This window comes from Alkalihalophilus marmarensis DSM 21297, assembly GCF_000474275.2.
Classification (GTDB): domain Bacteria; phylum Bacillota; class Bacilli; order Bacillales; family Bacillaceae_D; genus Alkalihalophilus; species Alkalihalophilus marmarensis.
The window spans coordinates 1-42,269 of the sequence record NZ_ATAE01000089.1 but is presented as its reverse complement, the minus strand read 5'-3'; the positions used below and the strand labels follow the sequence as shown (position 1 = coordinate 42,269).

The following is a 42,269-nucleotide window of genomic DNA, read 5'->3' as shown; positions in this document are numbered from 1 at the left end:
TAAGCCCTATGGAATACAGAGCTAAAGCCGCTTAAATCCTTTTTATTATTTCCACTGTCTACTTGACAGGGGGCAGTTCAATATGAGGCAGCTCTCTAAAACTCTTCTTATAATTAATCCCAGTCGACAGATACTACTTCACCTGTTGCTGCATCAACATCTACGTCTACTTCTTGGCCATCTTGTTCAATCTCAATTTCATAGACTAAGATTCCATCCTCACGATCTAATTCAACCTCATCAATCGTGCCCCCTCCTACGTGATTTAGTGCGGTTTCAACTGCTTGTTCTTTTGTGATCTTTATAGAGTCGTGATCAGACTTTTTCGTGGACTCTAGGCTGCTTCCTTCTTTATCGTCCTCATTAGCCCCCTGACTGATTGCTTTATTACGAATATCATCTTCAATGTACAGCACCTCACCTGTTGTTGCATCAATGTAGACGTCTCCATCTTCTCCTGCAACCTTCACTTCAATTTCGTATACAAAGCGACCATTTTTCATTTCTAGCTCTACATCTTTTATTCCAGCTTTATCAAATAGAGAAAGAGCCTCTCTTTTGGCTTCACCTACATTTACCTTCATTTGATTTTTCACTGGTGTTTTTAGAAGATCATCATCAATCGATAAAACATCACCTGTGATCGCATCAATATCAAAGTCATAATCGTTTCCGTTGAAATATAATTCAACCTCATAGATAAGCTTCCCATCTTCACGGTCAAGCTCTACTTCTTTTACAGAGCCATCTAAAATAGCTTGCGCTGCTTTAACTGCTTCTTCTTTTGTAATCTGACCTTTGGCTTGATTGCCATCCTTTTCTGTTACGGTTTCAGTGTTTGTTGCTACCGTATTTTCATATGAAACGAACTTACCAGCTTCAGAAGCAGAAGCTCCTACTGCAGCACCTCCAGCTAATAAAGCACTTGAGAAAATGGCTACCCACTTTTTCATTATGAATCTCTCCTTTTTGTTTGTGTTATGTTGATGTCTTAATCATATACACACGAAATGAAAACACCCTTAAAGGAAAATGAGAAATTGATGAGAATCGATGAGAAAACAAAAAGCCCGGCATTTAGCCGGACCTTTTAATCTTCCCATATGATATTTACTACTTCTCCTGTTAATGCATCAATCCAAACATAGGCATCATAGCCTTCTGAGTCATTTTCGACTTCGACTTCATAATAAAGGCGGCCATCTTTTTCCTCAAGGTCGACATCATCTATTTCTCCCGTTACTTTTGAAAGGGCAATTCGTGCGGCTTCCGCTTCTCCAATAGGTTCAGCTTTTGTCTCATTATTTTGATTGCTAGAAGCACCTGGATGCTCTCCTTCATCTACTAGAGAATAACTGATTGTCTCGCCCGTTACAGCATTAATAATCAATCGTGACTCCCCTGCACCCTCCTGCATAATCACTTCATAGGAAGAGTCTTCTGATTGTGCTCCATCAACAAGGTCCACACTTGAGATAACCACCTCATCCCCATACTCTTCTTTTACCAGACTTTTCACTTCTTCTAGAGTTAGTTTCTCGGCCTCATCAGTTGAACCTGGGCTTCCTACCTCTTCTCTTGCGACGGTTTGTTCTAACGATAAAATATCTCCCGAAGCCGCATCAACTATAATCAAATAAATACCGCCATCTGATAACAATTCAATTTCAAAGACACTTGTTCCATCAGCTAACGTTTTGTTTACTGAACTAATCGTGCCTCCAAACTGGGATCCTATCAGCTCCCGGACTTCTTCTTCATCCATTGAAGCTTCTGCCGGCTGCATCATAAACATACCTAATCCAATCACCAAAATACCGACAACGCCCGCTGCGATCCACTTATATTTCTTACTCATCCACCTTTTCACCTCCACTTTGTTTTTCATTTTGTTTTTTATTTACTTGTGGAAAAGAGATTCTAAATGTCGTCCCTTTTCCTTCTTCACTTTGAACATCTACTTTTGCTCCGTGCGCGTCAATAATTGCTTTAGCAATGGACAAACCTAAACCACTTCCGCCCGTCTGCCTGCTTCTAGCCTTATCCACTCTAAAGAAACGTTCGAATACATTTGGGATATCATCTTTCGGGATACCAATTCCTTTATCTTGAATAGAGAGTACAACATTATTTATCTTTTGATCAAGCGTGATCCTAATGTCATCATCGCTGTATTTCAATCCATTCTCAACAAATATAAATAGAAGCTGTTTGATTCGCTCTGGATCACCGAGTATATAGATGGGCTTCTCATTAGCTGTGACAACGATCTCTCTACGATATGCTTGCCTAAGCCGTTTCGCTGTATCTTCGGCCGACTTTACAAGGTCTATTTGCTGAAGAATGACGGTTTTATCTGGTTCTCCTGTAGCAAGGGCCAGCATCTGTTTTGTTAAGCCTTTCATCCGCTGGGACTCATCATAGATGGCATCTACAGCTTCTTCTAACAGGTCAGGCTTCTTCATACCCCATCTTTTTAGGAGGCTTGCATAACTTTCGATCACTGTTAGAGGAGTTCGAAGCTCATGGGAGGCATCTGAGACAAAACGCTGCTGTTTATCATAATTTTCTTCTAACAGCTCCATCATCTCATTAAAGGTATGACTCATTTGAGCCAATTCATCTTTAGCGTCAGGCTTAATATCTATCTTCTGAAAAGACCCGCTCCCTCTAATACCTTGCATAGTGTTTATTAACGTTTGAACTGGCATTAAAATGATGCGGCCCAGTGCCCTTCCTGCGAAATAAGCAGGGATTATAATTAAGACTGATGCAATCATCAAAACGATTCTAAGGGTAGAAAGCGTTGATTCAAGTGTAGTAAGCGGATGAATCAATTCTAAAGAAACAATCGAACCATCAACCCAAATGATCGGAAACCGGTTAAGGGAGTAGCTCTGTTCTTGATAACTGATCACTTCTCCGCTCTCTCGATTACTGTACTCAGCAGGGATTAATCGTAGATCAGGCTCTTTTGTGACAGTTAAGGTAGATGAGCCGTCTTCACGGATCACACGAAGCATACCATCTCCCGTACCATAGGATGTAAGCCATAGATCCGATTGGCTCCCCTGGGCCGATTCAGCAATCGTTTGCAATTGCGCCTGCATTCTTTCTAGTTCAGCATTAGTGGAAAATTGCTGGAACAAAAAATAGATACTTCCATTTACTAATACAAGCAATAGGAACAAAAAGCCCGTTGAAAAAAGAGTGATTCGCTTTGATATACTCATGTAACGGATTCCTTCATTACATAGCCGACCCCTCTGATCGTATGAATGAGAGGAGCATCAAATGGCTTATCGAGCTTCTGTCTAATATAGCGGATATAGACATCGACAACATTCGTATCACCAAAATAATCAAATCCCCATACATGTTCTAAAATTTGCTCTCTTGTCATTACCTGTTCGGTATGCCGCAGCAAATAGACAAGTAAATCAAATTCCCGCGGAGTAAGCTCAATCGTTGTTTCTCCGCGTTTAATTTCTCGTGTTCGTTCATTTACATACAAATCAGCTAACGTTAATTCACCTTCATCAAGCTGTGTACCGCTTGTACTGAGTTGAGTTCTGAGGCAGGCTCTTATGCGTGCTAACAACTCTTCAATCTCAAAAGGCTTCGTCACATAATCATTTGCACCTTGATCAAGGCCCATCACTTTATCTACTATGGTATCGCGAGCCGTTAACATAATAACGGGAGTCGTATTCCCTTCCTTCCGTATTCTTCTTAACACTTCCATTCCGCTTAATCTCGGCAGCATCACATCTAGCAGGATCAAAGACCATCCACCTTGCTCGATCTGCTCTAGTGCGCTTAGTCCATCTGCTGCAATCTCTGTTTCGTAGCCTTCATGTTCAAGCTCTAATTCTATGACTCGAGCAATATTCGCTTCATCTTCAACAATTAGAATTCGGGCATTGTTCACTTACAACGCACTCCCTCATGTTTTTTTCTAAAGTGTACATGAAAAGCAGTAAATTTAAAAATGTTCCTGCTCGCATAAAAAAGACCTGCGAATGATTTCATCAAAATGAATTCATCCATAGGCCTAGTTAAATTATTCAGCAGTGATGGCCGTATATTGTGATTGAACGAGGCCAAAGTACGTTCCTCTTTGACTCATCAGTGAATTATGCGTCCCTTCTTCTATCACATTCCCATGATCAAGAACAATAATATGGTCAGCATCTCTTATCGTTGATAGTCGATGGGCAATCATTACAGCAGTACGGTTATGAAGCAGCTTTTTTAGACCGGCTTGTATTTTAAGCTCTGTCTCTGTATCAATACTTGCTGTAGCTTCATCTAAAATTAATATTTTCGGATCAGCAAGCAATGCTCTGGCAAATGAGAGCAATTGCCTCTCTCCAACAGATAAGACATTCCCTTTTTCTTCAACCTCTGTGAAATAGCCCTTATCCAACCGCTCGATAAAGGAATGCGCACCAATCGCTTTAGCTGCTGCCACGACTTCCTCGTCAGTTGCTTGCGGCTTTCCGAAACGTATATTATCCATAATGGTTCCAGCAAATATGAACGTATCTTGCAAGACATAACTAACATTCGTTCTTAATTCATCAAGCTTCAAATCTCGTAAATCAACGCCATCTAATGTGATCGAGCCTTTTGTTGGATCATAAAATCTGCTCATTAAATTGACAATGGTTGATTTACCTGACCCTGTGTGACCAACCAACGCAATGGTTTTGCCGGCTTTAAATGTTAAGTTAATTTCGTTTAAAGCACGTCGTTTCTCATCATAAGCAAATTCCACTTGATCAAAAACGATTTCACCCTTTACATTCCTAAGGGTCTTTGGATATTTGGCCTCAGGTACAGACGGCTTTTCATCTAGGAATTCAAAGATCCTCTCCGATGAGGCCATCCCTACTAACAGCTGGTTATACACTTGGCCGAGTCTTGAGATCGGCTCCCAGAACATGCCCAAGTAAAAAGCAAAGGAAACAAATACACCAATAGTAACGGCACCCGTTTGATAAAGATGGGCACCATACCAAATAAGAATAACAGCACCTACCAAGCTTGCCATTTCCACAAAAGGACGGAATAGTGCATTCATACGCGTAGCTGTCTTCCAGCTTTCATAATTATCCGTATTCACTTGGTTGAAGAATTCCATATTCTCTTTTTCTTGAGAATAGGCTTGAGTGACGCGGATCCCTTGAATGCTTTCATTTAAGTGAGAATTTAATTTTGATTGACTCACCCTCACAACCTGCCAAGACCTGCGGATTTTTCTACGCAATTTAGTTGAAATGATGAACATAATCGGCAAGACAATGAGAATCAAAACCGCAAGCTCAGGACTAAGTGTAAATAAGATAATCACAATTCCAACGAGCATAATAATGTCCATCAATAAGTTAACAACACCATTCGTAAATAGATCCTGCATCGAGTTCACGTCATTGACCACTCGAACTAGAATAGATCCTCCTGAACGCTGGTCAAAAAAACGGTGAGACAAACGTTGAATATGTTTAAATAATGCCTGTCTAATATCATAAATAATATGCTGCCCTAGTTCATTCATCCATCTAATTCGAAAGACATTCGCTGCATAAGCAGTGATGTACAGAGCGAGAACGATTCCGGCGTACGTATAAACGAGAGTGAGATCGTTCGTTGCAATGGCTCGGTCTAAGGCATATACCCCAATAAAGATAGGAACGGCTAACCTCACTGCCGTTGCTAATAGCATGACAAATATTGTTTTTGGTAAAAGGGTCCAAGCATAAGGCTTCATATATCCTAAAAGTCTGACCATTTGTGACCAGTTGAATGGTTTTTCAATCACTTGTTCTGTTGAATAATGAAATCGGGCTTTCTTCTCTGTATGCTGCATAATTGCTACACCTCCTTATGCTTGTTGCAACACATATTCTTGATCTTGATTTTGGATATCGTAAATTCTTCGGTATAATCCCTCTTTGTGCTGAAGTAATTGTTTATGAGTGCCGCGCTCTACGATTTCACCTCGATCTAGCACCAATATCTCATCTGCATGTTTTACAGAAGAGATTCGGTGAGCGATGATAAACGTGGTACGCCCCTTCATTAACTCGCGAAATGCTTGCTGAATTTTCACTTCAGTCTGCATATCAACCGCACTTGTTGCGTCGTCTAAAATAAGGATGCTTGGATTCATAATAATCGCACGAGCAATCGCAATACGCTGCTTTTGACCTCCGGATAATCCAAGACCACGTTCACCGAGCACGGTATCATATCCATCAGGTAGTTCAGTTATAAATTCGTGAGCATCAGCCCGAATACTTGCAGCAATAATTTCTTCCATTGAAGCATCAGGACGACCGTATGCTAAGTTATCACGAATGGTCGAGGAGAAAAGAAACGTTTCCTGCATCACAGTTCCAATATGATGTCTCAAGTGGCTTAACGAATAATTCTCTATCGGTTTACCGTCGATCATAATTTCACCTGAGCTCTTTTCATAAAACCTTGTTATCAATTGAGCGATACTAGACTTCCCTGAACCCGTTGCCCCGACTAAACCAATCGTTTTCCCCTCTCCGGCCTGAAAAGTCAGGCTGCTTAAAGCCGGACGTTCACTCCCTCCATAATGCAAGCTGACATTCTTAAAAAAGACTTCCCCTACTAATCGTGGTTTGCTGCTCTCTTCTTTTCTATCTGCAGCATCCAGCCTCTCCTCTTCATCAAGAATCTCTAACAAGCGCTCACCGGAAGCCTTAGATTGTGAAAACATATTTATAATAAAACCTAAATTCATAATCGGCCCGATAATATACCAAACTAAACTAAAAAAAGCGACTAACTCACCTGGCTGCAGGCTTCCTTGAATGACCAGATATCCTCCAAAAGCAAGCAAAAAAACAGCCGATAGATTTCCAATGAACTCCATCAACGGAAAGTAATTTCCCCATATTTTAGAAATATCTAAGTGCTTTTGTTTATAATCATCATTGATCTGATCAAACCTAGAAATTTCTTCATCTTCCTGTGAAAGAGCTTTAACCGTATGAACCCCGCTTACATTCTCTTGCACTTTTGTGTTAAGCCTTGCAAGAGATTTACGAATTCCCCGAAATCCAGGATGAACCCGCTTATCAAACTTCCAAACGACTACAGCTAGGAAGGGCAGCATCACCATCGTCACAAGTGTCAGTGGAACAGAGTAGTAAAACATAACCCCCATACTAAAGCCGACAAGGAGAACAAAGTTTACAAGCTGCGCACAACCGAATGATAAGAAGAAACGAAACGTCTCCACATCTCCTGTTAGACGTGACATTAAATCTCCTGTTTTAGCATTGTCATAATAGCGGAATGGTAAGAATTGAAGTTTCTCATATAACGAATTCCGTAAACGATGAACCGCTGTAATACCAAACAAATCCCCTAAATATTGATGGATATAGACAGCAAACCCTTTAACAGCCATGACAGCGATTAAGCCTAAAACGAGATAAGGGATGACCTCATACTGGCCGCCAAGTACAGCATGATCAATTGTATATTGCAAAATAATTGGATACATAACAGTCATTCCTGTTACACCTATTAAGGCAACAAGCGACCAAATAAAGTAATTTTTATAAGGCCAATAAAAGCTCTTTAAGCGCTTAAACGTATCCATATGTACACCCGCCTTTTATTATCCAAATTTCCCCTTATTCATTCGTAACTCGAATGATTTTCGGAGCGAATTTAATCATACTTCGAAGACAAGCACCTAGTCAACAGTCTATTTTAAATTTTCTGTCAGTTATAACTTATAAAAAACACACCACCGTAGTGATGTGTCTGTTTGTATTTATTGATTGCCTTGCGCTTTGTATTCTTTTACTGTTCCATCTGCAAAATCAACTTCTAGCTCAAATTCAGTGTAAGATGGATCTAAATTAAAGACAGACATCACTTGGTCAATGACCTCTTCATCTGCTGCAGCTGAATCAAAATCTAGCTGAGTGAAGTAGGCCTCAAGCTCCTGCATCGCTTCATCGCCTTCAAGGTCAATTCCTTCAAAGTCGTTGCGATACTTTGCTTCCATTCCGTCTTGTTCGCTTTCATAATCAACATCGACCTCTTGGTTATCTTGATACTCCACATCTAAATCGAAAGAAGTGAATGCATAACTGCCCTCTTCTCCATTTGTATCACCCGTTTCATCAGGTGCAGCAGCGTCATCGTTATCATCAAACATTGTATCATCTTCTTCTACAGGCGCATCTGCTGGAGGCTCATCTACATTATCGTTCCCTCCACAAGCAGCTAGAATCGTGATTAAACCAATGCTCATTAAAAACATTTTTAACATCTTCATTTATAAATTCCTCCAATTCATTTTTTAAACGTATACCCGGAAATATGTACCATTAACCATGATACAAAGGTTAGTTTAAACAAAGAGCAGAGGAAATATACAGCTTAGAATGATATTAGGCTTGTACAAAACGAAACACTAGATTAGCACTATGTACATTGGGTTAATGCTAATTGATGAACAGTACAAATTCTTCAGTGAGGAAAATGAAAACAATGTCTCCCCTTACATTAGTTGTTGATCTCCGCTGCAGGTACTCGCTTTCCGCGGGCGGTCCGGGAGGTTCCTCATCGCTCCCGCCCCCCTTGCCATAGTTGTTGATTTCCTCTGCAGGCACACGCTTTCCGCGGGCGGTCCGGAAGCCTCCTCGTCGCTACGCTCCTGTGGGGTCTTCCCTGGTCACGCACTTCCCGCAGGAGTCGGCGCCTTCCGCTCCAATCAACGGAGCTAATAGGTAGTTAAGTATCATCCTCATTGAACGATTCAGTGACTTATCTTTATAGTGAAGCTAATATAATTTGTGTTTCGATTGGTCTGATACAAATCGAAATCACCCCCCTAAATCCGTTTCCAGAAGATTACTTAGCGGATGAAATATGTGAAGACTTCTGCGGTGCCTAGAGCAGGGCTGAGATCCCACAGGGCTAAAGCCCGAGGAAGCTCAGCAGCTCACCGCGAAAAGCGAAGCATATTTCAGGAGCGGCAACCTTAAACTAACCAGAATGTTTGACAGCTTTTCAACTCCTTCTAAAGCCATCCCGAATTCGATTGCCTTTCGCCCTATTCAACGGAGTGAATACACAAATGATTAAGTTCAAAATCAAAAAACGCAAAAAGACGACCTTTTTTATTAGAGTCGCCTTTTATACACACCACACTTCAGAATTTATAGACCTTATTTCAATCCCAACCTCTTACAAGCTTATAAATACTTACGGTGTACCTTCTTGCCGTCATAGATAAACGTGATTCGCTTTTCATTAATAATTGATTCGATATGAACGGTTCTTCCCCATAGTTGATATAAATATGGAAGAACTTTTTCTAGGTAACTGACATCAAGCTCTGTTCCTTCAAATGCATGGGTGATGTAGAGTTCCCCGTTCTTTAAATAGTCTCCATCGGTTACCGATAAGTAAGGAAACCCTCCGTTTACTCTTGAGGAGGCAAGCTGGTCTCTGACATGTTCCCACTCTTTATCTACTACCTTATATTCCGCACCTTGTTTTTGGAATAGATACATATCTTCACGCATCACAAGATCTTTGGTTAAATAGTTTCTAATAAAAGAAATATCCGATTCGATTTCTCTTACTTCATACATTTTCTCACGTCCGCTTCCAGGTTTTACACCTTGCCTCTCCTGCATTTCTTTTGTTGGATTATTATACCGCTCTTCAATATCCTCAAAGATTTTAAGCCCTAAATAATAAGGGTTAATCGACGTTTTTGAAGGCTGAACAACGCCTGCATTTAATTTTGCATATTCAATGGTCTCCTCACTTGTAAGGTCCATTTCTCGTAAGATTCTAGCATGCCAAAATGATGCCCAGCCTTCATTCATAATTTTCGTTTCTAACTGCGGCCAGAAATAGAGCATTTCCTCTCGCATCATGGTTAATATATCACGCTGCCACGGATCAAGTTCACGGCTGTATTCTTCAATAAACAGGAGAATATCTTTTTCCGGGCTAGGAGGAAACTTTCGTTTTTTGGGTTTTATCTCTTCTGTTTTTGCTTTCTGATCAAGAGACCAAAGATCATCATAATCGCCTCGTTTTTTGACGACCGTACTATCTTCTTCGTCATCCTTACTCCAGGCCAGCTTCGGACGAACGAGGCTTGGGTCAATATGTTCTTGAATCGCAAGTACCGCATCTAAAAAATTCTCCACTTCTTCTTTTCCATACACATGCTCATAGTGCGCAATTCGGTCTGCGGTTGCACTCATACTCTCTACCATATCTCTTCTTGTATTTGAAAACCTTACATTATTTTTAAAGAAGTCACAATGTGCCAGGACGTGAGCAACAATTAATTTATTTTGAATTAACGAATTGCTGTCTAGTAAAAACGCATAACAAGGGTCTGAGTTAATAACGAGCTCATAGATTTTACTGAGGCCGAGGTCATATTGCAGCTTCATTTTATGAAATTGTTTTCCAAAGCTCCAATGTGAATAACGTGTCGGCATTCCATAGGCACCAAATGTATAGATAATTTCCGCAGGGCAAATCTCATATCTCATTTCATAAAAATCCAGTCCAAAGCCTTCAGCAATTTCTGTAATTTCAGCAATTGCATATTCGAGCTCCTTCCAGTTCTCATTCATTTTAAAATCCCCCTCCTAAATGCTGCTTCCTTCATTTTATGAGAGGGTAAGACAATTCATGAGAACAATTAATAGGAGAGTACTAAGATCATGCTCAAATAAAAGATTGTTCAACCATACCCCTGCCATGGTCCACTAACACTTTAGCATGAGCACCATTTATCAATGTGAGCTGCGGCGGCATATGACCGCAATCAATGTCATACACGACGGGAATTCCAAGCTCTGTTTGTAATTCGCTGTACACATCATGCACTGTATAATCTTGCACAGGCTGATTTGCACCGCTTCTGCCAAACATAATGCCAGTACAATGATCGAACCATCCAGCTAATTTCATATGCACAAGCGTTCTTTTTAAATCCGTTGTCGTTAATTCACAGTTTTCCAAATACCAAATAATCGGCTTTCCTTCACCAAACTGACTATAAAACTTCCTTACATCTCCATAAGGTGTTCCAATTAAATGTCTGATGACATCAATACAGCCGCCAAGTAATCTTCCCTCTAGAACAACTTTCTCATCATTGACTGCCCTCCAAGTTGTCGGTTCCGTTAAATGAAAGATGTGCGGACTAGGTTCTTCAAAATTCCACTCTTTTTGATAGAAATCAGATGAGTGTTGAACAATTCCCTCCCCTTTCTTTTTACATAAAACATGTTCCCACATGGCTGTTATTTCATCTGACTCTTCTCCCCGCAGGTCGACTAAATTCGTTCCATGAGCAGTAGCTATCCCTGTTTTCAGTGTGATTGCTAACAGCAATAGACTCACATCAGAATATCCAAGCACCCATTTAGGCTGTATCGCTTTAAAATCTACACCATCCAGCATTTCAATTAACAATTCTCCGCCCCATGGTGGAATGATCGCATCAATATCCGGATCAGCCATTATACTGTTAAACTCTTCTGCTCGTTTTTCAGCAGAAGCGGATCTTGCTTTTTGTTGAGTCCAGGCTGTTGTCCCGCTCCTAATTTGATACCCTTTTGCTTCAAGTCGTGTACAAGCTTGCTTTAAAAGAGGATGAAGATTGTCTGGGACCCCTGATGAAGGGGCAGTCACTCCTATTGTCGCGCTTTGTTTTAAGTAGGGATAGGTAATCATGGGATCTCTCCTCTGTAGTTTTACGCTATTTTAACAGGAAAACATTGGATCATACAGCTTTTAGTAAACTAAAAAAGCTACAAACCCTTATAAAGGATCTATAGCTTTCTTAAAGATTAACTTAAGGCATGTACACGGTTCATAACAGCTTGCTCTAACTCTAGTAAGCTTAACCGGCTTTCTTCTAATGAATTCTTTTGGACCCCAAAATAGAATTTCACTTTTGGCTCTGTGCCGGATGGTCTAATGCAGAACCACGAGCCATCCTCTAACTTATATTTTAGAACATTTGATTTTGGAAGCTGAATCATACTCGGTTCAGCTAATGCGACGTTCATTGATTGGCTCGATTGATAGTCTTCAATATAGGCCACTCGGTTACCAGCAATCTCAACTGGCGGCTCTGTTCTAAAAGAAGAAATAATCGATTGGATTTTCTCGATACCGGCTTTTCCTTTTAGCGTGAGCGACTGCAATGATTCTTGAAAGTATCCGTATTTATCATATAACTCAAGTAGTCCTTCATACACCGTCATTTGACGAGACTTATAGTAAGCCGCTAATTCAGCCGCAGCTAAGCAGGCTTGAACTGCATCTTTATCGCGTACAAAATCACCAATTAAATAGCCATAGCTTTCTTCGTACCCAAATAAGAAGGTATGCTCACCTGTTTGTTCAAATTGAGCAATTTTCTCTCCTATAAATTTAAATCCGGTTAGTGTATCCATTGCCGTCATACCGTAGTGTTCTGCAATGGCTCGGCCTAATTCTGAAGTAACGATTGTTTTCATTACAATTCCGTTAGCAGGAAGGGTCCCTTGCTTCTCTTTTTGACTCAAAATATAATCAAGCAAAAGGGCACCTGTTTGGTTACCTGTTAATACAACATATTCCCCGTCATTATTTTTCACGGCAAGTCCGACGCGATCAGCATCAGGGTCGGTTGCAAGCAGCAGGTCTGCGCCTACTTTTTCACCATACTGAATTGCGAGTTCAAAAGCGGCATGCTCCTCTGGATTAGGCGATTTCACGGTAGAAAATTGCGGATCTGGCAGCTCTTGCTCAGCTACAACAGTGACATCAGTAAAGCCTGTTTCCTCTAGTACACGTCTGACTGATACATTTGCTGTACCATGAAGCGGAGTAAAGATAATTTTCACATCTCCTCCAACTTCTTTAAGGAGATCAGGATTCACAACAATTGTTTTAAGCTCTTCATTGTAGGCATTGTCTACCTCTTCAGCAACGATTTGTAATAAGCGCTCTGCCTTAAGTTCTAATTCATCCGCAACTTCAATCGTCAACTCGTCTTCAATTCCATTTACATAACGAACAAGCTCATCTGCAGGACCTGGCGGAAGCTGACCTCCATCTGGGCCGTACACTTTAAATCCGTTGTACTCTGGAGGGTTATGACTAGCTGTCACAACAATTCCGCCATACGCGTTTAACTTACGAACCGCATAGGACAGTTCTGGTGTCGGTCTAAGGTCAAGAAATAAATATGTCTTCACACCGTGTTTTCCAAGAGTCAGCGCCGCTTCTTTTGCAAATTCGGGTGATTTATGTCTTGAATCATAAGCAATGACTACGCCTCTTTTCTTTGCCTCCTCACCTTGTGCCTCAATGAAAAGAGCAAGGCCTTTCGCTGCTCTGCGTATTGTATATGTATTCATTCGGTTAGGCCCTGGTCCAATTTCACCACGCATGCCGCCCGTGCCGAATTCTAGATCTTTATAAAAACAATCTTCTAAGGCTCCTTCATCACTTTCAATCTTAGTTAAAGTTTCTTTCAGTTCCTTTTCTAGCGCATGGAAGTTGTTCCATCTCCCGTAGCGAGCTCTCCAATTCATATCATTTCCCCTCTCTATTCGATCTTTTCTAAGTCGAACCTCTCCTAGACATTATATAATATTCCACACCACACCGGAGAAACCTCTTATCAATTAAATATCTATGTCTTACAAATTACTCTAAGGGCAAAAAAAGATAAGACGTACTTCTTGTACGCCTTATACTGGCTTACTCTCGTCAGCTACCGGTGTTCTAGCATAGTGAATCTCTCTATTTAATTCTTCTTCATGCATCGCCGCTTCTTCTTCGCTCCACTCAAACACTGATTTCATATAGCGGAGAACGGCTTCTTTATGTTCAATTACCCATTGAATATTAAAGAATAGAGCTCCCGTTCTGCGGTTAAAGAAATCAAGGGGCGTTGCAACCATTTCCTCTTCTATTCCATACCTTAATTGAGCTAGTAATTCTTTTGGCAAATGGAATGCTTCGGCATGTCTTTTGGTCTGTCTAAGACAGGCATACACTTTCGTCACATTCGAGCCGTATAATTTTGAGAGGGCATACGCGGTATTTTCTGAGAGCCCAAGACGGACTCCTTCTCTCGTTTGCTGCTCTAAAAATGCTTGAAATTGGTCAATCCCGCCTACGTGGCCGCCAGATAAAGTAATCGAATCCGTTTGGCAGACTGCTTTTATACTAAGCTTTTTACAAACGTCATCCACCACACGCTCAGCCATTTTCCGGTATCCTGTCAACTTCCCGCCTGCAATAGACAAAAGACCGGAATCAGAGGTAAATACTTCATCCTTACGTGACACTTCTGAAGCACTTTTTCCTTCTTCATAAATCAAAGGTCTGAGCCCAGTCCAGCTAGACTCAACATCTTCTGGAGTTAAATGCAGGGAAGGGAACATAAAGTTCACAGCCTCTAATATGTAATCGCGATCAGCTATCGTCATTCTTGGGTGAGCGATGTCAGCCTCATAGTACGTATCGGTTGTTCCAACGTACGTTTTCCCATCACGAGGAATAGCAAATATCATCCGGCCATCTTTTTCAGTATCAAAATAAACCGCTTGACTTAAAGGAAAGCGAGCATGATCAATAACTAGATGAACCCCTTTAGATAGCTTAAGCTGCTTACCCGATTTGGACCTGTCCTGCTCACGCAGCGTATCTACCCAAGGTCCGGCTGCGTTGACAATCACTTTCGCAAACACTTTATGCGCCTCACCTGTGAATTGATCAACCATCACAACACCGACTGCCTTACCGTTTTCATAGAGAAAAGACTCGACTTTCATATAATTAACCGCAACAGTCCCTCGTCTCACTGCTTCTTTTAGAATTTCAAGTGTGAGACGGGCGTCATCTGTACGGTATTCTACATACAATCCGCCGCCTTTCAATTTATCTTTTCTAAGCAGAGGCTCACGCTGTAACGTTGTTTTTTTGTTCAACATATGACGTCTTTCATCTTTTCTAACATCAGCCAGCCGGTCATATACATTTAAACCAAAGGAAGTCGAGAATTTGCCGAATGTGCCATTTTTAAAAATAGGTAGAAGCATCCATTCAGGTGAAGTTACATGGGGTGCATTTTCATATACAATGGCCCGTTCTTTGCCCACTTCCGCTACTAGCTTAACTTCAAGCTGCTTAAGATAACGCAGACCTCCGTGTACAAGCTTAGTGGAACGGCTTGAGGTCCCTGCCGCAAAATCCTGCATCTCAATTAAACCAATTTTCAACCCTCTTGATGCTCCATCGAGTGCGATCCCTGCACCAGTAATCCCTCCACCAATGACCAAAAGATCCAATTCTTTTGTTTTTAACTCATTTACATAAGCAAAACGCTTTTCACTTGAGAATGTATGGGCCATCTTCTTCACTCCTTCTTACTCTAAAAAAGACCACAACCATCTACAGAGCTACCTTCACTCCGCATCATGTTGTGGTCCCTTTGTCTCCGACCTTTTATCATAGAGTCATTATAACGCTATTGGTATTATTTGAAAAGTCTAAGGATGCGATGCCGGAATCGCTTCCATTTCTTTTTGTAAATATGCAGGCAAGGGCTGATCTAGAGTGAATACATCTCCAGGGTCACGATTAGACTCTGCAATTATTCCGCCCTCTACCCGAAGCAAAAATTGATTGCGGTACACATCCTTCCCTCTAACTGCCTCTACCATTCCAATCCAAGTACCAGGCAAAGAGAAGATAGCTTCTGTCTCATATAATCCCCCCTCGACCTTATGCATCACCTTATTTATATAATGCACCGTCTCAGGCCTGTCTAGGAGAACTGATACATTGGCATCTTCAATCGGGCGTCCGTCTGCGTCCTCTAAAAATAAATGAATATCGACCGCTTCTCCTGTCTGATAAAACTCATCAAGCCCTGCTACATTCATCGACCAATCGGTTACGACTTGATCTTTTGAGACCGCAGCTAAGAAAAGAACAGCTCCTGAACCTAAAATAAAGAGTACAATGATGGCTGGTATAACCCATTCTGGCCGTAATACCTTTTCAAGCTTCATATTTCATTCCTCCCATTTAATGTCTACAGCTTATCCATTTAGGGAGGATGATAAACGTTTGTTCGATCCACAGGGGCGGACAAACGGATTTTCACTTACAGGTATATAGACATTATGGAGCGGCTTGAGTATGCTGCTACTGAACTTTACTTTGCTAAGTGATTGCATTTTATCATTTTGGGAGTGATGTAGTTATAGCTTCAAAGCTTATTTAACTTCAAATGCCTTAAACATGGGTTATAGCGGATTCGTCGCTCCTGAACTATACTTCGCTTTTCACGGGGAGCTAGTGAGCTTCCTCGGGCTATGCCCTGTGGGATCTCACTCCTGCTCTAGGCCCCGTAGAAGTGTCCGTATAGTTCATCCGCTAGGTTATCGCTTTTTCTAGAACTGTAGTGTAATGATGTAGCAAATGAGTTCAGTTCTAATTAAGATTGCTTTCATCTGCCGCACCGTCTTTTAGGTTTAGAAGCTACTTATAATGAGGGAGCACAATATTACCTCTTCGCTCCGTTGATCGCAGCGGAAATCAGCCACTACTGCAGGAGGGACTTTAATCAGCCCAACTAAATACTACCTCTTTCGTTTTGTTCATACAAAAAAAGCACCTGGCAAAGGTGCTTTCTCGGGGTGCTGAGCTTTAGTAATTTCCTCAGTCTCTAAACTTAATCTTGTTTATAGACAATTTTATACACATCATGTCTTCTATCGCGAAGCTGATTTACACTTCCGGCACGGCGATGGCGGCGGAGGATTTCAAGGTCAACGTCTCCGACTACAACGGTTTCGATATTAGGGTTGCATTCCCCGACAATGCCATCACGTGCAAACGTAAAGTCTGATGGACTGAAGATACCAGATTGAGCATATTGAATATCCATATTTTCCACCTGAGATAAGTTTCCGACTGTACCAGAAAGAACGGTATATACTTGATTTTCAATCGCACGAGCTTGTGAACAGTAACGTACTCTCAGATAGCCTTGGCGGTCATCGGTACAGAATGGAGTAAAGATAATATTCGCTCCTTTATCAACTGCAATACGACCAAGCTCAGGGAATTCAATATCATAACAAATTTGAATGGCAATCTTTCCGCAGTCTGTATCAAATACATTTACTTTGTCTCCACCATGAATACCCCAGAACTTACGTTCATTTGGAGTAATATGAAGTTTATATTGCTTCTCAATTGTTCCATCGCGACGGAAAAGATACGCAATATTGTAAATCTTCCCTTCCTCTTCAACGAAATGCGATCCTCCAATAATGTTTACATTGTATTTAACCGCTAAATTCGTAAATAATTCAATGTAATCCTCAGTAAATTCCGTCAGCCTGCGAATTGCACGACTTGGGCTTTTTTCCGGTAAGAATGAAAGCAGCTGCAACGTAAAGATCTCCGGAAATACAGCAAAGTCCGATTGATAACTTGCCGCAACATCTGTATAGTACTCACACTGAATCGCGAAATCTTCAAAGGAAGAAATTTTCTTCATCTCATATTGGATCGTCGTAATGCGCACAGGGAAAGATGTTTTAAATTGACGTTTAGGAGTCGTCGGACGATAGTCAATATTATTCCACTCCATCAAAGTCGCATAACGCATGGAAGCACGGTCGTCTTCAAGATAGTTCTGATTAATTCGTTTTAAGCTGAATCCATTCATCACCTGGAAAGTAAGAACTGGATCATACAAGTTATGCATCGTTACTTCTTCAACATATTGACGCGGCGTAAGTTCCTTTGCATGGTTATGATAATTTGGGATTCTCCCGCCGATAATAATACTTTTTAGATTAAGTTCTCTTGCAAGGTCTTTCCTTGCTTCATAAAGTCTTCTGCCGATTTTCATGCGGCGGTACTGCGGGTGAACCATCACTTCAATTCCGTATAAATTGTATCCTTCAGGATCATGATTCGTAATGTAGCCTTCATCAGTAATTTCATCCCATGTATGTTGATCATCGTACTCGTCAAAGTTGATAATTAAACTAGAACATGAACCAATGATTTCCCCGTCATACTCAACACAGAACTGTCCTTCTGGGAAAATATCGATATGACTTTGCAAATGTTCTCTCTTCCATGGCTCCATGTTTGGAAAACAAACTTTTTGCATATTTATAATTGCATCAAAATCACGTTCTTCTATCGTTCGGATAATCATTTTTTTCTCAAATTTGGAAACATCTATTTCTGACATTCATATCATCTCCTTTACCATAACACCCATGAGTTTACCCGTTTTTTGTCGATTTGAACACTCTTTTGAATGGAACACTCTTATTTCTTTTTAGGAAGCAGCATTCTTTTCTATCCGGTGAACAAAAAACGACCTGCCTATATAGCAGATCGTGTCTTTGCCCCGTCTTCTGATACGGAAATATGCACTTGAATCTCACCTAATGTACTTTTTAGGGGAACCGTTATATATGGATAACTGGAGTGGAATTTTGAATCTCCTTCATTGATTACAGGCGGAGTTACATCAATCACACAGCCTTCTTTTGATAGTTCAGTCGCAGTCGTTCCAGCAACCCAGTTTCCGAACTCTTGAACGGCACTGAAGCCCATTTCATCTAGTACCTCTATTTTCATTCCGCCCATCATAGCTCCAACAATACTTAAGGCGGTTTCGGTTTGGAAGGTACATATAATCTGACCTTTTAAGTCGCCTTTAACCCCAAGAATGACGGAGATCCCATGTGAAGGAACTGTCCCGCTGCCTGCACTTGGGCGCATATTCTCAACTTCTACTCCTAAATGACTCGTTAAAATTGATTTTGCAGCACGGCAAATCGCATTTATGTATTGCACATTCATAACGCCAGACCTCCTATGATCTTTCATACCCTTGCCTTTATTGACTTGCTACGTCCTTGATGCCTTGACGCATAATGTACCATTGTTCTCTTGCCATCTCTACAAGCTTTGTTTCAACTGCTCTATTTTTGTGATGAATCACTTCACTAAAATAACGAATGCCATCTGCTTGATTCCCTAATTGTCTCGATAACTCTCCAATCAAATAAAGAATTCTTATGTCACTCATCTGAGTACCAACATAATCCGCTTGTTCATAAGAAGCGATGTATCTTTCTAATGCCTGTTCTAAGAATCGTTTTTCTTCAGATTGGGGTAATTTATTTGAAGATAATTCACTTGAGCGTAATTCACGGTAAACCCAAGCTAACCTCAGGCAAAGCCCGGCAATGACGATATGTTTTTCCTTCTTAAGGACAGCAGACAGTAAGGCCAGCTTCATTGTGCGTATCGCATCGCTTCTTGTTCGCTGCTCTCCAAAATTCTGTTTCTTCCAGCTTTTTAACACTTCCCTTATCGCATCTGAGGACCCTGGAGGAAAGCTTGGTTGGAACATATCTGTAAATGTAAACCCACATTCCGGACAAACTGCGGCTTCATAATAACTAGGATTTAAATCAACTTCTTTATATTCAGTAAAAAAATCATTGTGCAGCTTTTTTACTTTGACAAAGCGAGAACGAATTCTCTTTGTTGTAAATGAATGACCACAAACCATACACGCACAACTTTTATCATAGAGCGGCTCAATTGTATCGTTCATAAGCCTCACCTTAGTTCTTTTGATATATTTTATTTTAGTACAAAAGACCAATATTAGCTATAGGTAATCCTTATTTTAATTAAGACGACAGATTAAACAGAACTTATTACCCAAAAAACCCACAGTGAAAAATTAATATTTTTTATTAGTCATGGTAAGCGCTTGCACAATCATAGAGTAAGAGGAAATATATTTGTACTATCTTAGAAGTGGTTTGAGAATATTTTCTATTTTACAAGCAACCAACAAGCGAAGTGCCATCAATTGACGTTAATGAAAGTGAGGCTTATTAAATGAATAGTTCTAAAAAAGAATGTGTCGCAATGCTTTTAGCTGGTGGGGAAGGAAAGCGATTAGGCTCGCTCACAAAAAAGCTGGCTAAACCAGCTGTGTATTTTGGAGGCAAATATCGCATTATTGATTTCCCGCTCAGCAATTGTACAAACTCTGGTATTGATACAGTAGGAGTTCTCACTCAGTATGAACCATTAGCACTTAACACCCACCTTGGAATTGGAACTCCTTGGGGGCTTGATCATCGTCAAGGGGGATTAACAGCATTGCCTCCATTTGTAGAAAAAGCAGGGGGGTCCTGGTATCTCGGAACAGCAGACGCTATCTATCAAAATACTTGCTTCATTGAACAATACGAGCCCGAATACGTACTCGTGTTATCAGGAGACCACATTTATAAAATGGATTACGACAAAATGCTTCAATACCATAAAGAAAAACAAGCAGATGTGACGATCTCAGTCATTGAGGTGCCTATGGATGAAGCGAGCCGTTTTGGCATCATGAACACCGATGAAGACTACACGATCAATGAATTTGAAGAAAAACCTAAACACCCGAAAAATAACCTAGCCTCTATGGGAGTTTATTTATTTACATGGTCTTATCTGAAATCATTTTTAACTAATGATGCGTTAAATCCTCATTCTGAGCATGATTTCGGGAAAAACGTCATCCCTTCTATGCTCGAAAGTGATCTCAAGCTTGTTGCCTATCCTTTCTCCGGGTACTGGCGTGATGTTGGAACCGTTCAAAGTTATTGGGAAGCGAGTATGGACCTTTTAGCTACCGACTCTCCTCTTGATTTACATGAAGACGCGTGGAGAATTTATTCAACTAATCCTAATCAGCCTCCGCAATATATAGCCGCCGGAGCAAAAATCAGCCGTTCTTTCATTAATGAAGGGTGTCTAGTCTATGGAAAGCTTGTGAAATCGATACTATTCCATGGAGTTAAAGTCGGGCAACACAGTGAAGTGACAAATTCTATTTTGATGCCTAATGTACAGATCGGCTCAAATGTGACCTTAACAAATGTCATTGTGACAGAGGGTACTCAAATTCCTGATGGCACAAGAATTACTTCTTCTAAACATGACATTTTAGTTATCGATCAAGAGACAAAATTTGAAGCGTTAACGATGTTAGCGTAAGGAGGATGGTCGTTCATTGAAGCGATTAATGGGGGTAATTAACTTAGATGCTGAACAAGATCTGCTAGGAGAGTTAACTTACTTTAGATGCGGAGCTGCTGTGCCGTTTGGCGGGCGCTACCGTTTGATTGATTTTGTTTTATCCAATATGGTTCATGCACAAATTTCAGAAATTGCGGTTTTCACAAGAAGAAAATATCGATCATTAATGGATCATTTAGGGAATGGCAAGGCGTGGGATCTCGATCATGTTAAAGGCGGGCTCTTCATCCTTCCTCCAGACTGGAATGACCCGACTGATATCTCTAAAGGGGAGCTGCAGCATTTTCATAATAATCGCGACTTCTTTGCCCGAGGCCAAGCAGACCATGTCCTTATTACGGGCAGCCAGCACGTCTCAACCGTTGATTTTGAAGAAGTCTTCACTCAGCACCTAAATACCAATGCAGATGTGACAGTCGTCTATCAACACAATGAAAAGATGGTAACAGATACACCATTTTCAAAGAAAATTACAATAGATAAAACAGGCCACGTACGTGATCTGACAAATGATCAAAAAAATCCTAACTATTATATGAATATGTATATCATTAAAAAAGATCTTTTACTCGAGTTAGTGGATTCATGTATTGCTCGGGGAAAATCATTTCTTTTTGAAGAGGGTATTATCCCCCGTGCTGACAAGCTTAATATTAGAAGCTATGCATACAAAGGCTACCTTGCCGTTATTGATTCACTATCTGCATACTACCAACAAAGTATGAAGCTTTTATCCGACCAACATTTTGAGGAATTATTCTTATCAAAAAAGCCATTGTTGACCAAAATTAAGAATGAACCCCCTACTGTGTATAAAAGAGGTTCAAACGCAACGAACTCATTAATAGCCAACGGCTGCGTTATTGAAGGGAAAGTATCTAACAGCATCTTGTTTCGCGGGGTTAAAGTAGAGCGTGGCGCTGTGATTGAAAACTCCGTGATTATGCAGCGGTGCGTCATCAAAAAAGGAACCGTCCTAAAGAATGTTGTTCTTGATAAAGACATTACTCTTACACCTAATAAAACCTTAATTGGAGCAGATAAACAGCCTTATGTGGTAGCTAAACGAAAAGTGATTTAACGATTAAAGGAGAGAAGCCAGCAATGAAAATCGCCATGGTCGCAACTGAATGCACCCCTTTTTTTAAAACAGGAGGCTTAGCTGATGTTATCAGCTCGCTTCCAAAAGCTTTGACTCACCTAGATCATGAACTAACTGTCTTTCTTCCAAAGACAGCTTCCCTCTCCTCTATTGTGTTAGAGCAGCTTGAATGGGTGGAAACATTTGATGTAGCTGTCAAATGGAGAAATCAACATTGTGCCGTGTTACGCTACAAAGAGCATAAGGTGACATACTACTTTATTGAAAATGACTATTATTTTGACCGTGTACCCTTTTATGGGCAAGCAGATGACGGGGAACGCTTTGCTTTCTTTACTCACGCCGTCTTAGATACTATTAACAAGTTAAATTTGACTATTGATATTGTTCATTGTCATGACTGGCAGACTGGGCTTATTCCTGCATATATAAAAACCGGAGCATTAGAGAGTCAGCCTAAGATTATCTACACCATTCATAATCTTAGATACCAAGGGGTCTTCCCCCACTCGGTTTTCGATGAGCTCCTACATTTAAACGAGGAGCATCGCTTGGGTCTTGAACTTAACGAGAACATTAATTTTATGAAGGCGGCAATCTATCATGCTGATTGGATTACAACTGTAAGTCCAACTTATTCAGAAGAAATTCAAACCCCCGCTTTTGGAGAAGGTTTAGATAGGCTCTTGTGTGAAAGAAAGCATTCTTTGTCGGGTATCATTAATGGGATTGATGAGGATTATTACAATCCGGCAAAAGACTTTCATATTCCTTATACGTACCATCGTCAGCCTGAGAAAAAGCAAGAGAATAAAAAGGCCCTTCAAGATAAATTAGGATTAACAATCAGTGAAAACACGCCAATGATCGCCCTAATATCAAGGCTTGTTGATGAAAAAGGAGTTTCTTTATTGGTTGATACCGCCGATGAGCTGCTTTGTGAAGAAGATGTTCAGCTTGTGTTGTTAGGGTCAGGTGATGCTCATCTTGAGGAACAATTAGAACGGATGGCTCGTACTCACCCAGAACGCGTATCTTTTTATAAAGGCTTTAATGAAAAGCTCGCAGCTTTTATGTATGCAGCAGCTGATTTCCTGCTCATGCCATCAAAATTTGAACCATGCGGGCTAAGCCAGCTAATCGCTCTTCGTTATGAAACGGTTCCGATTGTTCGGGAAACCGGCGGCTTAAAGGACACGATTTCTTCATTTAATGAGTTTAATGGAGAAGGAAATGGTCTAAGCTTCACGAATTACAATGAGAGAGACTTTCTTTATACCGTTCGACGCGGTTTATGGTTATTCCGCGAAGAACATCTGTGGAACCAGCTGCTTCAAAATATATATCAAAGCAGCAGTAATTGGGTACACTCAGCAAAAGCGTATGAGAACGTCTATAATTATGTGATGACAAAAGGAGCGTGGGATCAACGCGATGAATAAAGAGACATTTGCAGCACAATTTCAAGAAGAGCTGTTAACCACATTCAGCAAACAGCCCGATGAAGCAACAAATAAAGAAGCATTTCAAGCAATTGCCCTTCTAGTCAATAAAGAAGTGAACAGCAATTGGCAGCAAACAAAGCAAGTCCACCTTAGCAACGATGAAAAACAGATGTATTATTTCTCGATGGAATTTTTGCTAGGTCGTCTGTTAGAGACAAACCTTTTGAATCACGGCTGGTATGATGTATGCTGTGAAACACTGAAGGAATATGATTTTAATCCAGATGAGGTGTTTCAAGAAGAGGCTGATGCGGGCCTTGGCAATGGCGGCCTCGGCAGATTAGCCGCTTGCTTTCTTGACTCTCTCGCTTCATTAAACCTTCCAGGACATGGCATTGGCATTCGATATAAATATGGCCTCTTCCAACAGAAGATGGTGAACGGTTACCAAGTTGAACTTCCGGACTACTGGCTTAAAGACGACTACATGTGGGAGACGAAACGGTCTGAAAAAGCGATTGAGGTTCACTTTGGAGGGCACGTCAAACCTGCTTATGTAGATAACAAGCTGGTTTTCGAACACTACGATTACGAAAAAGTACTAGCAGTCCCTTATGATGTTCCTATCGTCGGCTATGCGACAGACAATGTAAATACATTAAGATTGTGGAGTGCAGAATCAACCAATAACCCTTTTCACTTTAATTCCGTACAAGGAAAAGACTATTATCATTATTTGGATTACAAGCGCTCTGTTGAAAAAATTTCAGAGTTTCTCTACCCTGATGACTCTTCCTATGATGGAAAACTGCTACGTTTAAAACAACAGTATTTCTTAGTTTCAGCTGGTGTTCAAAGTATTTTAAATCAATTTCTTAAGAGCAATCAGCCTCTGAATGAACTGCCAAATAAAATTTCCATTCAAATTAACGATACCCACCCTACCCTTGTGATTCCTGAATTGATGCGCTTATTAATGGATGTTCACGGACTCGGCTGGGATCTAGCTTGGGAGTTAACGACGAAAACCGTTGCCTACACGAATCATACGACATTAAGTGAAGCCTTAGAAAAATGGCCTAAAGAAATGGTAAGAGAGCTCCTGCCTAGACATTATTTAATTATTGAAGAAATTAATGAACGTTTCTGTCAGGATATTTGGTTTAATCACCCTGAATTGCGTGATCAAATTGCTGACATGGCCATCATTTCCTACGGACAGATCCATATGGCACATCTTGCAATGGTAGGCAGCTTTAGTGTGAATGGTGTAGCCAAGCTTCACACAGATATTTTAAAAGATCGTGTGATGAAACCTTTTTATACGATGTATCCTGAACGCTTCTCAAATAAAACAAACGGGATCACCCACAGGCGCTGGCTGCTTCATGCGAACCCTGAGCTTGCTTCCCTTTTAAATGAAACAATCGGAAAGAGCTGGATCCAAGAGCCTAAAGAATTAATCAATATATTAAAATACGTAGGTGATTCCTCATTCCAATCAGAGCTCGCACGTGTGAAAAAGAAAAATAAAAGCAGGCTAGCTTCCTATATTAATCATAAGCATGGCATTTTAGTCGATGAGAACTCAATTTTTGATGTTCACATTAAACGGCTGCATGGCTACAAGCGTCAATTATTAAATGTATTTCATATCCTTCACCTGTATCATTTGTATCGTGAGAACCCATCAATGAACTGTACTCCTAGAACCTTCATCTTCGGAGCGAAAGCTGCTCCTAGTTACCACTTCGCAAAGCATGTCATCAAGTTAATCACAACCGTTGCAGATAAAATTAATCATGACCCTGCTATCAAAGATAAGTTGAAAGTCGTTTTCCTTGAAAATTATAGTGTAAGTCTAGCTGAAAAAATCATTCCGGCATCTGATGTAAGCGAGCAGATCTCTACTGCGAGCAAAGAAGCATCCGGTACAGGAAATATGAAGTTAATGATGAACGGAGCTTTAACACTCGGAACACAGGACGGGGCAAACGTAGAAATAGGCGCTGCTGTCGGCTCTGATAATATTTTCACCTTTGGTCTTACTGCCGATGAAGTATTTGAGTATCAGCAAAGCGGAAAATATAAAGCACGCGATTATTATAATAGTGATTTCCGCCTCCGTAATGTAATTGATCAATTAATTAACCAATCGTTTACACAAGATGATGTAGAATTCAAAGATATCTATTATTCTCTTCTTTTTAATAACGATGAATATTTTGTTCTAAGAGATTTTGACAGCTATGTAGAAGCACAGCAGTTGATTGAGCAGACCTACCGCGATCAATCCAGCTGGTTAAAGAAAAGCGCAACAAATATTGCGCATTCAGGTAAATTTTCAAGCGATCATACGATTATGGAATATGCAAATGAAATATGGAACATCTCCTCCTCGCAATATTCAAAAGCATAACGATCAAAAAGTGCTTAGGGACCCAACCCTAAGCACTTTTTCTATGATATGTGTGAATCATTATTTCGGTTATTTGACACTTGCCCTTCCCTTCTTATTCGATCAATAACCATTTGAGTAATATACATCATCATTGATTTAGTAAAAAACAAGAAAAACAATTGGATGCGATTTATACGAACTAAAGAAGAAATACCAAATCGTTTTAAAAGTGTAATGATCGGACCGACAAATAGTAAATGAATCATCGTATTCAATAAAAAATATCGTAAAAATATTCCGTACGTTGCCTTTAATATGATCAAGGAACCAATAAAAAAAGGACCAAAAATAAGCGGAAACTCCCCTGGAACCTTAGGGTGAAGCTTTTCATAAAACCACCACCACACTCGCTTTTTAGCTATGATGCTTTCTAATATCACGATGAGGGACATCACCAAAGTAGCCGGCAGATATCTCTTCAACGTTCTTTTGCCTAAAGTAGTGGCTGTAAAGAAAGAAAGGATTATGATCATGATTGAGAATATCCGGTAATTCTTCACCTTTTTCAACACCTTCTTAAGAAAACTAATCATACCATTGATAAGGTTAGCTTTACCGACATTTTCTAGAAGATACACCTTTCTAATCAGCCGTTCTTAATGCCTCTGCTTTCCATAAGATCATTAAACATACAAGCACCAGCCCTGCTGCACTGTAGAACATAATTTGTTCAATCGGCAAGCCAGCCGCTAAAAGCATAGAAGTGGACAAGTAAGAGATCGGCATCAATCCCATTGAAGCAAAAGAAGTTAAACTCATCACTCTTCCGAGGTACTCTCCTTTTGTGTGGCTTTGAATAACAGTAATCAGAGGAATGTTCGTTATACTAACAGCTGCCCCGAGCAAAATAATAAACAACATGCTTCCTATAATGGTTGTTGATAAACTAAGCCCTAAAAACATTAGCCCTATAAATGACATGGCTATGATTGAAACTAATCCTCTTTTCCGCTGCACATTGACGATGCCAATAATGATTCCGCCTGCTAACATGCCAGCTGCAATTCCTCCGTTTAACAATGCATACGTCACTTCATCTCCGTGAAGTACATGTGAAGCAAATATCGGCATCCCTAACTGAAGCGGCCCGCTGAAAAAGAAGTTTAGAAAGATTGTTGAAGCCATTAAAGCAAGAAGGAACGGACTTTGCTTTACGTAGTGGAACCCTTCCTTCATTGCTTGTATGACCGTTTCCGTTTGACCAGCAACTGCTTCACTCGCTTTTTTCTCAGGTATTTTCTTTTTCAGAACCAAATCAATGACTCCGGCCAAAAGCAGCAATAAAGCTGTTATCCCAAAAAGCAGGACATATCCACCTAGAGCCAGCATGCTTGCCGCTAGTAATGGACCTGCAATCATAGATCCTTGACGGGTCATATCAATAATTGTATTTGCCCGAGTCAACTGTGATTGTTTTACACATTCAGGTAAAATCGCACCGCTTGCCGGCCAGAAAAAGGCATCAAGAACACCAAATATAAAAGCTAAGATAACAAGCGGCCAGATCGTAAATAAATCAAAAAAGAATAAAGAAATTACACCAAGTAATAAAAGCCCTTTCAAGAAATCTGATAGAAACATGACCCAAGCTTTACTCATTCGATCGGCGATGACCCCGCCAATCAGCATAAAGATCAGTCTCGGTACACTTGATGCAAAAAAGACGATACCAAGCATTACTTCTACACCTAAATAATCAACGACATACCAATTGGTTGCTACCATAAAAAAGGATACACTTAAACTTGAAACAAGCAGCGTGAAAAATAACAACAAAAAGCGGTACTCTTTCAATAAGGAACGTTCTCGAACGACTGCAGACTCTTCTTTCTCCACTGATAGCTCTGCCATTACAGCCAACCTCTTTTCAATTTAATTGTAAGTCTATTACGACACAGATCGAATATCCCTTCAAAAAAATAGATGAAGACAGGTCTCACCTATTTAATTAATAAACGCTCTAATGACCTAATAACTTGCTTAATTTCTTCTTGATTTACTTCATAGTACACTTTATTTTCTCTCCTATTGGCCTGCACAAATTGTCTTGCTACTAAAGCAGATAAGTGATGAGAGATCGTGGAGTTCGACACGTCTAAATGCTGGGCCAATTCATAGCCATACATGGGCTGCTTATTAAGAAGCTGAAGCATCTTAAATCGCTTTTCATCTGTCATGGTACGAATAGACTCTAATGTTTCTTTCTCCCCTCTGCCGACATCCTGCACTTCAATATGCCTGATTCCCGGTACATATGCAGTGAGGTTGATTTTTCTAATCGACATAAAAAGCATTGAAAAATCCATAAAATAAGATGGTGTTACAATGACCTTCTCCCACTCTTCCACATTGATCACAAATTGTTTATTCAATGTATTAAAGTAGTTCTTCGTTCTCTCGTTGGTAAAGTCCGTCATCGTGTCAATCCACTTTTGTTGATCTTTGACTATCTGAGCCTCAACCGATTCGTAGTAATGGTAATAAAAACGTTCTATTAATTTAATTAACCGCTGCTTTGTTTTCGGTCCATCAAAAATTAAATAACTTAATTTCCATTTTTCTGTTTCTGGCACATTTAATTTATTCAAAAAAGAGATCACAGCACTCGGATCAGAAAACGTTGTTAGCTCTTCGTCAGGACCAAATCCTGTATTTATGAAATAATAATACAGTTCTTCATCCTCTAGATTGTGCAATGCACTAAGAAACGAATGAACATCACTATACAATTCATACTTAATAATCAGGGGTATTAATGTGATTGCTAAGTAACTTTCATGGTGAAAGAACGTTTCGAGCTCTTTCATCATTTCTTCAGGTACTTTCTTTCTTGTTTCAAGCACCCATGTTTCTATCTCTTTTGTCACCTGCCCGCCTAATCCCTCAGTTTCCTTTAGCTGCTCATGATTGACTACTCTCAGCATACTGGCTAATAAATCAATGACAGTTGAGGATACAAACGTCATTTTCTTCAATGGCTCCATTTGGTACCTCCAAACACTATATAATCAAACATTCGATTTATATAGAATTATATGTATGATAACGATCGAATGTCAATGCAAATAAAATAAAATGGGAATCAAGTGTTTAATTACTAATATGCTCGTCCCCTGCAATAGTGGTTAATCTCCACTGCAGGCGAACACTTTCCGCGGGCGGTCTGGGAGACTTTCTCGTTGCTTGGCTAATGCAAGGTCTTCACACTTTTCAGGCAACTGAAGAAAACACCTCCCTGCAGCAGCTGTTGATTTCCACTGCAGGCACACGCTTTCCGCGGGCGGTCCGGGAGCTTCCTCGTCGCTACGCTCCTGTGGGATCTCCCCTGGTCACGCACATCCCGCTGGAGTCGGTGCCTTCCGCTCCAATCAACGGAGCGTGGATATTGCATGGTGCGCCCTTATTATAAGCAGCATCTAAACTTAAAGGACAGTGCCGCAGCAGATGAAAGCAATTATAATTAGAACTGAGCTTCCTACATCATTCCATTGCATTTCTGGAAAAAGCAAAAACTTAGCGGATGAACTATACGGAGACTCCTATGGTGCCTAGAGCAGAGCTGAGATCCCACAGGGCTACAGCCCGAGGAAGCTCAGCAGCTCACCATGGAAAGCGAAGTATAGTTCAGGAGCGGCGAGTCCGCTATAACCCACGTTTAAGGCATTTTAAGTTTTGAAGCTATGTGCAGGAGTGAGATCGCGTAGGGCAATGCAAATTAAACAAAATGGTAAGTAACTGAAGTGTTTTACTACATTTACAATCAAAGCGCTAATCTAGGTGATGCTAAAAGAGTCCCTATGGTGCCTAGAGCAGAGCTGAGATCCCACAGGGCTACAGCCCGAGGAAGCTCACTAGCTCCCCACGGAAAGCGTAGTATATTTCAGCAGCGGCGAGCTTGCTATAACCAATGTTTGTGGCACTTTAAGTTTTGAATCTATCACTACATCATTTCACTGTATTATTTGTTATTCATTTGAACTGAACTGTGACTTTTCCTTACAGCATTTAACAATTCAGCTGCTCTCTTACCTCAATTGCAAGTTTAGGGTCATCTGTGAACACACCTTGACAGCCCCACTTCATATATATAGCAAGCTGATCTCTCTCATTTACGGTATAAGGTCTAATGTTCACACCGCTCTTGATAAGATCTCTCGCTTCCTCCTCTAATAATAACGGCGATAAAAAATGATAGCCCCGGGCTCCAACGATACGTTTTACATATGCCTCAGGATCATGGAGCGCGGCAGTCACAATGACAGCTGTTTCAATCTCAGGTGTGTGCTGTATCGCTTGGTAAATGACTCGGTGATCAAATGAAGAGAGAATTACTTTATCTATGAGCTGATAGTCTTTAATTAAAGGAATAATCGTCTGAATCACATGATTTCTTTGATGTATAGCCCCTTTTAATTCAATGTTTAATTTCATTCCATTTTCGCTTGCCCAGATCAGTACCTCCTCGAGTGTTGGAATTGCCTCATCTTTAAAACGAGGACCAAACCACTCTCCTGCGCTTAAACTCTTTAATTGTTCTACCGTATATGAACTAACCTTGCCTAATCCATTGGTCGTTCTCTCTAACGTCGTATCATGAATAACCACCGGTACAAGGTCCTTACTTAACTGAACGTCAAACTCTATCCCGTCTGCCCCGTATAAATGTGCCGCTTCAAAGGCTGACATGGTATTCTCTGGAAAAAACTTCGAAGCACCCCGGTGAGCAAAAATAGCGGTATTGATCATTAATCGATCTCCTTTTCATCAAATTTATTTCATGTGAAATTCATTTTGAAATCCATTCAATGTATATCATATCTTCCTTCACTATATGTTCGATACAAATAAAAAGATGCCTTCCTGCTTATAAAGAAAGGCACCCCCATTTATATTATTTCTTTTGTTGACCAGCTCTTGCGTCTGCTTCTTTCATGCGAACCATTGCTTCTTGATCTTCTGAATCAGCAAATTCCTTGGAAAACTCTACCTCATCGTATGGACCTTGATATTGCATGTTTTCTTGGCTGTTCTGTTGTTTTTGCTTTTGGTTTGGGTTCTTATTCATCTTCATACCTCCTCGTTTTAGATAAAGAGACAGATTGGCCTTTATCAACTGTTAGTATGTACGAAGGAATAAGTGAGTTATTCATTTACAACCAAGTCTCATTGTTCGGATCAACTAAAAAACAAGAATCCAAACACGCCAAAGATTAATGTAGAAACAATCACAATGACTAGTCCAACAAGTGTTTCATAAGGCAATAACTTAAAGCGCTCTTTCATCGCCATCCCAACACTTGCTCTTGTAATATGAAAAAACGTCCCATGAGGCATATGATCAAGAACAGTTGCTCCTGCATGGACCATAGCAGCACCTGCTAAGGCATGAATACCAAGTTCAAGAATGGTCGGAGCAAACACATTACCCGCTACGGCTGTCGCTGCAGCGGTAGATCCCGTGGCTGCTGACATCGTAATTCCTGCAATAGGCGCTAGGAAGTAAGCAGGTAAACTCAAAGCATCAATCCCATTTAAGATGGCTTCAATCAAAGCGGAATGCGCGATAATACCAGCTAATGTTCCTGTGCCTAATAATAAGATAGCCACCCCTGCCATTTTTTCAAGACCAGATGTAATATAAGCATTTAAATGTTTACCTTTCCCCATAATGAGTGCTCCAACAATCCCCCCAATAGGAAGGGCAAAAAGCGGATCAACATGGATGCCAAACAATGGCTGTAAAAGCAATAAAGCAATTGCTACACCTGGTGCAGTCAGGGCTTTTGCCAAGCTTGGAGAATCCCCTTTCACCTCACTTGAGAGTTCAGTATCATCAACGGGCGCTCCAACATTTCGTATTCTTTTTGCCAAAATATACGTAGCACCTATCCCAAAAAGTGCTGGTACTACTCCAACAAACATCACAGAAGTCAGTGGTACTTGAAAAGCCTCTGCTGCTGCTATTGTATTTGGGTTAGGAGAAATAATATTCCCAGCCTTGCCCCCGCCAGAAATCGCCAAGAGTACTGCCATCTTAGACAAATTCGCTCGCTTAGCGATAGAAAGCGCGATTGGTGCTACTGTTAAAACAGCAACTCCAATAAATACGCCGACTCCTGTTAAAACCATCGTTGCACCGGCCACAGCAAGTAACGCTTTCGTTTCTCCGAGCTTATATAATATAGACTCGGCAATCGTCTTTGCTGCGCCTGATTCAATCAGCACGCCAGCTAGAATACCAGCTGCTAATACACGTAAAACAACACCGACCATTCCTTCAGCTCCGCCAATCATAAGCCCAACTGTTTCAACTAATGTAGCACCGCCAATCACACCGCCGATTAAAGCACCTGTCATCATCGCATAAGCTGGTGCTACTCGGATGAGGATTAAACCGATGGTAGTAATAAGAGCGAACATCGTTCCTAGTATCGTTAATTGTATATCCATGTTGTCATCACCTAACTATATGTAACTATTTCTATAAAAAATCAATCATTATGTCATTCTTATCCATACATCATACCCCTTTTCTCTTTAGAAAACTAGCATTGTGAGAATACCTTACAAACTAGTTGATAGATGACAAAATGCTTGCTAGTATGACAACTAGCTTGTCTTGCAGACATATTTTTTTTAAGAGCTTGACAAACTCGGTATATTTTCGGAATATTAATACTATTAATGCAACTAAAAGGGGGTTTTATTATGGAAGAAAGCCGATTAATTCAGACAATCAATGAAATCAGTGGCTTTGTATGGGGTCCACCGCTGCTTATTTTATTAGTCGGTACGGGTATTTATCTTACATTTCGTCTCGCTTTTCTTCAATTTCGAACATTACCTTACGCTTTGAAGCTTGCTTTCAGCAAAAAGCAAGATAAGAGTTCAGAAGGAGATATCTCCCATTTCCAATCATTAATGACTGCACTCGCAGCAACTGTCGGTACAGGTAACATTGCCGGGGTAGCAACCGCAGTCGTAATCGGGGGACCTGGTGCTGTATTTTGGATGTGGCTGTCTGCGATTTTTGGGATGGCAACAAAATATGCAGAGGCTATTTTAGCTGTTAAGTATCGTGAAAAAGATAAAAACGGTCAAATGGCTGGCGGTCCGATGTATTATCTCGAAAAAGGACTGAAAATGAAATGGCTTGGTGTAACATTTGCTGTTCTGGCTGCCATTGCTGCGTTTGGAATTGGAAATACAGTTCAATCAAACTCAGTAGCCGCTGTTATTGAGAGCAACTGGGGTATTAATCCATGGATCACAGGTATTTTATTAGCAATTTTCACAGGACTTGTTTTACTTGGCGGTATTCGCAGTATCGGCCGTGCCGTTGCGTTTATCGTTCCATTGATGGCTTTATTCTATGTAGGAGCTGGACTTATTTTAATTTTAGGTAATGTAGCACTTGTTCCTAGTGCAGTAGCATTAATTTTCTCTGATGCCTTTACAGGTCAGGCTGTAGCCGGCGGTGCAATCGGAGTTGTTATTCAATACGGGGTAGCTCGTGGTGTATTCTCGAATGAAGCAGGTCTAGGTTCTGCTCCAATCGCTGCTGCTGCTGCTAAAACCGATTACCCAGGACGCCAAGCGCTTGTTTCAATGACTCAAGTGTTCATTGATACGATCATTATCTGTTCAATTACGGGTATTGCCCTTGTTATGGGTAACTTATATACAGGCGGCGAAACGGGTGCGGCACTGACTTCCGCAACGTTTGAATATTTCTTAGGGCCGGCTGGGGCAGTCGTCGTTGCTGTAGGTCTTGTATTCTTTGCTTATTCAACCATTTTAGGTTGGTCTTATTACGGCGAGAAATGTTTCTACTATCTATTTAAATCTCAAACATCGATTATAGTTTACCGTGTTTTATTCGTTCTAGCTGTAGCAGTCGGTGCTGGTGCCAGCTTAGATGTTGTATGGGGTGTAGCTGATATTATGAATGGTTTAATGGCGATTCCGAACTTAATTGGTCTTCTTGGACTCTCAGGCGTTGTTGTCGCTGAGACACACCGCTTCTTAAAACAAATGCGAGAAGAGAAGGCCCAAAACACCGGTGTAAGGCAAGAAGGGTAAAAAAACAAAAATCCAGCCGCAAAATATGTGGCTGGATCTTTTTATTTAAATTCCCCTCTTCCAACCATAAAAGATTATGATATTCTTTAAGTTATAATAATCTTCTAATTACTAGCGAGCAAAACAAATTACGCCTGGCAAATTAATACTGCTCAAAGGCTGCAGGTAAAACACTTATCACTTTTTTAATGGAAAAGGGTTAAACCGTGAAATTAACAAATTTAGTCGAGAAACTCCTTACATGTAATCAATTTTAAAAGGAGGCTTATGAATGAAACAAACTGATATTATCCCTTTTTATGGCGGTACCCACCCTGAATTATTTGAGATTGAACGCCGGTGTATGGACCGGGAGGGGAAAGTAATAGATGAACTACAACAACTGCTGCCTAATGGATTGATTCTTGATATAGGAGCAGGAAATGGGTTTACAGCAGCAAAGCTGCAAACCACTCAACGTACGATTATTGGAATGGAGCCCGATGAGTTAATGATTGACCGCACAAAGCAAGTGATTTTTACAAAAGGCTGCGCTCAGGATATTCCTTTTCACACTCATACATTTGATGCCGCCTATTCCACTTGGGCCTTCTTCTTTGAAGGAATCACTGACCTTGATAAAGGGATAGCCGAAATGAAACGGGTAGTTAAAAAAGGCGGGCCATTGATAATCGTTGACAATTACGGGGAAGATGAGTTTTGTGCGCTCTCAGACCGTTTAATTACGAGCAGCACAAATCACTGGATTAAGCGCGGTTTTGATTATCACGTAATTGAGACAGCTTTTATCTTTGATCATGTGGAAGAAGCACGTAAGCTGTTAGGCTTTTATTTTGGAGAACCGGGAAAGGCTGTGGAGAAAACTCGATTTGAATACAAAGTGGCCGTTTATACAGCTTTGAATGATTAATCTAATCTGTCTGCTCTTTTGGCGTAGATATATAAGTGTTCATTGTATTCTTTGAAGGAATTTATGCGTTAGTTGGCAAGCAGATTGTGCGTGTTGATCACGTTATTGCGTTCGTTGCCGGACTTATTGCGTCGTTCTCTTGTTATTGTGAGGATTCAACCAAGATATGTGTCGCTGTGCATCAGAATTAGATTGGTTCACCGCGGAATTGCGCCACTCTAGCTGCATAACTAAGGAGCTGACCCACTCGGATCAGCTCCTCTTCATTTATTTCATTGATACAATAAAGCTTCCGATACGTTTGCTTCCCCAGAAAAACTCGAATTGATCTCCATCTTTAATAGGACCAACTCCTTCTGGTGTACCAGTGTAGATTAAATCTCCTGCATCTAGCCCAAACACTTGCTGACATTCATCGATAATCGCTTGAAAATCAAACATCATCTCATTAATTGTTCCTTCTTGAGCCACTTCTCCGTTTTTAAGAAGTGAGAATGTTTCTTTGCGGCATGCTTCTATGCCTGGGAAAGGAAAGCGCTCTGTCGTGACTGCTGCATTAGGGAACCCTTTCGCTCTATCCCACGGCTGACCTTTTTTCTTAAGCTCACTTTGCACATCTCTTAATGTGAAATCAATCCCAAGTGAAATATCGCTTACTACATCATCTAAGCGGTCACCTTGTTTTACAGGCTTATCGATATGTAGAATAACTTCTAGTTCATGGTGAATCTCCCCTTTATCAGCCGGAAACGTGATGTCTTCTCCTTTAGCATAAGTAAGGGCATGTGTCGGCTTTGTAAAAAGAATTGGAGCTTCCGGCACTTCATTTCCTAATTCAACCGCATGCTTGGCATAATTACGGCCGATACAAAAGATATTTTTCACTTCATTCATGACAATCGCTCCTCTTAAGTAAGTTGTTTAATCCGTGAAATGATTTCTTCACTGACTTCGCCTGTTGTCGCATTGCCGCCCACATCAGGTGTTTTCATACCCGATTCCGTTACATCTTCCACAATTGTGAGCAGCTGATCAGCAAGCTCACTTTCTCCAAAGTGATCAAGCATCATTTTCCCCGTCCAAATTTGCCCGATTGGGTTAGCAATTCCACGTCCAACGATATCAGGGGCAGAGCCATGTACGGGCTCAAACATGGAAGGATGTGTACCGTCTACATTTAAGTTGGCAGCAGGACCGATTCCAATACTCCCCATGACTGCTGCACTAATATCAGTTAAGATATCGCCAAATAAGTTACTCGCCACAATCACATCAAATTCTGCTGGTTTAGACACAAGGAACGCAGATAAGGCATCGATGTGAGCTGTACGTTTTTCAATGTCCTGATAGTCTTGTCCTACTTGCTCAAATACTTCATCCCAAAATGGCATAGAGAATACAATTCCATTTGACTTTGTTGCACTTGTGACATGACCTTTTCGAGTTTTAGCTAAATCAAAGGCATAACGCATCGCGCGTTCTGTTGCTTTTCTCGTAAATACTGCATTTTGGACAACGACCTCATCTTCACCAGAATGGATACGGCCGCCTACTTCACTATATTCACCCTCACTATTTTCACGCACAACAATAAGATCAAACCCGCCAGGATTAGTGACCATCGGCTGAATGCCTCTTAATTGTTTAGCATGTCTAATATTTAATGTTTGTTTAAAACCTCTGCGGATATTGATAAGTAGCCCCCATAAAGAGATATGGTCCGCAACAAGCTTTGGGTTTCCTACCGCTCCTAAAAAGACAGCATCATGCTGGCTAAGCTGATCTAGTCCATCTCTTGGCATCATCTCGCCGTGCTCAAGATAATACTCACAGCTGTATGGATACCACTCATGCTCAAATTTCAGGCCTCCGTGCAGGTCTGCTACTGCATCTAGTACCTTTGTTGCGTACGGCATAATTTCAACGCCAACCCCGTCTCCTGGGATGACTGCTAATTTTATCTGTTTCATTTTTCTACACTCCTCTCCAACTCATATTTTATTAAATAATTCTAAAAATTGAAAGCGCTTTGTTTCGCAAAACGAAAGAAGCGCACAATATATGTTCTACTGTGCGCTCCGTTCATCATATACCAGCAGAACGTTGAAGACGTTTGACAATCTCATCGAAATCTTCCTTAGAGATCCCAGGTGCAAACTCCTCAGGAATTTCTTCTAAGTCAGGCATTGGTGCTCCGGCTGGGGCCCCTACGATCACTTCGAGCTGGCCTCCCTGCAGTGGATGATTTCCTTTCCAGATCTTATCTATATCTCTGTAATCCGTGGCACTCCATGTATATAATTTACGGTGCACGCCCTCTGCTTCGAATTTCCTTGTTGTCTCAAAAGCTGCATTATCCAAGTTTGGAATTGGAAGCATCTTTGTTACATCAACACCTGTTGCAATTTCAATTGCCTTTGCATAAGCCACAACATGAACTCCCCCGCGCACAAGTAAATACCCAATCATCTCACGAGCTACTGGGTTGCTTGTCATTTCATATACACGCATCTTATGTGTTCTCGCTCCGCACTCTAAGAAGAAATTGTGTAATAAATCAAGGATTAAGTTGCCGCTGTTAAAAACATAGTCTCCTCTCCACGATCCTCCCATTGAGTCCATTGGGTAAGACGTTTGTGCCGTTTGAATAAAATGGGCCGTATTCCGCTTGTCAGTAGCTGCCTGCATCGGTGCAATATTCGGGTCTCCTGGGAATGTCGTCCCTTCAATCATTAAGTTAATCGTGTTTGAGACCAGTTCAACATGACCAAGCTCTTCAGCTGTAATACTAGCGACTAAATCAAAAAACGGTTTTAACTTCTTTTTGTTCCGGAAGTTAAATGACTGAAATAAGTAGTTATTTAACGTCGACATCTCCCCAAATTTCCCGCCAAGAAGTTCCTGTACAGCAGCAGCGGCATTGGCATCAGGAGCCTTTGGCTTAGGGAGTTCAATAGCTAAGCGATTATAGCGAGTAAACAAAACAATCCCTCCTATTTCACATATAGTAACTCTATATGTTTTATGTGAGAGATTGTTTGTCTTATTACCTTTTATTTGTCAAAGAGCCGAAGAGCCCCGATACGCTCCATTGCCTCTCTTAATGTGTCTTCATCTGCAAGCAGCCCTATGCGAACATATCCTTCTCCGTATTTACCAAACCCGACCCCAGGAGCGACCACAACTCTTGCTTCTTCAAGAAGAATATCTGCAAATTCTTCTGATGTATAGTCTTTTGGAACAGGGAACCATGCAAAGAACGATCCAAGCGGCGCTTCTGCTTCCCACCCTGCTTTATGTGCTGCTTCAACTAGTACGTTACGGCGGGCCTCATATGTGGCTACAAGATCATCTACACACTGTTGATCTGATAAGAGCGCATGAGCAGCCGCTTCTTGAATCCCTCCAAAAATACTGCAAAATAAGTGATCCTGAAGCTTTTCAATTGCACTCACCACGCTTTTGTTTCCAACAACAAACCCGACTCTCCAACCTGCCATATTGTATGTTTTGGATAACGTCATCACTTCTACACCAACATCTTTTGCTCCTTTTAATTGCAAGAAACTAAGAGGCTTCTTTCCTTCAAAACCAATCGCCCCATAAGCAAAATCATGAACAATACATAGATCATGCTTTTGGCCAAGTTCAATTGCATCTTGAAACAAAACTGGTGTAGCAATCGCGCCAGTTGGGTTATTAGGGTAATTCAAGAACATTAATTTAGCTTGTTCAAGTGTTTCTTCTTTAAGTGTTGTAAAGTCGGGATGAAAATCCAATTCTTGTAACAGAGGCATCATGTGCATCTTTGCTCCGGCAAGCTCAACCCCTGACCAGTAATCAGGGTATCCAGGATCTGGTACGAGGGCAAGATCTTCAGGATTTAACAAGCACTGACTAAGCTCAATTAGACCTGTTTTAGCCCCGCCCAGTACAGCCACTTCTGTTTGTGCATCTATTTCTACTCCGTATTCACGATGGTAATATTCAGCGACAGCTTCCTTTAGAAACGTGTGACCTGCAAAAGGAGCATATTTATGATGCATTGGATTGTCAGCTGCTTCTTTTAATTTCTCAACGATATGTGCAGGTGTCGGCTGATCCGGATTGCCTTGCCCGAGATTAATCACATCATCATGATGTTTCTTCACTTCATTCACTTTATTAACGAGTTTTGCAAAAAATTGATTTGGGAGCCTCTTCATAGCTCTAGATGGTTCAAATGTTTTCATGTGCGTCACCTCTATATTTTCTACCTATTTATTAACTTAAAAATAAAAAAAGAGCCTTTCCATATTCTGAAAAGGCTCTTGTCTGAATAAGACAATTCGCTTATCTTTCAGAATACAATGATTCTGCAGGAAGGAGCACCTTTCCTTGCGGCGGTTGCTGGACGTCGTCGGGCCTGTTCCCTCGGTCTCTCTGGATAAGTGATGATTATTCATTTTGTCTAACACTCTAATGAAAGCGCTACACATTATGTATTTACTCTTTATGAATGAGAGTTTACAGAATTGTTAACGATTTGTCAATCTTTTGTGTCAGAATGTAAAAATCCTTGATTTTTAAGAAACTGATCGAGATGTGCACGCTTTGGGGTAGAGTGGTGAGCTGCCATCATCTCAGTCCACGTTGTTTTCCTTGTACCATTTGTCCGCTCTGTATAATATTGCTTCATTTCTTCATCATACTGAGCAAGAGATGATGTGATTTGATCGTGTTGATATGTCTCATAATGAACAGCACCAGCCTTTGGCAGCCGTGGCTTTTGATCAGGGTTTTGATCAGGATAACCGATACATAATCCCATTACAGGAAATGTATAATCAGGAAGATCGAGAAGCTCACTTACTTGGTCCGGAAGGTTTCGAATGCCGCCGATCATCACTCCGCCAAGACCATAGGACCTTGCAGCAATAAGCATATTTTCAGCTACAAGGGCTGCATCAACTGCTCCTACAAGAACTTGTTCGATGCCTCTAACTTCAAGAGGAGCCCCATGTTTGTCGCTAGCCTTTTTTAGACGGTTATAATCTGCACAAATGACGAAAAATACTGGGCAATCAGCGACATACTTCTGGCTGCCGCATAGCTCACTTAATGTATCTTTTTTCTGCTGATCTGTGACGACAACAATACTGTAAGCTTGAACGTGATGGGAAGTAGGCGCCCACCTGCCGGACTCGCTGATTTCCTCTATCATCCCTTTACTTACTTTTTCACTAGTAAAGGCACGAATCGAACGATGGCTTTGCAAGAGCTCTGTCATTTCATTTTTCATAAGAATCACCCTTTTTTTCTGATTTATTAAATAGTTTACATGATCTATGTAGCTGGAGAAAGAATTGTGTCTTGTGAGAGTAATAGAAATATTTTACAATGAATAAGTTACGATGATTCCAATTTTACACAGGAGGTTTGAGATGAACACACGAGCTACCTCAATCCAAGACAATGATCGGATTGCCTCCCTTGATATGATGCGCGGGCTCGCATTACTCGGGATTTTACTTGCTAACAGCCTGCATTTTCAATACGGTCTTTTCTTGATTCCAGGGCTGCATGATTATTACCCATTAGGTACAATTGACCGAGTTGCTGAGAGTGCGATCTTATTCTTTGCCACAGCAAGCTTTTATACCTTATTTTCATTTTTATTCGGCTACGGGATGGCCCTTTTGAAAGAGAGGCTTGAACAACGCGAACTCCGATTTGGAACTGTATATTATAGAAGAATGTTCCTTCTGCTTTTCGCTGGGTTAGCCCATTACCTTTTGATTTGGGATGGAGATATTCTGATAACATATGCGATCGGAGGATTTATCTTATTTTTGTTTCTCCGCTTAAAGGAACGAGGCCTTCTTATCTGGTCTTTTATCATTTTGTTATTGATGGCTTCAAGTATTGCAATGCCAGAGGATGAATCCACCTTCACTTTTGAAGATTCACTAGCAGCCTACTCTGCAGAAGAAAAAGAAGTGCTCACGTCTGGGACATATGCAGAAGTTGTACAATTCAGGTTAACAACAGATCCATTTGGAATGGGCGGATGGGGCCAGCTCCTTGTTACATTTAATGCGGTAGTAGCTGTTCTTGGCATGTTTTTACTCGGTGCATTTGTTGCGCGGAAAAAGTGGCTGTTGACCATTGAAGAGAACCGTCCATTCATAAAGAAAATATGGTGGATCACGATGCTCGTTGGGTTCCCTGCTAAAATTCCACATGCTTTTATGGGGGATTCCTATTCCTATGAAATGCTTCATATGACAATCGGCGGACCGCTTGTCGCGATGTTCTATGCAACAAGTATTGCTCTTTTAGCTACAAGCCCTAAAGCACAAAAATGGTTACAGCCTTTAGCAAAAGTCGGCAGGCTGTCTCTAACAAACTATTTAATGCAGTCCATCGTCTTTACTACCTTATTCTTCGGGTATGGAATTGGCTTATTTAATAGTATTGGCTATTTTGCTGGTGCCCTTCTAGCCGTTGGATTTTTCTTGCTCCAAGTACTATTCAGCAGCTGGTGGCTCAAACGCTTTAAAATGGGACCGTTCGAATGGGTATGGCGAGCAGGAACCTATCTCGAGATTCCCAAGTTAAAACGATAAATAAAGATAACATATTAACTTGTAAATATACGAACATTAGAGATGCGGCTTATGTATACCTCTCGTAAATGCAGCTTGAAAATAAACGTGTGTTTGAGGAGGGGCGCCGCTCCTGAAATATACTTCGCTTTTCGTGGGGATGCCCTGTGGGATCTCACTCCTGCTCTAGTCCCCACAGAAGTCTCGCATATTTCATCCGCTGATTTATTGCTTTGTGAAAGTATTAAGTGGGGTAATTTTGTTACGATTCAGTTCCCTTAAGGCCAAAGTATAATTGCTTTCGCTTTCTAATGCCTGAAAATTTGCTTTTAATGAAGGAGCAACTTAACAACATTCTTACTCCGTTGATTGGAGTGCAAGGGACTCGACTCCTGCGGGATGTGCGTGGAGGCCACTGATAAACCCATGGTTTTTTTAGTGGCCTGAGGAAATGATTAAAAAAATAAAAAAAAGGGCAGTTTCTTCT

General features: G+C 40.8%; 33 protein-coding genes and 1 riboswitch. Of the genes, 7 read left to right on the top strand and 26 right to left on the bottom strand.

Features of this window, described 5'->3' with window-relative positions; all coding sequences use genetic code 11:
• Positions 1–113 precede the first annotated feature (113 nt).
• The 15 genes from A33I_RS19635 to A33I_RS19565 all read right to left on the bottom strand — a co-directional run bounded on the left by A33I_RS19635 (position 114) and on the right by A33I_RS19565 (position 19,705).
• Positions 114–953, bottom strand: a complete 840-nt coding sequence (locus A33I_RS19635) for a PepSY domain-containing protein (RefSeq protein WP_022630022.1) — start codon at positions 951–953, stop codon at positions 114–116.
• Between the two features lie 137 nt (positions 954–1,090).
• The gene (locus A33I_RS19630) at positions 1,091–1,858 is read right to left on the bottom strand and encodes a PepSY domain-containing protein (RefSeq protein WP_022630021.1); all 768 of its coding nucleotides are present in this window, start codon (positions 1,856–1,858) and stop codon (positions 1,091–1,093) included.
• Entirely contained in the window at positions 1,851–3,233 is a 1,383-nt protein-coding gene (locus tag A33I_RS19625; RefSeq protein ID WP_022630020.1) for a sensor histidine kinase, read from the bottom strand. Before A33I_RS19625 ends, A33I_RS19630 begins: the two co-directional genes overlap by 8 nt.
• Positions 3,230–3,931: a response regulator transcription factor gene (locus A33I_RS19620; RefSeq protein ID WP_022630019.1), complete on the bottom strand. Its 702-nt coding sequence runs from the start codon at positions 3,929–3,931 to the stop codon at positions 3,230–3,232. Before A33I_RS19620 ends, A33I_RS19625 begins: the two co-directional genes overlap by 4 nt.
• 132 nt (positions 3,932–4,063) lie before the next feature.
• Complete coding sequence (locus A33I_RS19615) at positions 4,064–5,872, bottom strand: ABC transporter ATP-binding protein (protein ID WP_022630018.1); 1,809 nt, start codon at positions 5,870–5,872, stop codon at positions 4,064–4,066.
• Positions 5,873–5,887: 15 nt separating this feature from the next.
• The gene (locus A33I_RS19610) at positions 5,888–7,645 is read right to left on the bottom strand and encodes an ABC transporter ATP-binding protein (protein WP_022630017.1); all 1,758 of its coding nucleotides are present in this window, start codon (positions 7,643–7,645) and stop codon (positions 5,888–5,890) included.
• 177 nt (positions 7,646–7,822) lie between these two features.
• A complete protein-coding gene (locus A33I_RS19605) occupies positions 7,823–8,332 on the bottom strand; it encodes a YusW family protein (protein ID WP_022630016.1) in 510 nt (169 codons plus the stop codon).
• 922 nt (positions 8,333–9,254) lie between these two features.
• A complete protein-coding gene (locus A33I_RS19600; RefSeq protein WP_022630014.1) occupies positions 9,255–10,664 on the bottom strand; it encodes a SpoVR family protein in 1,410 nt (469 codons plus the stop codon).
• A gap of 94 nt (positions 10,665–10,758) precedes the next feature.
• Complete coding sequence (locus A33I_RS19595; RefSeq protein ID WP_022630013.1) at positions 10,759–11,772, bottom strand: S66 family peptidase; 1,014 nt, start codon at positions 11,770–11,772, stop codon at positions 10,759–10,761.
• 116 nt (positions 11,773–11,888) lie between these two features.
• Entirely contained in the window at positions 11,889–13,625 is a 1,737-nt protein-coding gene (locus A33I_RS19590) for a phospho-sugar mutase (RefSeq protein WP_022630012.1), read from the bottom strand.
• A gap of 159 nt (positions 13,626–13,784) precedes the next feature.
• Positions 13,785–15,452: a glycerol-3-phosphate dehydrogenase/oxidase gene (locus A33I_RS19585; protein ID WP_022630011.1), complete on the bottom strand. Its 1,668-nt coding sequence runs from the start codon at positions 15,450–15,452 to the stop codon at positions 13,785–13,787.
• A gap of 138 nt (positions 15,453–15,590) precedes the next feature.
• Positions 15,591–16,115, bottom strand: coding sequence for a FixH family protein (locus tag A33I_RS19580; RefSeq protein WP_022630010.1), 525 nt, complete (start codon positions 16,113–16,115; stop codon positions 15,591–15,593).
• Between the two features lie 665 nt (positions 16,116–16,780).
• On the bottom strand, positions 16,781–18,322 hold the full coding sequence (locus A33I_RS19575; protein ID WP_012957657.1) for a bifunctional GNAT family N-acetyltransferase/carbon-nitrogen hydrolase family protein: 1,542 nt from the start codon (positions 18,320–18,322) through the stop codon (positions 16,781–16,783).
• A gap of 137 nt (positions 18,323–18,459) precedes the next feature.
• Complete coding sequence (locus A33I_RS19570) at positions 18,460–18,942, bottom strand: chemotaxis protein CheX (protein ID WP_022630009.1); 483 nt, start codon at positions 18,940–18,942, stop codon at positions 18,460–18,462.
• 37 nt (positions 18,943–18,979) lie between these two features.
• The gene (locus tag A33I_RS19565; RefSeq protein ID WP_022630008.1) at positions 18,980–19,705 is read right to left on the bottom strand and encodes a DUF2225 domain-containing protein; all 726 of its coding nucleotides are present in this window, start codon (positions 19,703–19,705) and stop codon (positions 18,980–18,982) included.
• Positions 19,706–19,998: 293 nt separating this feature from the next.
• Between A33I_RS19565 and A33I_RS19560 the strand changes: the two genes are divergently transcribed.
• From A33I_RS19560 to A33I_RS19545, 4 genes are read left to right on the top strand one after another with little or no spacing between them, the layout of a single operon-like run.
• Entirely contained in the window at positions 19,999–21,153 is a 1,155-nt protein-coding gene (locus tag A33I_RS19560) for a glucose-1-phosphate adenylyltransferase (protein WP_022630007.1), read from the top strand.
• A gap of 16 nt (positions 21,154–21,169) precedes the next feature.
• Complete coding sequence (glgD, locus tag A33I_RS19555) at positions 21,170–22,276, top strand: glucose-1-phosphate adenylyltransferase subunit GlgD (protein WP_031311920.1); 1,107 nt, start codon at positions 21,170–21,172, stop codon at positions 22,274–22,276.
• Positions 22,277–22,299: 23 nt separating this feature from the next.
• A complete protein-coding gene (locus A33I_RS19550) occupies positions 22,300–23,739 on the top strand; it encodes a glycogen synthase (RefSeq protein ID WP_022630005.1) in 1,440 nt (479 codons plus the stop codon).
• Positions 23,732–26,161 (top strand): glycogen/starch/alpha-glucan phosphorylase, encoded by a 2,430-nt coding sequence (locus A33I_RS19545; RefSeq protein WP_022630004.1) that lies wholly within the window; start codon positions 23,732–23,734, stop codon positions 26,159–26,161. Before A33I_RS19550 ends, A33I_RS19545 begins: the two co-directional genes overlap by 8 nt.
• Positions 26,162–26,202: 41 nt before the next feature.
• On the opposite strand, the gene A33I_RS19540 is transcribed toward A33I_RS19545, so the two are convergent.
• From A33I_RS19540 to A33I_RS19520, 6 genes are all read right to left on the bottom strand, one after another.
• Positions 26,203–26,703: a hypothetical protein gene (locus tag A33I_RS19540; RefSeq protein WP_152976505.1), complete on the bottom strand. Its 501-nt coding sequence runs from the start codon at positions 26,701–26,703 to the stop codon at positions 26,203–26,205.
• 82 nt (positions 26,704–26,785) lie between these two features.
• The gene (locus tag A33I_RS19535; protein WP_022630002.1) at positions 26,786–28,054 is read right to left on the bottom strand and encodes an MFS transporter; all 1,269 of its coding nucleotides are present in this window, start codon (positions 28,052–28,054) and stop codon (positions 26,786–26,788) included.
• Positions 28,055–28,143: 89 nt separating this feature from the next.
• The gene (locus A33I_RS19530) at positions 28,144–29,187 is read right to left on the bottom strand and encodes an ArsR/SmtB family transcription factor (RefSeq protein ID WP_022630001.1); all 1,044 of its coding nucleotides are present in this window, start codon (positions 29,185–29,187) and stop codon (positions 28,144–28,146) included.
• Positions 29,188–30,208: 1,021 nt separating this feature from the next.
• A complete protein-coding gene (locus A33I_RS19525) occupies positions 30,209–30,949 on the bottom strand; it encodes a glycerophosphodiester phosphodiesterase family protein (protein WP_022630000.1) in 741 nt (246 codons plus the stop codon).
• A gap of 145 nt (positions 30,950–31,094) precedes the next feature.
• On the bottom strand, positions 31,095–31,268 hold the full coding sequence (locus tag A33I_RS20465; RefSeq protein ID WP_022629999.1) for a YfhD family protein: 174 nt from the start codon (positions 31,266–31,268) through the stop codon (positions 31,095–31,097).
• A 110-nt stretch (positions 31,269–31,378) separates the two neighbouring features.
• Entirely contained in the window at positions 31,379–32,653 is a 1,275-nt protein-coding gene (locus A33I_RS19520; protein WP_022629998.1) for a GntP family permease, read from the bottom strand.
• Positions 32,654–32,911: 258 nt separating this feature from the next.
• On the opposite strand from A33I_RS19520, the gene A33I_RS19515 reads away from it, so the two are divergent.
• Positions 32,912–34,285, top strand: a complete 1,374-nt coding sequence (locus A33I_RS19515) for an alanine/glycine:cation symporter family protein (RefSeq protein WP_022629997.1) — start codon at positions 32,912–32,914, stop codon at positions 34,283–34,285.
• Positions 34,286–34,556: 271 nt separating this feature from the next.
• Complete coding sequence (locus tag A33I_RS19510) at positions 34,557–35,195, top strand: class I SAM-dependent methyltransferase (RefSeq protein WP_022629996.1); 639 nt, start codon at positions 34,557–34,559, stop codon at positions 35,193–35,195.
• Positions 35,196–35,462: 267 nt separating this feature from the next.
• Here the strand turns inward: A33I_RS19510 and A33I_RS19505 are convergent, their stop codons facing one another.
• The 5 genes from A33I_RS19505 to nfsA form a co-directional block, all read right to left on the bottom strand.
• Entirely contained in the window at positions 35,463–36,089 is a 627-nt protein-coding gene (locus A33I_RS19505; RefSeq protein ID WP_022629995.1) for a fumarylacetoacetate hydrolase family protein, read from the bottom strand.
• 14 nt (positions 36,090–36,103) lie between these two features.
• Positions 36,104–37,165: a tartrate dehydrogenase gene (locus A33I_RS19500; RefSeq protein ID WP_022629994.1), complete on the bottom strand. Its 1,062-nt coding sequence runs from the start codon at positions 37,163–37,165 to the stop codon at positions 36,104–36,106.
• Positions 37,166–37,280: 115 nt separating this feature from the next.
• Complete coding sequence (locus A33I_RS19495) at positions 37,281–38,177, bottom strand: manganese catalase family protein (RefSeq protein ID WP_012957639.1); 897 nt, start codon at positions 38,175–38,177, stop codon at positions 37,281–37,283.
• Positions 38,178–38,248: 71 nt separating this feature from the next.
• Positions 38,249–39,427, bottom strand: coding sequence for a pyridoxal phosphate-dependent aminotransferase (locus A33I_RS19490; protein ID WP_022629993.1), 1,179 nt, complete (start codon positions 39,425–39,427; stop codon positions 38,249–38,251).
• A 97-nt stretch (positions 39,428–39,524) separates the two neighbouring features.
• Positions 39,525–39,628, bottom strand: a riboswitch (SAM riboswitch).
• 95 nt (positions 39,629–39,723) lie between these two features.
• Complete coding sequence (gene nfsA, locus A33I_RS19485) at positions 39,724–40,476, bottom strand: oxygen-insensitive NADPH nitroreductase (protein ID WP_022629992.1); 753 nt, start codon at positions 40,474–40,476, stop codon at positions 39,724–39,726.
• 142 nt (positions 40,477–40,618) lie between these two features.
• Here nfsA and A33I_RS19480 point away from each other — a divergent pair, with 142 nt between their 5' ends.
• The gene (locus tag A33I_RS19480; protein WP_022629991.1) at positions 40,619–41,803 is read left to right on the top strand and encodes a DUF418 domain-containing protein; all 1,185 of its coding nucleotides are present in this window, start codon (positions 40,619–40,621) and stop codon (positions 41,801–41,803) included.
• The last annotated feature ends 466 nt before the right edge of the window (positions 41,804–42,269 follow it).

Excerpts from the sequence above, each read along its gene's own strand:
- A33I_RS19635 (WP_022630022.1), bottom strand. The coding sequence starts at position 953 with ATGAAAAAGTGGGTAGCCATTTTCTCAAGTGCTTTATTAGCTGGAGGT.
- A33I_RS19630 (WP_022630021.1), bottom strand. The coding sequence starts at position 1,858 with ATGAGTAAGAAATATAAGTGGATCGCAGCGGGCGTTGTCGGTATTTTG.
- A33I_RS19625 (WP_022630020.1), bottom strand. The coding sequence starts at position 3,233 with ATGAGTATATCAAAGCGAATCACTCTTTTTTCAACGGGCTTTTTGTTC.
- A33I_RS19615 (WP_022630018.1), bottom strand. The coding sequence starts at position 5,872 with ATGCAGCATACAGAGAAGAAAGCCCGATTTCATTATTCAACAGAACAA.
- A33I_RS19610 (WP_022630017.1), bottom strand. The coding sequence starts at position 7,645 with ATGGATACGTTTAAGCGCTTAAAGAGCTTTTATTGGCCTTATAAAAAT.
- A33I_RS19605 (WP_022630016.1), bottom strand. The coding sequence starts at position 8,332 with ATGAAGATGTTAAAAATGTTTTTAATGAGCATTGGTTTAATCACGATT.
- A33I_RS19600 (WP_022630014.1), bottom strand. The coding sequence starts at position 10,664 with ATGAATGAGAACTGGAAGGAGCTCGAATATGCAATTGCTGAAATTACA.
- A33I_RS19595 (WP_022630013.1), bottom strand. The coding sequence starts at position 11,772 with ATGATTACCTATCCCTACTTAAAACAAAGCGCGACAATAGGAGTGACT.
- A33I_RS19590 (WP_022630012.1), bottom strand. The coding sequence starts at position 13,625 with ATGAATTGGAGAGCTCGCTACGGGAGATGGAACAACTTCCATGCGCTA.
- A33I_RS19585 (WP_022630011.1), bottom strand. The coding sequence starts at position 15,452 with ATGGCCCATACATTCTCAAGTGAAAAGCGTTTTGCTTATGTAAATGAG.
- A33I_RS19580 (WP_022630010.1), bottom strand. The coding sequence starts at position 16,115 with ATGAAGCTTGAAAAGGTATTACGGCCAGAATGGGTTATACCAGCCATC.
- A33I_RS19575 (WP_012957657.1), bottom strand. The coding sequence starts at position 18,322 with ATGTCAGAAATAGATGTTTCCAAATTTGAGAAAAAAATGATTATCCGA.
- A33I_RS19570 (WP_022630009.1), bottom strand. The coding sequence starts at position 18,942 with ATGAATGTGCAATACATAAATGCGATTTGCCGTGCTGCAAAATCAATT.
- A33I_RS19565 (WP_022630008.1), bottom strand. The coding sequence starts at position 19,705 with ATGAACGATACAATTGAGCCGCTCTATGATAAAAGTTGTGCGTGTATG.
- A33I_RS19560 (WP_022630007.1), top strand. The coding sequence starts at position 19,999 with ATGAATAGTTCTAAAAAAGAATGTGTCGCAATGCTTTTAGCTGGTGGG.
- A33I_RS19550 (WP_022630005.1), top strand. The coding sequence starts at position 22,300 with ATGAAAATCGCCATGGTCGCAACTGAATGCACCCCTTTTTTTAAAACA.
- A33I_RS19545 (WP_022630004.1), top strand. The coding sequence starts at position 23,732 with ATGAATAAAGAGACATTTGCAGCACAATTTCAAGAAGAGCTGTTAACC.
- A33I_RS19535 (WP_022630002.1), bottom strand. The coding sequence starts at position 28,054 with ATGGCAGAGCTATCAGTGGAGAAAGAAGAGTCTGCAGTCGTTCGAGAA.
- A33I_RS19530 (WP_022630001.1), bottom strand. The coding sequence starts at position 29,187 with ATGGAGCCATTGAAGAAAATGACGTTTGTATCCTCAACTGTCATTGAT.
- A33I_RS19525 (WP_022630000.1), bottom strand. The coding sequence starts at position 30,949 with ATGATCAATACCGCTATTTTTGCTCACCGGGGTGCTTCGAAGTTTTTT.
- A33I_RS20465 (WP_022629999.1), bottom strand. The coding sequence starts at position 31,268 with ATGAATAAGAACCCAAACCAAAAGCAAAAACAACAGAACAGCCAAGAA.
- A33I_RS19520 (WP_022629998.1), bottom strand. The coding sequence starts at position 32,653 with ATGGATATACAATTAACGATACTAGGAACGATGTTCGCTCTTATTACT.
- A33I_RS19515 (WP_022629997.1), top strand. The coding sequence starts at position 32,912 with ATGGAAGAAAGCCGATTAATTCAGACAATCAATGAAATCAGTGGCTTT.
- A33I_RS19510 (WP_022629996.1), top strand. The coding sequence starts at position 34,557 with ATGAAACAAACTGATATTATCCCTTTTTATGGCGGTACCCACCCTGAA.
- A33I_RS19505 (WP_022629995.1), bottom strand. The coding sequence starts at position 36,089 with ATGAATGAAGTGAAAAATATCTTTTGTATCGGCCGTAATTATGCCAAG.
- A33I_RS19500 (WP_022629994.1), bottom strand. The coding sequence starts at position 37,165 with ATGAAACAGATAAAATTAGCAGTCATCCCAGGAGACGGGGTTGGCGTT.
- A33I_RS19490 (WP_022629993.1), bottom strand. The coding sequence starts at position 39,427 with ATGAAAACATTTGAACCATCTAGAGCTATGAAGAGGCTCCCAAATCAA.
- nfsA (WP_022629992.1), bottom strand. The coding sequence starts at position 40,476 with ATGAAAAATGAAATGACAGAGCTCTTGCAAAGCCATCGTTCGATTCGT.
- A33I_RS19480 (WP_022629991.1), top strand. The coding sequence starts at position 40,619 with ATGAACACACGAGCTACCTCAATCCAAGACAATGATCGGATTGCCTCC.